Annotated in this window: 65 protein-coding genes and 1 riboswitch (2 of these 66 running past the window's edge); of the genes, 19 read left to right on the top strand and 46 right to left on the bottom strand. The window is 39.5% G+C overall.

The window, feature by feature from the left end; all coding sequences use genetic code 11:
• The 4 genes from IHV11_RS02255 to kynU all read right to left on the bottom strand — a co-directional run.
• Window positions 1-947, bottom strand: partial view of a conserved virulence factor C family protein gene (locus IHV11_RS02255; RefSeq protein ID WP_197193569.1) — the 5' portion only. Its footprint begins 184 nt before the window's first position; only the first 947 of its 1,131 coding nucleotides appear in the window; its start codon is at window positions 945-947; the stop codon falls past the left edge of the window.
• 6 nt (window positions 948-953) lie between these two features.
• Window positions 954-1,256 (bottom strand): hypothetical protein, encoded by a 303-nt coding sequence (locus IHV11_RS02250; protein ID WP_197189658.1) that lies wholly within the window; start codon window positions 1,254-1,256, stop codon window positions 954-956.
• A gap of 159 nt (window positions 1,257-1,415) precedes the next feature.
• Window positions 1,416-2,042 (bottom strand): arylformamidase, encoded by a 627-nt coding sequence (gene kynB, locus IHV11_RS02245; RefSeq protein ID WP_197193568.1) that lies wholly within the window; start codon window positions 2,040-2,042, stop codon window positions 1,416-1,418.
• Between the two features lie 12 nt (window positions 2,043-2,054).
• The gene (gene kynU, locus IHV11_RS02240) at window positions 2,055-3,326 is read right to left on the bottom strand and encodes a kynureninase (protein ID WP_197193567.1); all 1,272 of its coding nucleotides are present in this window, start codon (window positions 3,324-3,326) and stop codon (window positions 2,055-2,057) included.
• Window positions 3,327-3,429: 103 nt separating this feature from the next.
• Between kynU and IHV11_RS02235 the strand changes: the two genes are divergently transcribed.
• Window positions 3,430-4,599, top strand: coding sequence for a CapA family protein (locus tag IHV11_RS02235; protein WP_370568615.1), 1,170 nt, complete (start codon window positions 3,430-3,432; stop codon window positions 4,597-4,599).
• A gap of 48 nt (window positions 4,600-4,647) precedes the next feature.
• On the opposite strand, the gene IHV11_RS02230 is transcribed toward IHV11_RS02235, so the two are convergent.
• The 4 genes from IHV11_RS02230 to IHV11_RS02215 all read right to left on the bottom strand — a co-directional run bounded on the left by IHV11_RS02230 (window position 4,648) and on the right by IHV11_RS02215 (window position 8,337).
• Window positions 4,648-4,797, bottom strand: coding sequence for a hypothetical protein (locus IHV11_RS02230; RefSeq protein WP_197131995.1), 150 nt, complete (start codon window positions 4,795-4,797; stop codon window positions 4,648-4,650).
• Between the two features lie 125 nt (window positions 4,798-4,922).
• Entirely contained in the window at window positions 4,923-6,242 is a 1,320-nt protein-coding gene (locus IHV11_RS02225) for a Na+/H+ antiporter family protein (protein WP_197193565.1), read from the bottom strand.
• A gap of 148 nt (window positions 6,243-6,390) precedes the next feature.
• The gene (locus tag IHV11_RS02220) at window positions 6,391-7,878 is read right to left on the bottom strand and encodes a leucyl aminopeptidase (protein WP_197193564.1); all 1,488 of its coding nucleotides are present in this window, start codon (window positions 7,876-7,878) and stop codon (window positions 6,391-6,393) included.
• Window positions 7,879-7,959: 81 nt separating this feature from the next.
• Complete coding sequence (locus IHV11_RS02215) at window positions 7,960-8,337, bottom strand: DUF309 domain-containing protein (RefSeq protein WP_197193563.1); 378 nt, start codon at window positions 8,335-8,337, stop codon at window positions 7,960-7,962.
• A 118-nt stretch (window positions 8,338-8,455) separates the two neighbouring features.
• Between IHV11_RS02215 and IHV11_RS02210 the strand changes: the two genes are divergently transcribed.
• Together IHV11_RS02210 and IHV11_RS02205 are read left to right on the top strand one after the other, a co-directional pair.
• Window positions 8,456-8,938, top strand: a complete 483-nt coding sequence (locus tag IHV11_RS02210; protein WP_197132004.1) for a divergent PAP2 family protein — start codon at window positions 8,456-8,458, stop codon at window positions 8,936-8,938.
• Window positions 8,939-8,951: 13 nt separating this feature from the next.
• Complete coding sequence (locus tag IHV11_RS02205; protein ID WP_197193562.1) at window positions 8,952-9,782, top strand: ABC transporter substrate-binding protein; 831 nt, start codon at window positions 8,952-8,954, stop codon at window positions 9,780-9,782.
• A 14-nt stretch (window positions 9,783-9,796) separates the two neighbouring features.
• Here the strand turns inward: IHV11_RS02205 and IHV11_RS02200 are convergent, their stop codons facing one another.
• From IHV11_RS02200 to IHV11_RS02180, 5 genes are all read right to left on the bottom strand, one after another.
• Entirely contained in the window at window positions 9,797-10,477 is a 681-nt protein-coding gene (locus tag IHV11_RS02200; RefSeq protein ID WP_231620173.1) for a 3D domain-containing protein, read from the bottom strand.
• A 112-nt stretch (window positions 10,478-10,589) separates the two neighbouring features.
• Complete coding sequence (locus tag IHV11_RS02195; protein WP_197132010.1) at window positions 10,590-10,913, bottom strand: YuiB family protein; 324 nt, start codon at window positions 10,911-10,913, stop codon at window positions 10,590-10,592.
• An 81-nt stretch (window positions 10,914-10,994) separates the two neighbouring features.
• Entirely contained in the window at window positions 10,995-11,126 is a 132-nt protein-coding gene (locus tag IHV11_RS02190; RefSeq protein WP_171005383.1) for a YuiA family protein, read from the bottom strand.
• 251 nt (window positions 11,127-11,377) lie between these two features.
• Complete coding sequence (locus IHV11_RS02185; protein ID WP_197132013.1) at window positions 11,378-11,860, bottom strand: NUDIX domain-containing protein; 483 nt, start codon at window positions 11,858-11,860, stop codon at window positions 11,378-11,380.
• 77 nt (window positions 11,861-11,937) lie between these two features.
• Window positions 11,938-13,137, bottom strand: a complete 1,200-nt coding sequence (locus IHV11_RS02180) for an NAD(P)/FAD-dependent oxidoreductase (protein WP_197189665.1) — start codon at window positions 13,135-13,137, stop codon at window positions 11,938-11,940.
• A 376-nt stretch (window positions 13,138-13,513) separates the two neighbouring features.
• Here IHV11_RS02180 and IHV11_RS02175 point away from each other — a divergent pair, with 376 nt between their 5' ends.
• The 3 genes from IHV11_RS02175 to IHV11_RS02165 all read left to right on the top strand — a co-directional run bounded on the left by IHV11_RS02175 (window position 13,514) and on the right by IHV11_RS02165 (window position 15,048).
• A complete protein-coding gene (locus IHV11_RS02175) occupies window positions 13,514-14,491 on the top strand; it encodes an NAD(P)/FAD-dependent oxidoreductase (RefSeq protein WP_197193561.1) in 978 nt (325 codons plus the stop codon).
• A gap of 82 nt (window positions 14,492-14,573) precedes the next feature.
• Entirely contained in the window at window positions 14,574-14,747 is a 174-nt protein-coding gene (locus tag IHV11_RS02170; protein ID WP_197193560.1) for a hypothetical protein, read from the top strand.
• 139 nt (window positions 14,748-14,886) lie between these two features.
• Window positions 14,887-15,048, top strand: a complete 162-nt coding sequence (locus IHV11_RS02165) for a hypothetical protein (RefSeq protein ID WP_197193559.1) — start codon at window positions 14,887-14,889, stop codon at window positions 15,046-15,048.
• A 58-nt stretch (window positions 15,049-15,106) separates the two neighbouring features.
• Here the strand turns inward: IHV11_RS02165 and IHV11_RS02160 are convergent, their stop codons facing one another.
• Both IHV11_RS02160 and IHV11_RS02155 read right to left on the bottom strand, forming a co-directional pair.
• Entirely contained in the window at window positions 15,107-15,463 is a 357-nt protein-coding gene (locus IHV11_RS02160) for a HesB/IscA family protein (protein WP_197193558.1), read from the bottom strand.
• Window positions 15,464-15,541: 78 nt separating this feature from the next.
• A complete protein-coding gene (locus IHV11_RS02155; protein WP_197193557.1) occupies window positions 15,542-15,721 on the bottom strand; it encodes an aspartyl-phosphate phosphatase Spo0E family protein in 180 nt (59 codons plus the stop codon).
• 310 nt (window positions 15,722-16,031) lie between these two features.
• Between IHV11_RS02155 and mqnE the strand changes: the two genes are divergently transcribed.
• On the top strand, window positions 16,032-17,129 hold the full coding sequence (mqnE, locus tag IHV11_RS02150; protein WP_197132030.1) for an aminofutalosine synthase MqnE: 1,098 nt from the start codon (window positions 16,032-16,034) through the stop codon (window positions 17,127-17,129).
• Window positions 17,130-17,167: 38 nt separating this feature from the next.
• On the opposite strand, the gene IHV11_RS02145 is transcribed toward mqnE, so the two are convergent.
• A complete protein-coding gene (locus tag IHV11_RS02145; protein ID WP_197193556.1) occupies window positions 17,168-17,842 on the bottom strand; it encodes an NAD(P)H-dependent oxidoreductase in 675 nt (224 codons plus the stop codon).
• Window positions 17,843-17,990: 148 nt separating this feature from the next.
• Between IHV11_RS02145 and IHV11_RS02140 the strand changes: the two genes are divergently transcribed.
• Window positions 17,991-18,371, top strand: coding sequence for a winged helix-turn-helix transcriptional regulator (locus tag IHV11_RS02140; RefSeq protein ID WP_197132034.1), 381 nt, complete (start codon window positions 17,991-17,993; stop codon window positions 18,369-18,371).
• A gap of 58 nt (window positions 18,372-18,429) precedes the next feature.
• On the opposite strand, the gene dapF is transcribed toward IHV11_RS02140, so the two are convergent.
• Together dapF and IHV11_RS02130 are read right to left on the bottom strand one after the other, a co-directional pair.
• A complete protein-coding gene (gene dapF / locus IHV11_RS02135; protein ID WP_197193555.1) occupies window positions 18,430-19,296 on the bottom strand; it encodes a diaminopimelate epimerase in 867 nt (288 codons plus the stop codon).
• A gap of 16 nt (window positions 19,297-19,312) precedes the next feature.
• Window positions 19,313-19,555, bottom strand: coding sequence for a hypothetical protein (locus IHV11_RS02130; RefSeq protein ID WP_197132037.1), 243 nt, complete (start codon window positions 19,553-19,555; stop codon window positions 19,313-19,315).
• 557 nt (window positions 19,556-20,112) lie between these two features.
• On the opposite strand from IHV11_RS02130, the gene IHV11_RS02125 reads away from it, so the two are divergent.
• Entirely contained in the window at window positions 20,113-20,691 is a 579-nt protein-coding gene (locus IHV11_RS02125) for an ECF transporter S component (RefSeq protein WP_231620172.1), read from the top strand.
• Between the two features lie 346 nt (window positions 20,692-21,037).
• Here the strand turns inward: IHV11_RS02125 and IHV11_RS02120 are convergent, their stop codons facing one another.
• Both IHV11_RS02120 and IHV11_RS02115 read right to left on the bottom strand, forming a co-directional pair.
• On the bottom strand, window positions 21,038-22,252 hold the full coding sequence (locus IHV11_RS02120) for a NupC/NupG family nucleoside CNT transporter (RefSeq protein WP_197189670.1): 1,215 nt from the start codon (window positions 22,250-22,252) through the stop codon (window positions 21,038-21,040).
• A gap of 209 nt (window positions 22,253-22,461) precedes the next feature.
• Entirely contained in the window at window positions 22,462-22,698 is a 237-nt protein-coding gene (locus tag IHV11_RS02115) for a YuzB family protein (RefSeq protein WP_191752119.1), read from the bottom strand.
• A gap of 237 nt (window positions 22,699-22,935) precedes the next feature.
• On the opposite strand from IHV11_RS02115, the gene IHV11_RS02110 reads away from it, so the two are divergent.
• The gene (locus IHV11_RS02110) at window positions 22,936-24,000 is read left to right on the top strand and encodes an NAD(P)/FAD-dependent oxidoreductase (RefSeq protein ID WP_191752120.1); all 1,065 of its coding nucleotides are present in this window, start codon (window positions 22,936-22,938) and stop codon (window positions 23,998-24,000) included.
• A gap of 40 nt (window positions 24,001-24,040) precedes the next feature.
• On the opposite strand, the gene IHV11_RS02105 is transcribed toward IHV11_RS02110, so the two are convergent.
• Window positions 24,041-24,349 carry an LSM domain-containing protein gene (locus IHV11_RS02105; protein WP_197132045.1) on the bottom strand — a complete coding sequence of 103 codons (309 nt, stop codon included), beginning with the start codon at window positions 24,347-24,349 and terminating at the stop codon, window positions 24,041-24,043.
• Between the two features lie 88 nt (window positions 24,350-24,437).
• Complete coding sequence (locus IHV11_RS02100) at window positions 24,438-24,761, bottom strand: YuzD family protein (protein WP_144698327.1); 324 nt, start codon at window positions 24,759-24,761, stop codon at window positions 24,438-24,440.
• Window positions 24,762-24,919: 158 nt separating this feature from the next.
• Between IHV11_RS02100 and IHV11_RS02095 the strand changes: the two genes are divergently transcribed.
• Window positions 24,920-25,165 carry a NifU family protein gene (locus tag IHV11_RS02095; RefSeq protein ID WP_066238880.1) on the top strand — a complete coding sequence of 82 codons (246 nt, stop codon included), beginning with the start codon at window positions 24,920-24,922 and terminating at the stop codon, window positions 25,163-25,165.
• 310 nt (window positions 25,166-25,475) lie between these two features.
• Here the strand turns inward: IHV11_RS02095 and argF are convergent, their stop codons facing one another.
• The 10 genes from argF to yutH form a co-directional block, all read right to left on the bottom strand.
• Window positions 25,476-26,423, bottom strand: coding sequence for an ornithine carbamoyltransferase (gene argF / locus IHV11_RS02090; protein ID WP_197193554.1), 948 nt, complete (start codon window positions 26,421-26,423; stop codon window positions 25,476-25,478).
• A complete protein-coding gene (locus IHV11_RS02085; RefSeq protein ID WP_197193553.1) occupies window positions 26,423-29,515 on the bottom strand; it encodes a carbamoyl phosphate synthase large subunit in 3,093 nt (1,030 codons plus the stop codon). Before IHV11_RS02085 ends, argF begins: the two co-directional genes overlap by 1 nt.
• Window positions 29,508-30,560, bottom strand: a complete 1,053-nt coding sequence (locus IHV11_RS02080) for a carbamoyl phosphate synthase small subunit (RefSeq protein WP_197193552.1) — start codon at window positions 30,558-30,560, stop codon at window positions 29,508-29,510. The genes IHV11_RS02085 and IHV11_RS02080 overlap by 8 nt, the downstream gene beginning before the upstream one ends.
• A gap of 80 nt (window positions 30,561-30,640) precedes the next feature.
• Entirely contained in the window at window positions 30,641-31,759 is a 1,119-nt protein-coding gene (locus tag IHV11_RS02075) for an acetylornithine transaminase (RefSeq protein WP_370568658.1), read from the bottom strand.
• Window positions 31,699-32,496: an acetylglutamate kinase gene (argB, locus tag IHV11_RS21100; RefSeq protein WP_370568614.1), complete on the bottom strand. Its 798-nt coding sequence runs from the start codon at window positions 32,494-32,496 to the stop codon at window positions 31,699-31,701. Before argB ends, IHV11_RS02075 begins: the two co-directional genes overlap by 61 nt.
• Window positions 32,497-32,511: 15 nt before the next feature.
• Window positions 32,512-33,738: a bifunctional ornithine acetyltransferase/N-acetylglutamate synthase gene (argJ, locus tag IHV11_RS02070; protein WP_197193550.1), complete on the bottom strand. Its 1,227-nt coding sequence runs from the start codon at window positions 33,736-33,738 to the stop codon at window positions 32,512-32,514.
• A 16-nt stretch (window positions 33,739-33,754) separates the two neighbouring features.
• Window positions 33,755-34,789, bottom strand: coding sequence for an N-acetyl-gamma-glutamyl-phosphate reductase (argC, locus tag IHV11_RS02065; protein ID WP_197193549.1), 1,035 nt, complete (start codon window positions 34,787-34,789; stop codon window positions 33,755-33,757).
• A 147-nt stretch (window positions 34,790-34,936) separates the two neighbouring features.
• Entirely contained in the window at window positions 34,937-35,713 is a 777-nt protein-coding gene (locus tag IHV11_RS02060) for an SDR family oxidoreductase (protein WP_197193548.1), read from the bottom strand.
• 11 nt (window positions 35,714-35,724) lie between these two features.
• Complete coding sequence (locus tag IHV11_RS02055) at window positions 35,725-36,690, bottom strand: 2-hydroxyacid dehydrogenase (RefSeq protein ID WP_197193547.1); 966 nt, start codon at window positions 36,688-36,690, stop codon at window positions 35,725-35,727.
• 425 nt (window positions 36,691-37,115) lie between these two features.
• Window positions 37,116-38,138, bottom strand: coding sequence for a spore coat putative kinase YutH (gene yutH / locus IHV11_RS02050; RefSeq protein ID WP_197189681.1), 1,023 nt, complete (start codon window positions 38,136-38,138; stop codon window positions 37,116-37,118).
• Window positions 38,139-38,321: 183 nt separating this feature from the next.
• Between yutH and IHV11_RS02045 the strand changes: the two genes are divergently transcribed.
• Window positions 38,322-38,819 (top strand): phosphatidylglycerophosphatase A family protein, encoded by a 498-nt coding sequence (locus tag IHV11_RS02045; protein ID WP_066397286.1) that lies wholly within the window; start codon window positions 38,322-38,324, stop codon window positions 38,817-38,819.
• A 118-nt stretch (window positions 38,820-38,937) separates the two neighbouring features.
• Here IHV11_RS02045 and IHV11_RS02040 read toward each other — a convergent pair whose 3' ends face one another.
• The 3 genes from IHV11_RS02040 to IHV11_RS02030 form a co-directional block, all read right to left on the bottom strand.
• Window positions 38,938-39,705 carry a TIGR01457 family HAD-type hydrolase gene (locus tag IHV11_RS02040; protein ID WP_197193546.1) on the bottom strand — a complete coding sequence of 256 codons (768 nt, stop codon included), beginning with the start codon at window positions 39,703-39,705 and terminating at the stop codon, window positions 38,938-38,940.
• Window positions 39,706-39,771: 66 nt separating this feature from the next.
• The gene (locus IHV11_RS02035; RefSeq protein ID WP_231620255.1) at window positions 39,772-40,428 is read right to left on the bottom strand and encodes a helix-turn-helix transcriptional regulator; all 657 of its coding nucleotides are present in this window, start codon (window positions 40,426-40,428) and stop codon (window positions 39,772-39,774) included.
• Window positions 40,429-40,510: 82 nt separating this feature from the next.
• Window positions 40,511-40,951: a DUF86 domain-containing protein gene (locus IHV11_RS02030; RefSeq protein ID WP_197193544.1), complete on the bottom strand. Its 441-nt coding sequence runs from the start codon at window positions 40,949-40,951 to the stop codon at window positions 40,511-40,513.
• Window positions 40,952-41,052: 101 nt separating this feature from the next.
• Between IHV11_RS02030 and IHV11_RS02025 the strand changes: the two genes are divergently transcribed.
• Together IHV11_RS02025 and IHV11_RS02020 are read left to right on the top strand one after the other, a co-directional pair.
• Window positions 41,053-41,322, top strand: a complete 270-nt coding sequence (locus IHV11_RS02025; protein ID WP_144698299.1) for a DUF3055 domain-containing protein — start codon at window positions 41,053-41,055, stop codon at window positions 41,320-41,322.
• 93 nt (window positions 41,323-41,415) lie between these two features.
• Complete coding sequence (locus tag IHV11_RS02020) at window positions 41,416-41,712, top strand: hypothetical protein (protein ID WP_225218678.1); 297 nt, start codon at window positions 41,416-41,418, stop codon at window positions 41,710-41,712.
• Between the two features lie 80 nt (window positions 41,713-41,792).
• On the opposite strand, the gene IHV11_RS02015 is transcribed toward IHV11_RS02020, so the two are convergent.
• Complete coding sequence (locus IHV11_RS02015) at window positions 41,793-42,068, bottom strand: YutD family protein (protein WP_066238928.1); 276 nt, start codon at window positions 42,066-42,068, stop codon at window positions 41,793-41,795.
• A 121-nt stretch (window positions 42,069-42,189) separates the two neighbouring features.
• On the opposite strand from IHV11_RS02015, the gene IHV11_RS02010 reads away from it, so the two are divergent.
• Complete coding sequence (locus IHV11_RS02010; protein WP_197189685.1) at window positions 42,190-42,801, top strand: YhcN/YlaJ family sporulation lipoprotein; 612 nt, start codon at window positions 42,190-42,192, stop codon at window positions 42,799-42,801.
• Between the two features lie 40 nt (window positions 42,802-42,841).
• Here IHV11_RS02010 and lipA read toward each other — a convergent pair whose 3' ends face one another.
• Window positions 42,842-43,726 carry a lipoyl synthase gene (gene lipA / locus IHV11_RS02005; RefSeq protein WP_197132073.1) on the bottom strand — a complete coding sequence of 295 codons (885 nt, stop codon included), beginning with the start codon at window positions 43,724-43,726 and terminating at the stop codon, window positions 42,842-42,844.
• Between the two features lie 205 nt (window positions 43,727-43,931).
• Here lipA and IHV11_RS02000 point away from each other — a divergent pair, with 205 nt between their 5' ends.
• Window positions 43,932-44,933: a M23 family metallopeptidase gene (locus tag IHV11_RS02000; protein WP_197193543.1), complete on the top strand. Its 1,002-nt coding sequence runs from the start codon at window positions 43,932-43,934 to the stop codon at window positions 44,931-44,933.
• Window positions 44,934-45,075: 142 nt separating this feature from the next.
• Here the strand turns inward: IHV11_RS02000 and IHV11_RS01995 are convergent, their stop codons facing one another.
• The 6 genes from IHV11_RS01995 to IHV11_RS01970 form a co-directional block, all read right to left on the bottom strand.
• A complete protein-coding gene (locus IHV11_RS01995) occupies window positions 45,076-45,180 on the bottom strand; it encodes a methionine/alanine import family NSS transporter small subunit (RefSeq protein ID WP_137791787.1) in 105 nt (34 codons plus the stop codon).
• Between the two features lies 1 nt (window position 45,181).
• Window positions 45,182-46,684, bottom strand: coding sequence for a sodium-dependent transporter (locus IHV11_RS01990; RefSeq protein ID WP_197132077.1), 1,503 nt, complete (start codon window positions 46,682-46,684; stop codon window positions 45,182-45,184).
• A 189-nt stretch (window positions 46,685-46,873) separates the two neighbouring features.
• Window positions 46,874-48,463: a Na+/H+ antiporter NhaC family protein gene (locus IHV11_RS01985; protein ID WP_197193542.1), complete on the bottom strand. Its 1,590-nt coding sequence runs from the start codon at window positions 48,461-48,463 to the stop codon at window positions 46,874-46,876.
• 142 nt (window positions 48,464-48,605) lie between these two features.
• Window positions 48,606-48,788: riboswitch (Lysine riboswitch) on the bottom strand.
• Between the two features lie 104 nt (window positions 48,789-48,892).
• Window positions 48,893-49,732, bottom strand: coding sequence for a sporulation protein YunB (gene yunB, locus IHV11_RS01980; RefSeq protein WP_197193541.1), 840 nt, complete (start codon window positions 49,730-49,732; stop codon window positions 48,893-48,895).
• A gap of 72 nt (window positions 49,733-49,804) precedes the next feature.
• The gene (locus IHV11_RS01975) at window positions 49,805-50,281 is read right to left on the bottom strand and encodes a dihydrofolate reductase (protein ID WP_197193540.1); all 477 of its coding nucleotides are present in this window, start codon (window positions 50,279-50,281) and stop codon (window positions 49,805-49,807) included.
• Window positions 50,278-51,072, bottom strand: a complete 795-nt coding sequence (locus IHV11_RS01970; RefSeq protein WP_197193539.1) for a thymidylate synthase — start codon at window positions 51,070-51,072, stop codon at window positions 50,278-50,280. The genes IHV11_RS01975 and IHV11_RS01970 overlap by 4 nt, the downstream gene beginning before the upstream one ends.
• 121 nt (window positions 51,073-51,193) lie before the next feature.
• On the opposite strand from IHV11_RS01970, the gene IHV11_RS01965 reads away from it, so the two are divergent.
• Window positions 51,194-51,496: a YunC family protein gene (locus tag IHV11_RS01965; protein WP_066397323.1), complete on the top strand. Its 303-nt coding sequence runs from the start codon at window positions 51,194-51,196 to the stop codon at window positions 51,494-51,496.
• A gap of 469 nt (window positions 51,497-51,965) precedes the next feature.
• Here the strand turns inward: IHV11_RS01965 and IHV11_RS01960 are convergent, their stop codons facing one another.
• Window positions 51,966-52,808 (bottom strand): DUF72 domain-containing protein, encoded by an 843-nt coding sequence (locus IHV11_RS01960; protein ID WP_197193538.1) that lies wholly within the window; start codon window positions 52,806-52,808, stop codon window positions 51,966-51,968.
• Window positions 52,809-52,832: 24 nt separating this feature from the next.
• Entirely contained in the window at window positions 52,833-53,579 is a 747-nt protein-coding gene (nfsA, locus tag IHV11_RS01955) for an oxygen-insensitive NADPH nitroreductase (protein ID WP_197193537.1), read from the bottom strand.
• A gap of 298 nt (window positions 53,580-53,877) precedes the next feature.
• On the opposite strand from nfsA, the gene modA reads away from it, so the two are divergent.
• Complete coding sequence (gene modA, locus IHV11_RS01950; RefSeq protein WP_197193536.1) at window positions 53,878-54,666, top strand: molybdate ABC transporter substrate-binding protein; 789 nt, start codon at window positions 53,878-53,880, stop codon at window positions 54,664-54,666.
• A 295-nt stretch (window positions 54,667-54,961) separates the two neighbouring features.
• Here modA and IHV11_RS01945 read toward each other — a convergent pair whose 3' ends face one another.
• Window positions 54,962-55,222: a hypothetical protein gene (locus tag IHV11_RS01945; protein WP_197132099.1), complete on the bottom strand. Its 261-nt coding sequence runs from the start codon at window positions 55,220-55,222 to the stop codon at window positions 54,962-54,964.
• Window positions 55,223-55,417: 195 nt separating this feature from the next.
• Here IHV11_RS01945 and IHV11_RS21440 point away from each other — a divergent pair.
• Window positions 55,418-56,685 (top strand): IS3 family transposase gene (locus IHV11_RS21440; RefSeq protein ID WP_370568613.1). Its coding sequence is split into 2 segments (ribosomal slippage): window positions 55,418-56,042 and window positions 56,042-56,685, totalling 1,551 coding nucleotides (it continues 282 nt past the right edge of the window); the frame shifts between segments, so codons are not numbered across the junction.

Genomic DNA, 56,685 nt, shown 5'->3' with positions numbered 1-56,685 from the left:
CATCTTACTAGTTTATTTTTATCGGATAATGCATCACACATTACAGGGATGGCTTTTGCATTTCCTAGATCAGATAATGCATCACCTGCTGTACGTCTTACCGAAACATTCTTATCCTCAAGAGCTAAGTATAAGAGGGGTAGCACAGCTTCATCCTCGATCATTCCTAAATAGACGACAGCCAAACGTCTTATAGAAGGTTTTTCGTCTTTAAGAGCCTGTTTCAATACCATTACATCATCAATAGATGGGTTTATTCGTTCTAATGCCGCATAACGTGTCTGCCAATCTGAGTCGCGAAGTTGTTTCGCTACTTCTGAAGTGGAAAGTGTTTCGACTTCAACTTCTTGTTCGGTATTTGTGCTATATGCTTGTTTTACTAATTGATCTAATCGTTCTTGAGGATAGACGGCTGATAGCTCTTCGGCTACTTCACTGCCTACTTGTTCAAATGTACCATAACGAACTCCTTGATCTTCCCATTGTCTTTCCATAACAAGGTTATCGGAAGAATCTTGAGCCTCTAGTGCAGCTTTACCAAATCGCTCAGCGAGTCCTACTCGTCTTTCTTCCTGTTCGGTTTTAAGTTTGATCTGCATAGGAAGTCCTCTAAACATCTGAACAAGAACCGTAATTTCTTTTATCTCATCTTCTTGCTGAGCTTGTTGATCAGAAGTATCAAGCTCTTCTTCTTGACCAAAAACGGATCTAACTCCCGCGAGTACATCTTCCCATTTCGCTCGAGGGTTTCGTTCTAGTGCAATGAAGTCTGCAACATGATAAATGCTTTTAACCCCGTCCACTTTAAGGATCTCTTGAATAAATTCTGGAGCATTCTCAGCTTCATCTTTCTTATAGTTGTAACGTTCAGATCCCGGCAGAGTTTCTGTTAGGTTAATCTTCATTGAATTTGGACTTGGAGTTGGTTCGATACCTGTAATTTTCATTTTCACTCACTCCTCATTTTCGTGTTTCAAATCTATGCGTAGCAGATATTCGTTGATCTGTTCTTTTTCCTTGTCCGTGAACTTATATTCACAATCAACACCTTCATCGTGCGCAATGATTTCTTGCAGCTCACCATTTCCATTATAGACAGCTAACGCACTTGGCTCATTGAGTCCTTCAGGAAAAATCTCAAGGTTGTCTATCTCAAAAGAAACATATACATTTGTCCATGGACCAACCTGCACCACATCATGCCCTGTAAAGTGTAAGGTTCCTTCAAAATAATTAGTAAATCCATATTTGTACATAGCCGTCCTCCAAGTAATATCTCTTATCTATTATAAGGAACAATAGGTAAAATCTCAAAAATGCAGGTTTTACTTTAGCAACACAGCGAGACCCATCATCAATTATTATTACAAAAAGAAAAAACAAACACATCATTTCGTGTTTGTTTATCTAGAAGGTTATTTTACTAGTTCTCTAAGAACGGCTCTCACAGGACTTCCATCAGCCTCGTCAAGGGAAAGTGGAAGAGCGATCAACTCGTATTCTCCTTCAGGCACTTCATCTAATACAAGTCCTTCTAATATATAAATGTTGTTCTCAAAAAGAGCATGATGTGCACATAGCTCTTTGCTATCTAGTGGATCAACGGAAGGCATATCTACACCGACCAAGCCGACTCCGCACTCGCTAAACAGTTTAACCACTTCTGGTAATATAGGCACGATCTGTTTTGGAAACACGGACCGATCTGTCCAACATCTTGTTTTAAACAGAACTCGTTTTGTACCAGCTTGCAGTTTATCTTTCACTGTCTCAGCCGTTATCTCTTTAGCGTTCGTCACATCAATAACGACCGCTCTTCCCACATATAAGTCGAGGTTTAAGCCCCCGATCCTTTCTCCGCTATTCGTGAAGTGATAAGGTGCATCAATATGTGTACCGGTATGTGTGCTCATCTCCACTTTTCCAACGTTTACAGAACCAGAATCTTCTTTCGTCCAAGCAAGATTGAAGTGATACGGTGTATCCCCTGGCCAACCTGGTACTCCGTTGTAAAGCGGCATGGATATATCAAATAATTTCACGACTGCCACTCCTTATGCAATAACTTCTCTCTTATTTTCATACTTCTCATATTCACGATTTTTCATGATCTTGCTTAATATTTTGACTGCTTCGAATACATCACGATAAGAATTATACAATGCCACAGGAGCTAAACGAATAATGTTAGGTGCTCTAAAATCCGGAACGATGCCATTGTCTTTTAATGCCTTGCAAATTCTCGCAGAATCATTATGCATGAGAGCAACATGCCCGCCTCTTCTTTTATCGTCTAGTGGATTTACGATCGTAAACTCGTTTTCAAGCTCTTGATTCAACAAGTCCATGAGCAGAGTCGTTAACTTTAAAGATTTCGTACGAATGCGGTCGATCTTGGCTTCCTCAAAAATAGATAACGATCCGATCAATGGTGCTGTGCTCAGCATATGCGGTGTTCCAATCTGGTAACCCCCCGCAGAATTTTCTGCATCAAAATGGTGATCCATATCAAACTGTGTTTCCTTTTTGCTCCCAAACCAGCCAGATAGCCCAGGCGTTTTCGTGAAATGCTTTTTATTGACATACAATCCACCGACTCCACCAGGACCTCCATTTACGTATTTGTAATTGCACCAAAATGCAAAATCAACGCCCCATTTACTGAGTTCGTGAGGAAGAGCTCCGATCGAGTGACAAAGATCGAATCCGATTGGTATATTTCTTTTATGTGCTTCACGTGTTAAACGTTCTATGTCTAACAATTGCCCGCTTCTATATAGGACAGATGGAAGTAAGATAAGAGCTACATCCTCTGTCATCCTATCAATAATATCTTGTTCATCAAGCGTTAAGCCATTCTTGCTTCCTACTTGAATCAAATCAGTATCTGGATTGAGCCCCTTTAATTTTAACTGACTTTGTAAGCCATAAATATCAGAAGGGAAAGTGAGCTCATCTGCTAATATCTTCGTTCTTCCCTCTTTTGGTTCAAAAAACGTAGCGACCAATTGATGAAGATTTACAGTAGTTGAACCTGTTACGATCACTTCTTTCGCTTCAGCTCCAACCAATATAGCAAGTTTCTCAGCAAGTTTTTCACTAAGAGTAAACCATGGGTATTTACCACCCATCCATCCGTCAATTCCATTCTCTTTCCAGTCATTTAATACATCGAGCAAAGATTGTTCTGCACGTTTAGATAGAAGACCTAGCGAGTTTCCATCTAGATAGATTGATTCATCTTTTGTATAGAACTCTTCTTTAAAAGAAGCCAGTTCATCATTTTGGTCCATAAGGTCTACTGTTTGCGCTGTTATTTGTCTCATTTTGTACTTTCCTCCCGAATGCAAGAATTGAAAACGTTTCCAATACAGAGTAATTTGACATATACATATCCCCTCTTCTTCCATTATGATAGACAGAAAGGGGGTGTTACCACTGAAACGTCTTTGGTGGTTCACAGGTATTGTAGTCGTATTCTTTTCGACAATCGCATTTATATATATGTATAATAACGCAGATTTACAAACGGTAGAAGAAAAAAAGATACCGAAACAAGAAAACACATCTACGCCAGAAGTAATAAAGACAGAGCCGATTTCTCCGGAGCCTGAAGAAATAAAAACAGATCTCACACTTGCTGCAGTTGGTGACATCTTGATTCATGATACGGTTTATAATAAAGCGAAAACTGCAAAAGGCTATGATTTTAATCGCAACTTCACCTCAGTAAAATCATATTTAACCGAGCCTGATATTACGATTGCTAACCAAGAAACAATGATTGGTGGTACACAGCTTGGTCTATCGTCCTATCCCTCGTTCAATTCACCACATGAAGTAGGTGATGCTTTAAAAGCAAACGGTGTTGATCTCGTTACCTTAGCAAATAACCATACACTTGACCGTGGAGAAAAAGCGATCGTAAGTGCCTTGAACTATTGGAATCAAATAGATGTGATGTACACCGGTTCATATTTAACAGACAAAGACAGACAAAATATTAGACTGATCAAAAGAAATGACATTACGTTATCCTTTTTGAGTTATACATACGGAACGAACGGAATTCCTGTACCTACAGGCAAGGATCATCTTGTCAATCTGATTGAAGTAGAGCGGATCAAGCGAGACATTAAAGAGGCTAGAAAGTTATCTGATGTGAATGTGGTATCTCTTCATTTCGGAAACGAGTATGAAAGGATGCCGAATGAGTTTCAAAAGAATATCGTAAAAGTTGTAACCGAAGCAGGCGGAGACATCATCATCGGTCACCACCCTCATGTTCTTCAGCCTGTAAAATGGGAGACCGCAAGTGACGGATCAAAAACGTTCGTCGCTTATTCTCTCGGTAATTTCTTATCTGGTCAAAGACGAGAATATAAAGACATTGGTGGGATCGTTCAGCTGAAGGTAACAAAACGGCAAAAAGGATCGGAAAAAACCATTGAATTATCAGAACCGAAATTTCTGGCGACCCATGTAGATCAAGCTTTTGTAATTCAACCGATGAAAGAATTACCTGGAACGAAAAAATCTTATGAAGAAATAAAAACTCATATGAAGCAGTGGGTTCCCGAACTTACTTTTTTTGAATAATCCTTCATAAAAATAGCTGACTCCTGCTTTTTAGGAGTCAGCTTACTTTTACTTTCCTTTTGATCTTGGGCTTTGGGTATCTCTTTTTGGTAATTCATCACTAAATTTTTCGTCAGAAAATTCTACATTTGTCATGCTTTCTGTTGGTGTTGAGTTGTTTTTCGCTGCTGCATCCCAAGCGTGTTTCCGTTTTGTCATGGTCTTTCCCTCCTTGTTTTTAGCATGTGTATTTATGCTGAAAAATAGCATGAGATGAACCGATAAATTTCTGATGATAAACAAAAAAACCGCACATGGCGGTTTCTCAGTGAAAACAAACTTTTTTATAGTACCATCGCTGCAATAAATCCAAAAGCGATTAATGGGATGTTGTAATGCAAAAATGTCGGCACACACGTATCCCAGATGTGATTATGCTGATTATCAACATTAAGACCAGAAGTAGGTCCAAGTGTACTGTCAGAAGCAGGGGAACCTGCATCACCTAACGCAGCCGCTGTACCGATCAACGCGATCGTCGCCATAACGCTTAGTCCTAATTCTCCAGCTAAGGGTACGAAGATTGTTGTTATGATAGGAATTGTTGAGAACGATGAACCGATTCCCATTGTTACGAGCAGACCGATAACTAGCATTAACAGTATGCCGAGAGCAGTCGAGTTACCGATAAATGAAGCACTGTCTTTAACTAATGTTTCTACTTCTCCTGTCTCGCGCATTACTGCTGCAAAACCTGCAGCAGTGATCATAACAAATCCAATATACGACATCATTTTCATACCTTCAGTTAATATTGCATCTGAAGCATTCAACTTTAACTGTCCGCTGAAATACAGAACGATAATCCCTGATAAAGCTCCGAAGATCATTGAGTCCGTTTGTAATTGTACAAACAATGTAGCGACAATTGCCAAAACAGCTACAATGATGGAACGAGCTGTATAAGATACATCATCTGTTTTAGTCATTCCGGTCGTTCTATCTTCATAAATGCGTGGTTTACGATACGTAATAAAGACAGCGATCAATAGACCTACAATCATGCCTAGAGATGGAATCGTCATCGCAGCTGGAATCTGGTCCATCTTAACAGTCAGTCCACTATCCTTCATGTTCGTCTGAAGAATCTCATGAAAGATTCCTCCGAATCCTACCGGAAACCACATATAAGGTGTGACCAATCCAAACGTAATAACAGTTGCAACTAACCTACGATCAAGCTGCAGTTCATTTAAAACGTGCAACAATGGTGGAATGAAGATTGGAATGATCGCAATATGAACTGGAATTAAGTTTTGGGAGAATGAAGAAATCATAAGGATGATAAATAAGATTAGTACTTTTGATAACGACTTCTTTTTTGATTCTCCTTCTTTTCCAACCAATACGATAGCTTTTTCAACCATCAGTTTTGGAAGTCCTGTACGAGATAACGCTACAGCAAAACTTCCTAATAACGCATAACTTAATGCGATGACTGCATTCGATCCTAACCCCTCAGTAAATACTGTTATGGTTTCTGTTAAACCCATTCCTGCTACGAATCCGCCTACTAAGGCTCCGATTAACAAAGCTACGACAACATGTATACGTAAAAGGCTAAGTACTAGCATAACAGCTACCGCTAATACCACAGCATTCATTTCATTTCCTCCTCAAATAACTTTATTGCTTTATTTCGCTAAATCACTAATATGTTAAACCTTTAACAAATTAACATGGATAACGGGATTTTGTCAAATCCAAAACAAAAACTGGCTCTCATCAGTGAGAACCAGCTTCGATTATTGATTATGCTTTAAAGTTTCTTACGAAGTTAACGAGTGTTCGAACCATAACACCTGTTGCTCCTTTTGGACCTAACTCTGTAGATTTTCCAGAATACGCAGTACCTGCGATATCTAAGTGGACCCAAGGCGTACTTTCGGCGAACTCGCCTACAAACAATCCACCTGTAATGGCATGACCCAGCCTGCCTGTTGAATTATTTAGGTCTGCAACATCACTTGTTTTTAACATATCTTTAAATGGCTGAAAACTTGGCAGGAGCCACAATAATTCTGCTTCATCAGCTGCAGATTGCTTAATATGTTCATAGAACTCTTCATCGTTGGTAAGAGCACCTGTTGTACAATCTCCGAGTGCAACAACAACTCCGCCAGTTAAAGTGGCAACGTCAACAATATATTTTGCTCCTTGTTCCTTTGCATACGTAATCGCATCAGCTAGGATAAGACGCCCTTCTGCATCCGTGTTGCGAACTTCAATTGTCTTACCACTCAGTGAAGTGATCACATCTCCTGGCTTCATAGCCTCTCCGTTGATCAAGTTCTCTGAGGATGGAATCACAAACATGATATTAATCTCTGGCTTCAGACGGCCGATCGCCTCCATCGCTCCCAATACAGCTGCACTTCCACCCATATCGCTCTTCATTTCATGCATGTTTAATGCTGGTTTGATCGAATAACCGCCCGCATCAAATGTTAATCCTTTTCCGACTAAGGCAACATACGAATCTTCCTTTTTACCGCCTTGATATTTTACTGTGATCAACTTAGGAAGCTGATCTGACCCTTTACTAACAGCGAGTATCGCTCCCATTCCTAGCTTCTCCATGTCTTCCTTTTCAAGGATCTCATATTCCATGCCATATTCGAGCGCAACATCAATTGCTTCAGCAGCAAGATCTGTAGGTGTAAGAAGATTCGCAGGTGTGTTCACAAGATCTCGAGCAAAGTTAATCCCTTTCGCATAAGCAAACCCGCTCGTCAGCCCAGCTTCAGCCTCACTGTTTTCCGTATATACAGTAACCGCTTCTAGCCGTTTTTGTGGTTCATTCGTTTTCTTTTTATAGTCTTCAAATTTATAAACCGCGGTACCTGCAGCTTCACTAAAGGCATGTGCAAGCTTTTCCATAGGGAGCTGATCTGTATGGAACGTATCTAGCAATATAGAAAATTGTTTTCTCTTTTCTTTTGTAATTTCTTGTACCGCTCTTCCAAATGTGCTTCTTGCTTTGTCATACGTGAAATCTTCGCGTTTGCCTAAACCCGCAAAATAGATTCTTTTCGTTCCAAGCTGACCTAGCGTATTAAGTTTTTTGATGCTTTTTAGGCGATTTGATAAATCACCGTCTTTTATAAGATCAGTCATTATTCCTTTTAATTCATTATCCATATCTGCCATTACACCAGTAAGTTTTGGTTCTTGAAATAAACCGACCAGTAGGACTTCTTCTTGTTCGCTGCTATTCCAAAGTTGTTTGATCGTAAACATGTTAAAGTTCCCCCTTTTTCGTTATAAAGCTCTGCTTCTCATTATACTCTTTCTTTTAGAATATTTCGAATTCACGTTGCTTTATTCTTCTAAATTTATATAAAGTTTTGGCAGGACTGGCAATTGAACAACTTCTTCAAATCTTACCCTGTCTGGAACTGATGGTATAACTCCAAGGCAATGCTCAATAAACATCAATACTCTCTCTACATCCAGCTGCCAATACGATGGTTTATACGAAGATAGATACTCTTTAGCTACCCTCATCATTTGCCTTGCCCCTTTAAGGTTTCCATATTCATAGTGATAGAGAGCAACCGTCATCTGTAGCAGTCCTTTGATGAACAAGTTACTGCGATCTGTGAGCCAGATCGCTTCTAACAAATCGTGTCCTGTGTAATAATCTCCATCGTTAAAAACAATAAAAAACTCGTAATATTCTTGAGGAAAATACTCCATTCTTACTCCCTCCCCCTCTTTCGTTCAATATTAGTAAAAGATTGAACTGTACCTAAATCGGGTAACAACTATCTAAAACAGCCATACTATAAACCACCATATTGAAAGGATAGTCCCCATGCCAGATATTCTATTAAATTTTCCATTGATAGCAGCTTTACTTGGTGTATTTTCTGCACAATTCTTAAAAATCCCTATCCATTTTTATCATACTAGAAAAATTAGATGGGAGTTATTTATAAGTACAGGAGGAATGCCAAGTTCACATTCAGCTTCTGTTACTTCCTTAGCAACAGCCGTTGGAGCCTTGCACGGTACAGGTTCAACTCTTTTCGCCATAGCTGCCATGTTTGCGATCATCGTCATGTACGATGCAAAAGGTATCCGTTGGCATGCAGGAGAACAAGCAGCAGTATTGAATGATTTAGTAGAGGAATTCAGAAACCACGTAAGAGAATCAGAGAAATTTCAGGAAAAAAAGGTGGAAGAACAAAGAAAAGAATTAAAAGAACTTCTTGGACATCGTCCTAGTGAAGTGTTCTTTGGCGGACTTCTTGGTATTCTTCAAACATTACTCTTATCATGGTTGTTCATATCATAGGAGGTTCTTCTCTTTGAGAATCATTTCAATTTGCCCAAGCAATACGGAACTGTTGCATTTTTTAGGATTAACATCAATGTTGGTCGGAGTCGATGACTTTTCAGATTGGCCAAAAGAAATTGAACAACTTCCGAGATTAGGTCCAGATTTATCGATTGATATGGATAAACTTCAATCTCTAGAGCCTGATCTTGTACTAGCTAGTTTAAGTGTACCTGGAATGGAGAAAAACATAGAGGAATTAGAGCGTCGTAATATTCCACATGTCATTTATAATCCACAAAGTCTTACTGATATCCAAAATGATCTGCTCGATTTGGGTAAAGTAACAAATCATTTGCCAGAAGCTGAAAAAGTAAATGAATGGATGAAGAATGAGATTACTCACTACGATAAAATTAGCAGCTCCATAAAAAAACGAAAAAAAGTATATTTTGAGTGGTGGCCTAAGCCCATCTTTACACCTGGTAGGGTGAACTGGCTCTCAGAGATCGCTTATCTTGCTGGCGGAGAAAACGTGTTTCAAGACGTAGAATTGGCAAGTGTTCAAACATCGTGGGAAGATGTTGTAACTCGCGAGCCAGATATCATAGGAATGGTTTGGGTCGGTGTTAAAACAGAAAAGATGAAGGTTTCCCACATTAAAAAGAGAGAGGGATGGGACCATCTAGAAGCTAACACGCGCACTGAAATCTACAAACTTGAAGAATCCCTCTTTTGTAGACCCTCACCACGGTTAATCATCGGAATGAAACGATTAGCTGCACTTGTTCATCCGAATGACTTTCCTGCATTCTTACCAGAAGAAGAGGAAAGCTACATAAAAAAGCTTCAGGTCACTTAAACCTGAAGCTTTCATCATTTATATAAGTATTGCTGTCTGAACACTTGCATGGACTTTTCTTCGTTTAGATCATTCAGTTCATTTTCAGTTATCTTTCCGTCTCCACGCTCGACAATATACACATCAATATTTTTCTTGCCCCACTCTTTATACACTTCGTCTACCGTATTATAAAAGAGATCTAACCTGTTCCCTTTAATGGCTGATCCAGTATCTGCCACTACTCCATATCCGTATCCTGGAATCCATAGAACGGTGCCTATCGGAAAGATTGAAGTATCTGCTGCAATGGTAGAATAGAGGTCTCTTCTCACCTTTAACCCTGATTTGGTGATTCCGTATGCAGGATGACTTTTAGTCTTTCCTGTACTCTCATGACCTGCCGTATAGCCAGTTGCTGTTACTTTAACTGAGGGATATTGAGTAAGATTCATCTCATCTTCAAGGGATCGCTGCTTCACCTCAGCAGAAGAAACCATCATGTTAGGGTTATAAATTGTAGGCAATGTCTTCAGGGACTCTGTTAAAACACTAAGTGTAGCCTCAACAATCTTGTTGTCTGACTGTGTTTCATCTAGCCATGTTGCTAGATCATCTGCTTGTACACCAGAAATGGAACGAAATGTCGTAAATATTGCACAGATGAATAGGATAACGATCGTGGTTCTCTTTACAATTTTTCTTAAAATCAACAAAAATTGTCCACTCCTCTCCTATCTATTCCTTCCCAGGCTAGTTATTATGTATACCCGTTTCTTAATAAAAGGAAAAAAGTGCAAATAAAAAAACCCCTAAATAAGGGGCTTTTTAAAACATCTGATAACCGCGTACCCGCAACATCTTAATGGCAACTCCGGAAAGGATCGCACCGATTAATCCACAAGCAAGAATCGTAATATCAGATACTGACAAATTTAGAAGATCACTTCCAAGTAGTCCGAAGCTCGTACCTGGCTTTGTAAAATACTCGAAAAACCGAATGTCATCTACTATCATAATGACGACTATTGGATATAGAATAACCATAAACCAAGTAGCACGTAAAAGCATATTAAATAAGAAACCGATTCCAAAGAATAGAACCATAAACAGCAACATTGAAATAATGAATTGCGGCAATAGCAAATCCATGATGTAGACACCCCCATAATCCTTAGGTTAGTTTACTAAACGGGGGCATATACGTCAATCGTGTTTGAGAGCGTTACGGTTTTAAGCTCTTTTTTTACCGCTTCCGCAGCATTCCACACACGTTTCAGATCCTCCAAGCAAGAGCTGAAAATAACCCTTTCCCTCACAGTATGGACATTGATCATGTTTTTTCTGAATCGCATGTTTTCTCATGTTGTAACACTCCCTCTTTTTTTGTTTAAATTTTCAGATAATAATAACAAGGAAATGAGGGAATGAAAAACCGATTTTAAAGCTAAATACTCCAATGTAAGCGTAATCATCATGAACATTCTTTAATTATCAGAATATTTCGTACATTTTTGTTGTTAATTGTTTAAAACCCTTTCTAAGGAGTTTAACTAAAATAAACAGAGCTCTTCGGAAGCCCTGAATCAATAATCTTTTTCGATAAGTATGTACTTTTATCTACAATCCATTACCTTATAAGTCGTATAACCGAATACGTCTCCAGGATTGATTTTATCTTCTAGAAACTTCACTTTTCTTTCCATAAAGTAATGAATCATTAATGATGTATCAGGATCTGCTCTTAGTTCTTCAGGCGTCATGAGAGCAGCTGTTTCAATTTCACTTGAATGCTGTGAAAGATCGCCATGCTTCTTCCTCAATAAAAAAACAACCATATTATCACTAATGGTTTCTTTAATAACACCTGAGCGTATACCAAGTATTGTACTGACTTCACCAACGATGCCTGTTTCTTCATAAACTTCTCGAATCGCCGCTTCATCAACTGTTTCTCCAGCATCTACAAAGCCAGCTGGAATAGACCATTTTCCTTTTAGCCCGCCATAATTCTTTTTTACGACGAGCCATCTGCCATCCTCATCGATCAGTAGACCAGCTGCTGCAAGCCAAACATTTCCTCTGTCTTTTTTCGTCATCCGAACGCTCGCCCTTTCTCAACGTAATAAAAAAGAACAGAAGCTTTACGCTTCTGTTCTTAGTTTACCACTATCCATTAAAACAGTTTTAATTTTCCTTTTTTAATAACCATCGGTACCCCACCTAGTAAGAACAGGTAGCGGTTATCGATTACTTTTTTCATGGCAGATGCAGTTGCACCAAATAATTTCTTGTTTCCAACTTTACCAATCGCTTCACCTTTACCAAGGGACGCAACTGTACCTTTAATATCAGGCTTGAATTCTTCAAGCTTTCCACCGTTCATTAATGCTTTGATGTTACGGCCGATCGTGTAAGCTTGTTGAATCGCGATTTGAGCTGTTGGAGGATATGGACGGTTCGCTTCTTCATCGATGATAAGTGCACAGTCTCCTGCAACAAAAATATATTCGAATCCAGGCATGCGAAGGTCTTTATCAACTTTCACACGTCCGCGCATCGTTTCGAATCCAGCTTCTTCAACTAAGTGGTTACCGCGAACTCCACCAGTCCAAACGATAGTAGCTGCTTTGATCTCTTCGCCATTTGCAAGAATTACACCATCTTCATTACACTCTTTGATCGGTGTGCTTACAAGGAATTCAACGCCACGGCGTTCTAAGTTATTGATTGCATACTCAACTAGTTCCTCATCAAATCCTGGAAGTACTGTTGGAGCAGCTTCAATATTTACGATACGAACTTTTTCACGAGGAATATCATATTCACGGCAAAGTTCAGGAACACGGTCAGCTAGTTCCCCAACGAACTCAATTCCTGTAAATCCTGCTCCACCTACTACGATTGTAATAAGTTCATCAGGTTGTCCTTCGTTATTGTAACGAGCGAAAGAATAGTCGATATGCTCGCGAATTTTACGAACAGAGTTGATGCTGCGAATGCTGAATGCATTCTCTTTAAGACCTTGGATACCGAAAGTTTCTGGATCAGAACCAAGAGCAATAATTAAGTAGTCGTATGTTAATTCTTGATTATCTAAAATAACAAGCTTTTCATCTTTTTTAATTTCTTTAACCGTATCTTGAACAAAGTTCACTTTGTTCATGTCGATAATGTTATCGATCATGATACGTGTTTTGTCATGATGTAATGTACCTGCTGCGTTCTCATGAAGCCACGTCGTTTGGTAATGATAGTTGTGCTTGTTTACTAACGTGATCTCAGCTTCGTCTGAACCTAGCTCTTTTTGTAAACGGACAGCTGACATGATTCCACCGTAGCCGCCGCCTAATATTAGAATTTTTGGCTTACTCATTTAAATTCACTTCCAGTTCTCATTTTTTTTAGTTTGACCTTTTCAATCATTAAATATGATGGAAAGGAATAGATTGTGATATATTTCACGTAATAGGATATAAATAAATGCAAAAAACGTTCGAAATTTCGACATTTTTTAACCATACACCCTCATCTTATTCCTTTTTTCTTGTTTTTTCAACCCTTTTTTCGTTATGATGATGTTTCAATTTCTATTGTGAAGTACCTTTCATTACGTTGTTTGACAATGTCAAAATCTACAAACAAAAAGAGGACTTTGGGCTTCCTTCAAGAATGTAAAAATGAGAGATAGCACGTTCTGGTCAGAACATATTACATGTTCGTCAGTCATAAATCTAGAAGAGGTGAAAGTTATGACAAAAGAGATTTACGATATTACGATTATTGGCGGAGGACCTTCAGGCTTGTTTGCTGCTTTCTATGGTGGCATGCGTCAGATGAAGGTGAAAATTATTGAGAGCATGCCTCAACTTGGCGGTCAGTTATCTGCTCTTTATCCTGAAAAGTACATATATGATGTTGCTGGATTTCCTAAAGTACTTGCTCAAGAACTCGTCAATAATCTTAAAGAGCAAGCGATGCAGTTTAACCCAACAGTCGTTTTAGAAGAATCGGTTCAAAATGTTGAAAAAAGCGAAGAAATCTTTGAGTTAACAACAGATAAAAGCGTGCATTACAGCGAAGCCGTTTTAATTACGGCAGGCGTAGGAGCATTCCAGCCTCGTCGTTTAGAACTGGCAACCGCTCAACAATACGAAGGGAAAAACCTTCATTATTTCGTAAATGATTTAAATGCATTCGCAGGAAAACGCGTTTTAGTTTGTGGTGGCGGAGATTCAGCTCTTGATTGGTCATTGATGCTTGAGCCTATTTCTCCACAAGTTACGTTAACACACAGACGTGATAAGTTTCGTGCTCATGAACATAGCGTCGAGCAGTTAATGAATTCGAAAGTTGCAGTTAAAACCCCTTATCAAATTACAGAGTTGATCGGTGATGGAGAAAATATCTCAGCTGTTGTTTTAGAGAATGGAGATGTTAAAGAGACCGTTGAAGTGGATGCTGTAGTTGTAAACTATGGTTTCATCTCCTCTCTAGGTCCAATTAAAACATGGGGCTTAGATATTCAAAAAAACTCAATCGTCGTTAACTCAAAAATGGAAACAAATATAAAAGGTATTTATGCTGCTGGTGATGTATGTACGTATGATGGTAAAGTAAAGTTGATCGCTTCAGGTTTTGGTGAAGCGCCTACGGCAATCAACAATGCTAAATCATATATCGATCCAAACGCTAAGACACAACCTTTACACAGTACTAGCTTATTCTAAACTTTAATTGGCGCGGGGTAACAAGCTCCTGCGCCTTTTTATTTTCAATCATTCAAATAGTCATGTAAGGGAGAGAGTAGATATGAACAGACAATTTAGTGAAGAGGAAATGCATGCTGCTGACTGCCTTCAGGAAATGCAAAGGATCATCAATCAGCTTCATATATCAGACGAATCTTTCCTAGAAGATACGAAAAAAGAAATTCCACGTTTATCTAAGTTGCTACAAGATCTAGAAAAATACACAGTGGAATAAATTGCATATGGTTAGCAACCTTTAATTCTGTTATCATGGTAATTGAGGCGGACAAGTGCCGCTGACTCATATGAATTTTTACCCGGTGTTGGCGCGCCGGGTTTTCTTATATCTTTTTTTAGATAAGGAGACTTACATAATGGAGATTAATTTAATACTTGGAATTGTTTTCTTTATCCTTGGTACCTTTTTGATGCCTCTTGGTTTAAAAGAGCAATACAAACAGAAGAAATTCTTACTTATCGGTGCTGCTGTTTTATCAGATATACTTGGGGTACTTTTTATTTTTAATATCATTTAGCTCAAAAAAGCTCCTGCCTCTTGAATAAGAGGCAGGAGCTTTTATTATCGCACTTTATTTAACACTCTTCTGGTGTTCCAGCGTTTGTCGCTGTTCGGAAAGAAGATCCACAGCCGCATGATGCGATTGCGTTCGGGTTTGTAATCGTAAACCCTCCACCCATCATGTTCTGTTTAAAGTCGACAACTGTTCCTTTTAGGACTTTTGCACTTTCTTCATCCACAACCACGCGGATTCCTTCAATCATCTCTTCTTGGTCTGAGTCACTTTTATCACTATCGAAACCCATGCCATAAGAAAGCCCTGTACATCCGCCGCCTTTTACCGCTACACGGAGAAATTGATTTTGATCTTCTTCATCAGCAAGCATTTCTTTAATTCGACTCGCTGCACTATCTGTTATTTCAACGATCATCGTGATCACTCCTCTTATAAGGATCTATATCTATAGTATAACGACTCTTAAATAAGCCCTCAAGGAATCGGCTTTAGATTAGTTGTTTTTTTGCTGCATTTCCATAATCTTATTATGTGTCTCATCAATTTTTCTACTATATTTTAACACCATTGGATGCTGCAGACCTAACACGTTCGCCGCCTGTATCATTTTATTACGCAATGCCTCTAATTGTTCGATCTTTTCAAGTCTAGCGGCTGGTATTGTGGCTTTCATTTTCGTCACTCCACTCTTCGTTTTCAACATATCCGTTCCTTTTATTTTACATTTTTTCTATTTATTAGACAACGAGTCGCTAATAAAAAAATTAAACTTTTTATGTGCAAATATCTGTAAAAGCAGCTTCCCTTGTCGTAAAGTTTGAATAGGATTATAATGATTATGCAATTAAGACATGTATTGAATTCTCTTAATACATAAGTATTCGTATAAATTTGGTAAAGAGAGAGTGTCGCTTAATGCCTATCTCTTAAAAAATTGTGTACATCATCCGAACATTTCATTTGAAAAATTAGGGGGATTAGTAATGGCAAATATATTAACGCTAGATACGCGTATGGAGGCAATCGCTGAAAAGATAACTCACGGTGAGCGTCTTTCGATTGAAGATGGATTATTTCTATATGAAACGAATGATTTGCTAAGCGTTGCTTCATTAGCAAACGAGGTTAATAAGCGTAAAAACGGCGACAACGTTTACTTCATTGAAAACTTGTACATCAACCCGACTAACGTATGTGAAGCTACTTGCAGTTTCTGTGGCTTTAAGCGTAAGCCTGGTGAAGAAGGCGCTTATACGATGAACGATGAGCAGCTCTTGAGCTATGTTGAAAAACGCTGGAACGATAACATTCGAGAGTTTCATATCGTAGGTGGTCATAATCACGAAGTACCTTTTGATTATTATCTAGATACGATTCGGACGTTAAAAAAGCATTATCCACAAGTAACGGTTAAAGCATATACAGGTGCAGAGATCGAGTTCTTCTCCAGAATAGCTGGACTTTCGATGAAAGAAGTATTAGAAGAGTTGATTAAAGCAGGTCTTGATACCCTGCCTGGTGGTGGTGCTGAGATTCTAACCGAACGTTACCGTTTAAAAATGAGCCCAGACAAAGCATCGACTGATCAGTGGTTAGAAGCACATGAAATCGCACATGGTTTAGGATTAAAAACACATGCAACAATGTTGTACGGATCTATTGAGACGAAAGAAGAACGTCTCATTCATATGGACCGCTTGCGCCAACTTCAAGATTCAACAAACGGATTCATGGTATTCATCCCGTTAGCTATGCAGCCTCGTACACAATCTATGGGATTGATGAGAAGAACATCTGCTTTTGATGATATGAGAACCATTGCGATCAGCCGACTCATGCTAGATAATTTTGACCATATCAAAGCATATTGGATCAACATTGGTGTTCAGTTAACTCAAATGGCATTAACGTTCGGTTCAAGTGACATCCACGGAACGTTGATCGAGGAACGTATCTCTCACGCTGTTGGAGCATTAACGTCATCAGGGATTACACGTAAAGAACTTGTTCACTTGATCAAAACAGCAAACAAAGTTCCTGTAGAACGTGATACATTTTATAACATCATTCAAAAATACTAAAAAGTGGAGGCGATTGTGCCTCCACTTTTTTATGTTCATTACTTAATCCATTTCACAACATCGCTCATATCTTGACGAACTTTTGGACGTGGTTCATTTACGCGATAGCCGAATCCTACCATAACCGCTACTTCAAAGTTTCCTCCTTGAAGTACTCCTTCTTTTTCTAAGATAGCCTGAACTTTCTCTTGATCAAATCCTTCGATCGGGCAAGAATCAATACCAATTTGAGCAGCTGCTGTCATCATATTTCCTAGTGCAATATAGACTTGTTTAGCTGCCCAATCGACCATAGCGCGGTCGTTTCCAAGAAGCTTAAAGTCAGATTCTAAGAATGTCTTGTAAAATCCACTGATCGCATCATACGCTTCTTTCGGAAGATTCTTTACATCTTTCTTCATATGCTCAATGTATTCTGAATCGTACATCATATCTTCTGCCGTACGTGCTAGCATCACGACATAGTGACTCGCAGTCGGCAATTGTTTTTGTGCACCCCATGATACAGGTTTCAACTGTTCACGTAGCTCTGGGTCTTGAATGACAACAAAACGCCAAGGCTCAAAGCCGAAAGAACTCGGTGATAGACGTCCAGTTTCTAAAATAAATTCAAAGTCTTCATCTGAAATCTTTTTCTCTGGATCAAATTCCTTTGTTGCATGTCTGAACTGAAATGCCTCTAAGATCTCTTGTTTTTTAGCTTCTTTATTCATGATGATTTATCTCTCCTTCAATATTTATGAACGTAATTTAAAGTTGTTTTAATATCCTACACAATATATTATAAAAGTAATAACAAAAATGAAAAGTACGCACATTTTTGTGTCATAGTATCATTTTTTATACTAAAGGAGCCATTCAATGACTAATCAGCAATTCGACCTTTCCAATTGGCAATCTCACGGCTATTCATGTCCAGTCGAAGCGACTCTTGATATTATCGGTGGTAAGTGGAAAAGCGTTATTTTGTATCACTTGATCGAGGGCAAGATACGTTTTAACGAACTAAAGCGCCTCGTCCCTGGAATTACACAGCGAATGCTTACCCTACAGCTACGAGAATTAGAGCGTGACGGCATCATACACCGAGAAGTTTATAAACAAGTCCCGCCCAAAGTGGAATATTCTCTAACTTCATTTGGTGAAACACTGATCCCTATTATAAAGTCCATGCTTCAATGGGGAATTGAACATACGGAGAAAATCGTTCAACATCGTGAGCAGGCTGAAGTTAAGGATTAAAAAAAGAAAGCATCTCTGCTTTCTTTTTTAGTAGGTGTAGGCATAATGTGTGCACCTTCTACCTATTAGTATGATATTCACCCGTACAGATTATTTCCGCTGGGCCAGTCATCCAAACATCGCCATTATCTTTCCAGTTAATGATGAGATCTCCGCCTGCTAAATGAACGGTAATATCCGTATTTCTATCTGCTTCTTCGTTTAGAACGGCAGCTACAGCTGCTGCACAAGCTCCTGTACCACAAGCTTGTGTAATACCTGATCCTCTCTCCCAAACTCTAAAGTGCATTTCACTTTTAGACACCACTTCTACAAACTCTGCGTTTACCCAATCAGGAAACATTGAATCTTTTTCGATGATTGGTCCTAACGAATGCAGAGGCGCTTTCTCAATATTATCCACAAAGAAAACGGCATGTGGATTTCCCATTGAAACAGCAGTGAGTCTTAAAGGTGTCCCATCAAAAAATACTTCCTCATTCACCACTTGTTGGAGGTGGTCAAATCCCGTGACAGGAATTTTTTGAGGTCGAAGGATGGGGTTACCCATATTAACCGTAACGAGTGATACTTTATTGTTGTTATCTATTGTTACTTTTGCAGTTACTAAACCACCTAGTGTTTCAATCTGAAATTCGGTTTCTGTTACTAATCTGTTTTCGTACGCATATTTGGCTACACATCGAAGTCCGTTACCACAGTTTTTAGCTTCAGAACCATCATTATTAAAGATTCTCATTTTAACTGGCGCTAATTCGCTTGGGCAGATTAGAATCATCCCATCTGATCCTATGCCCGTGTAAGGATTTGAGACTTCCGCTGCTAACCTCGGCAGATCAGCCTCATCAATACACTCTTCAAACATGTTTATATAGATGTAATTATTGCCTAATCCATGCATTTTTGTGAATTTCAACGTATCCATCGCTTAACCCTGCTCCTTATGATTGACCTCTCAATTTTTCATCCGTATAAAAATAATCATCGTCGGCGTTTAGTATGGTTAACTTGCCATGACAACAAGGCATAATAAGTATCTGTTTAATTCCTTCTTGAGCAAGATTCAGTTGTTCTTCTTTAAAGGAAGTCAATACATTGTCTCGTTGGCAGAACGGACATTCCGAAATATAAATATCCTTCATCATTCTTTCATATGGCCATGTATATTCAAATGTTAATTTCATATCGGTTCATCCTCTATTTGGAAGGTATGGTTATTGCATATTCGTTCACAACTTACATTTTTTAAAGTATAATAGGTGATGTAACAAAATACAATAGCGATCCATCTTCGGGGCAGGGTGAAATTCCCGACCGGCGGTAATTGAAGATTCCCTCTTCATCAGCCCGTGAGCTTAGAAAAGCCGAAACAACCGTTTAGACACGACCAGCACTTAACTCTTGACCAAAGACACGCTTTTTGTGTCGAAGGGCTAGAGGAAAGTGACCTCGAGTGTCTGGTTGATTGAGGCTAGACATCGTAGCGATGTAATACTTTGCTGATCTGGTGTAATTCCAGAGCCGACAGTATAGTCTGGATGGGAGAAGATGTAGGTACAGCGGTTCAACTTTAATTAGAACCCTTTGTTTAAGCATGCCATTTTGTGCATCTTTTACATGCTGTTCATCATACTTACAAACCCCCTTAGTCTCATTAACTGACTAAGGATTTTTTGTGTGAAGCAGGCTGTGCTGCATTCGAAATCATGAGATGGCGCAACACAAAAGAGGAGAGATTTCAATGCAAAAGGGAAAGATCAAACAAATGGTAGCGGTATCGATGCTCAGTACGATTGCGTATGTACTGATGATGCTCGACTTTCCGTTCCCAGGGCTACCTCCATTTTTAAAGATTGATTTTAGTGAGGTGCCTGCACTTCTAGCTGCAATCATTTTCGGACCAGCGGCAGGAGTGATGGTGGAAGCCATAAAAAATGTTCTACACTACGGGATAGTAGGAAGCTTTACCGGAGTGCCAGTTGGTCAATTAGCAAACTTTGTGGCCGGTATTCTATTCATTCTTCCAGTATCCTACTTATTCCGCAAAAAGAATTCTGTTAAACGTCTTTCAGCGGGCTTGATCTTAGGAACGGTTTTGATGACATTTATGATGGGGCTTCTCAACTACGTGATCATCTTACCAGCCTATACGTGGTTCCTTGGAGCTGATCCGATGTCTAGCCAGATGATGCTTGATCTTATATTAAAAGGTATAACACCGTTTAACTTGATAAAAGGTACGATAATTACACTGTTATTCGTAGCATTATACAACCGAATGCAGCCATGGGTGATGAAACAGATCGCTCAACAGGCCTAAATGGTAAAACCGCAGGGGGGAATGATTCCCACTGCGGTTTTTTTATTGTTCATGATAGGGGTATTAAGCTGGACTGGCGGTTAGATCGCTTGTCGAAATTTAGCGAACCGCCTTTATTTTAGAATTTAGACTTAATTGAAAGCCGTTTCGACTTAATTAAGTCTTATTTCGACCCAATTTTGTTTGCTTAGACTTAATTATAGATGAAGATACCCCAGCTGGTATTATTCAGGGGACTATGTCCCAAGTGTGACAGAGAATTGCACAGCACGCTATCTGCTAAAATCCTCGCTAACAAAAAAAGATGCTCAAGCATCAGCTTGAACATCTTAAAATGAAACCATTCTTATAGAATAAACATACCTGCGATTGCACCGCTTAGTAAGTTTGCGATTGTAGCTGCGATTACAGCGCGCATTCCAAGTCTTGCGATGTCAGGACGACGAGTAGGTGCCATTGCTCCAAGACCACCTAAAAGGATCGCGATCGAAGAAAGGTTCGCGAAACCACAAAGTGCGAAACTTACAACCGCTACTGTTTTCGGCATTAAGTCTGGAATTTGAGGTGCGAATGAAGAATAAGCAACGAACTCATTCAATACGATTTTTTGACCGATGAACGTACCGGCTTTAACTGCTTCTTCCCACGGTACACCAATAACAAATGCGATTGGAGCGAAAATATAACCTAGAATTTGTTGAAGTGTGATCTCATAACCGAACCAGCCACCGATTCCGCCAAGGATACCGTTAACTAAAGCGATAAGTGCGATGAATGCAAGTAACATTGCCCCAACGTTAAGAGCGATTTGAAGTCCATCTCCAGCGCCTTTTGCCGCTGCGTCGATAACGTTTACTGTATCTTTGTCACGTTCTAATTTGATCTCACCCATTGTTTCAGGCTCTTCTGTTTCAGGAACAATGATCTTAGCGATCGCAAGTCCTGCAGGAGCACACATAAAGCTTGCCGCGATTAAGTATTCTAACGGTACTCCTAATAGGTAATAACCAATCAATACAGAACCTGCTACTGATGCTAGTCCACCTACCATTACAGCAAAAAGTTCAGATTGAGTAAGACGGTTCATATATGGACGAATAACTAGAGGTGCTTCTGTCTGACCTAAGAAAATATTTGCAGTAGCACTCATTGATTCTGCTTTACTTGTTTTTAATAACTTAGATAATGCTCCCCCTAAAATTCTTACAACCCATTGCATGATGCCTAGGTAATAAAGAACTGAGATTAGAGAAGAGAAGAAAATAATAACGGTTAAAACTTGAAACGCAAAGATAAATCCTTTTCCTTCTGCTGGAATCATACTTCCAAACAAGAAAGTAATCCCTTCGTTCGCATAAGCAACAACGTTTGAAACTTTTTGTGAGACGCTTTGCAATGCTTGTTTTCCAGCATCCCATTTAAGAACGATCAACGCAAAAGCAATTTGAATTGCTAGTGCACCGATTACTGTTCTCCAGTTAATCGCTTTCTTATTTTGAGAAAGTAAGAATGCGATTACAAGAAGAACGAGCATACCACCTAATCCCCATAAAATTTGCATATTCGTACACCCCTTTTGTAATTTGGAAGAAAACGCTTACTATTAGCACGTTAGTTGTCAGACATCCAATGACTGACCCTTTTCTAATGTAACAAATTTCGACAAAAATGCAATCGTTTTTCAAAAAATTATATGCTAGATATTTTTCCCAATCATAACTCCCTTATCCATAGAAAAAGCAGCTATCCCATTTTTAGAATAGCTGCTTTTTAAAACATTCCGTTTTCTTCTATATGATTGTAAATATTTTTCACAAGTTCATCTGATGTTTCTCCGTGAACGATATCTCCATTTACGAGAGCAAACATCGACTTTGCACAGTGTCCACAATACCCTAGACACCCATACTCGATAACGTCTAGATCATAGTCTTTCTCGAGTTCTTCTAGCGCTTTTTGTGCACCACTCGCTAAATTACTTACACAAAACTCTATAATCGGTCTCATTTCCGTCTTCACCTCTTGATGAATCCATCCTAACGGTTTCTATAGTTGTAGTCAATGTAAACACTCATTCTTCCTGTGTTTTTTCTATAAAAGAGTTGTGAAATTGTTGCAAAGTGCTATACTTAAACATGTCAAAAACGTGTAATCGTTTACTTATTTCGAGTTAAGGTTATTTACTTATATATGCATTTTTAAAAACAGATAAGAATTGTCTTGAAAGAAAAGGGGAAATGACAAATGAAACACCTCGTTTTACTTGGCGGAGGATATGGAAATATGCGTGTGCTAAAGAGACTTCTTAATTCCTCAGACCTCCCTGAAAACATTCAGCTTACGCTTATTGATCGTGTACCTTATCATTGTTTAAAAACTGAATACTATGCACTTGCTGCAGGTACCATATCTGATCATCATGTTCGTGTAACTTTTCCAGATCATCCTCGCCTCAATATTAAATATGGCGAAGTGACAGCAATTGATGTTAAAGAAAAGAAAGTTCTATTAAAAGATCAAGATGCAGTTTCATATGACGATTTGGTTATCGGCCTAGGTTGCGAAGACAAATATCATAATGTCCCTGGTGCTGACCAATTTACGCTCAGCATTCAGACTATTGATAAATCACGTCAAACGTATCAAATTCTAAACAACTTGCATGCTAATGCGGTTGTTGCAGTAGTTGGTGCCGGACTTTCAGGTGTAGAGTTAGCATCTGAACTTCGGGAGAGCCGTCCGGATCTTACAATTAAACTCTTTGACCGTGGTGATATGATTCTTTCCGCTTATAAGAAGCGATTGAGCAACTATGTACAAAACTGGTTCGTTGAACACGGTGTTGAAGTAATCAATAATTCAAATGTAACAAAGGTTGAAGAAGGCGCTCTTTATAATCATGACGAAAAGGTAGAGTGTGATGCTATCGTTTGGACGGCAGGTATACAGCCGAGCCGAATCGTTCGTGATTTAGATGTTGAAAAAGACAGTCAAGGACGTGTTGTTCTAACTGAACATCACCACCTTCCAACCGAAGAGCATGTATACGTTGTTGGAGATTGCGCTAGCCTTCCTTATGCACCAAGTGCACAATTAGCAGAGGAGCAAGCAGAACAGATCTCTCAAGTCCTTTTAGCTCGTTGGAATGAACAGCCTCTTCCTGAGATGAACGAGATTAAACTAAAAGGAGTTATGGGTTCTCTTGGTAAGAAGAGCGGATTTGGTACGATGGGTAGCACTGCTCTTATTGGTAGAGTGCCACGCTTATTAAAATCAGGAATTCTATGGTTGTATAAATATCAAGTATAAGAAAAAGACCCATGCAGCAGCATGGGTCTTTTCTGTATTTTTACCAATAATAAGGACGAAAACGACGAATTCGGTAAAAAGGAAAACCAAAAACTCCGAAGCCTGGAAAAAACGGCCCGACAAAAATGATCCGGCTATTACGGTCAGCGTTCTCACCTGGCATGATCATATACATGTTATCCTGATCATAGCTATGCAATTGACCGTGATATACATTTCCATCATTCAATTCAATCGTAACCTTCTGTCCCATGTACTCGAGACAAAGATCATGATAATGATGGTGATGATGTCCTGCATATGAGGATGATTCATCTTTATGACTTTTACCTTTTAAAGGGTTCAACAATACAATTTGCCTCCTTTTTTCTCTATACATCTTATTCTTAAGAGAAAACAAGGCGTGTGTACAAACCCAAAATAAAAAAAATAGGCGCTTAACTTACAGCGCCATAACCGTTCTGTTCTATAATTGCGTAGATCGTTTTTAAATTCGGATTACCTTCTGCTACTACTTCTCCATCTATCACAACGACAGGATAAAAAAGGTCTTCTTCTACAATTCTTTCTGAAAATGCCTGATCGATCTCATTTTCCGTATTTTCCATGTCTATATAAAGAACATTAAACAATAAGTTCGGAAACTTTCTTGAGATTGCTGCTTCTAGCCATTCAGCCGTTTCTTTTGCTGAAGGAAGATGAACACAGCTGGCACATTTTTGTTCAGCTCCATATACTTTAATACTAAATGAGTTACTCATGAAGAATCACCTCAATGTATGCGCTTATTTGCTTTCATCATACCTTATTTTTCAAAAAAGAAAAAGGAGCAAATATCATGATGCTTGCTCATGGATTTTTTATTCCATATCCCGTATACTAAGAGTAAGTTCTTTTTAAGAAAGGAGCCTTGATTATTATGGCTGAAACTCAAAACTTAGAGATGCGTGAACAAGTTGAAGAAGTTCTTGATAAATTACGCCCGTTCCTTCTTCGTGATGGAGGAGACGTGGAATTAGTGGATATTGAAGAAGGTGTAGTAAAAGTACGCCTAATGGGAGCATGTGGTAGCTGCCCAAGTTCAACAATCACACTAAAAGCAGGTATCGAACGTGCACTTCTTGAAGAAGTTCCTGGTGTTGTTGAATTAGAACAAGTATTTTAATAAAACGCAAGAAGCCGCTCTTTTGAAGAGCGGCTTTTTTTTGTTGTTTTTTGAAAACTTAGTTGCAATAGAAGGTAAAAATTTAGCATACTCGCACAAATTATTTGAACGCTATTAAGAGTTCTTTAAGAAGCTTCATTAACAAGTTGATTGGAGTGTAAGGGCGAGACTCCTGGGGGATCAGCGGGACAGGCGAGCCACCTAACAGCGCAGAGCGCTAGGTGGCTCACCGCACCCCTCCCCCCCCCCCCCCGGAAAAGGAGCACCTGAAACGGAAATCAACCACTCACTAATCTTCACTACATTATACTTAACTCATCAAACGAACAAGCAGTGCTTTTTGTGCGTGAAGACGGTTCTCCGCCTCGTGAAAAACAACAGAATGAGGACCATCAATAATCTCCCCCGTCACCTCTTCCTCTCGATGCGCAGGCAAACAATGCATGAAAATAAAATCACTCTTTGCATAGGACACAAGCTCTCGGTTCACTTGATAACCCTTAAAATGCTCGAGACGTTCCTCCGCTTCCGCTTCTTGACCCATACTCGCCCAGACATCCGTGTAAATAACATCACTATTTTTAACACCAGCAACTGGTTCATGAGTTACCTCGATAACAGAACCGCTTTGTTTCGCAACTTCCTTTGCATAAGAAACGATTTCTTCTTTCGGTTCGTAGTTTTCAGGTGAAATAATAGTGCAATCCATCCCCACTTTTGCAGCTCCAATCATTAATGAATGTGCTACATTGTTTCCGTCACCAATATAAGCCAGCTTTTTCCCTTTGAATGATCCTTTATATTCTAAAATCGTAAGAAGATCCGCTAGTATTTGACACGGATGAAAATCATCCGTAAGTCCGTTAATTACAGGAATAGATCCACTATGCGCAAGCTCTTCAACTGTGGATTGATGAAACGTACGAATCATTAGAGCATCTAGGTATCCGGACAATACTTTCGCTGTATCTGAGATCGATTCTCCTCTACCCATCTGAATATCACGAGTCGATAGATGGATCGCATGACCGCCGAGTTGCAGCATAGCAGCCTCGAACGAAACGCGAGTACGAGTCGATGATTTCTCGAAAATCATTCCTAAGATCTTTCCTTTTAGTAAGGGTGGTGCAGATGGACCTTGTTTTTTTAAGTCTTTCGCAAGGTTCAATAAGTCGATGATCTCAGATGTAGAGTAATCCATAAGTGTTAGAAAATCTTTCTGAGTTCGCGTTTGGTGAAGAGGGTGTACGATTGACATCAGTTCAGCACTTCCTTTCTCATTTTATTCGTGGTGCGTATCGCATTTAAATAAGCGTTAGATGTTTCTTTCCTTGTTAGTACATGGACTCTTTCTAATACGGCACGTTTAGCATTCTGGCTTTCGCTATCATTCGAAAAGTTTATATATATGACTTTGTTATCCGTTTTTAACCAATCATCAAATGTCAGATCATTTGCTGTAAGGACGGTATACCCACATTCCTCCCAGGCTTTTGAAGCAGCTTCATCAAGGATTCCTTCCACAAAAATACTTCCATGATCATTCCAGAGATCTGCTAATTGAAGGCTTGAGCCTTTCAAAGCTTTCACTAGAGCTCCATTAAAATCTGCATCCGTTCCAATCACTTCTCCGGTTGAGAGCATCATCGGATTTAACACCGGGGAAACACCAGGCAGTTTAATGGTTGAGAAAACAGGTGCTTTTACTGTAATCTCTGGTTGTCCGTTATGCTCTTGTTCAAGGTTCAGTGCCGTTAATGATTGACCAAGAAGTAATTGTGTTGCCTTCTGGACAAGGTTTACATTCGTAATCTTACTCATGATCGGTGCTGTTCGAGATGCTCTTGGATTCACTTCAATGACATAAACACACTCATTCTGTATGGCAAATTGAACATTAAATAATCCTTTATATGATAAGTTTAGTGCTATCTTTTTAGAGTACGACTTTATTTGATCGATCACATGGTTAGATAAAGATTGCGGTGGTGTAACAGTCAAACTATCTCCTGAATGAACCCCGGTTCCTTCTAGATGTTCGAAAATACCTGGAATGAATAGTTCTGTACCATCACTTAAAACATCTACCTCCGCTTCTGTTCCTTCTAAGAATGTATCGATCAAAACGGGATAATTCACTTGTTCATGGTTCAGATAACTTGTTAGTTCGCTTTCAGAATAAAGAACCTTCATCCCGCTTCCACCAATCACGTATGATGGACGCAGAAGAATTGGAAACCCTAGTTTGCCTGCATATTCTATGACTTCTTTTTCACTTAATGCCGAGAATCCAGGAACTTTAGGAATATTTAATGCATCTAAAAAATTATAAAAACGCTCTCTGTCCTCCATTTGGTCCACGGTATCTGCTGGACTTCCAAGAACAGAATATCCTGCCGCTTCTAACTCTTTAGCCAAATTGATTGATGTCTGGCCCCCAAATTGCAGAATGACATCTGATATTCCTTCAAACTCCAAAACATGATTGATGTCTTCAAAGGTTAGAGGCTCAAAATATAGAGAGTCAGATACTTCATAATCCGTGCTTACTGTCTCGGGATTATTGTTGATCAGTATCGCTTCATATCCACATGCATGAAGAGCGATAGCGCTGTGCACGCAACAATAATCAAACTCAACACCTTGCCCGATTCGTATGGGACCGGATCCGATAATAGCAACCTTCTTCTTAGTACCAGGAATTCTATCGCTTTTCCCGCTCCAGCTTGAATAAAAATAAGTCGTTTTTGCTTCAAACTCTGCTGCACACGTATCCACCATCTTATAAGTCGGCGTGATCCCCCACTCTACTCTCTTGTTGCGTACTTCTATTTCTGACACAGACCAGATATTTGATAAGTATCGATCTGAAAAACCATATTTTTTTGCTAGTTGCAGTTGTTGTTTTTCTACTTTTTCTAATCCCGTTTTTTGCAGCATATTGTCCATAGAGACCATCTCTTGAAATACCGATAAAAAATACGGTGTAATTTTAGTCAATTCATGAATTTTGTCTGAAGAAACTCCTCTTCGCAACAGTTCCATCACAACGAAAAAGCGGCGATCATCTGCTGATACGACTAGATCAAGAAGTGTATCCTCATCTAGTGCGGATAGTTCTTTCAAATACATGCCGTTCGTTTTCAGCTCGAGTGAACGAATCGCCTTTTGAAAGGCAGAAGCCATATTTCTCTCTAACGCCATCACTTCGCCTGTCGCTTTCATCTGGGTTCCGAGTTTGCGGTCTGCATGAGGAAACTTATCGAACGGCCACCTTGGCATTTTTACAGCTACATAATCTAGTGCTGGTTCAAAACTCGCAAAGGTCGTTCCGGTTACTGGATTCTTCAATTCATGCAGGTTATACCCTAGGGCAAGTTTGGCAGCAATCTTTGCGATCGGGTATCCGGTTGCTTTTGATGCTAAAGCAGATGACCTGCTCACACGAGGATTCACTTCGATTAAATAATACTGTGAGTTATCTGGATGAAGCGCAAACTGTATATTACATCCTCCGACGATTTCCAGCGCAGAAATGATGGTTAAAGACGCTTTTCTTAATGACTGATACTCATCATCTGTTAACGTCTGGCTAGGAGCTACTACTACAGAATCACCTGTATGAACACCAACAGGGTCAACGTTTTCCATGTTACACACCGTGATGCATGTTCCGTTCTTGTCACGCATCACTTCATATTCAATCTCTTTGTAGCCTGCAATACTTTTTTCAATCAGACATTGGTTGATCGGACTCGCCGAGAGACCCTGTTTGACTAGTGAGATCAGCTTCTCTTTAGATGAAGCAATCCCGCCACCAAATCCCCCGAGCGTATATGCTGGTCTAACAATTACGGGATAACCCGTCACTTCAGCAAAATGAATCGCTTCATCTATTGACGTAACAATCTCACTTTCTGGTACAGGCTCTCCTAGATGCTTCATCAATGACCGAAAAAGCTCACGGTCTTCTGCTTTTTGTATAGAGTCAATGTCTGTACCTAGAAGTCGAACTTCATATTTCGCTAATATCCCATTTTCATGAAGCTCCATTGCTAAGTTAAGTCCTGTTTGCCCCCCAACTGTCGCTAGAAGTCCATCAGGTTTTTCCTTCAGAATAATCTGTTCGGCATATTCTACTGTTAAGGGCTCAAAGTATATAACGTCTGCAAACGTGTTGTCCGTCATGATCGTAGCAGGATTGTTGTTGATCAGGACCACTTCGATCCCTTCTTCTTTTAATGCTTTACATGCTTGTGTTCCGGAATAGTCAAATTCTGCGGCCTGCCCGATTACGATCGGTCCTGATCCGATCACGAGCACCTTCTTGATGTCTTGTTGTTTAGGCATAACTTCTCACCTTCTCTGTATGTTGTACACTGTTTATAAAATTTTGAAAGATTTCTTTATGTTCGTTTGGACCCGGTGCTGCTTCTGGGTGGAATTGAACACTCGCAACGTTAAATGAAGGATGCCACAATCCCTCAACACTTCCATCGTTCACATTTTCAAACCAGATGTTAAAGCCTGTTTCTGCTAAACTTTCTTTTTGAACGACATAGCTATGATTTTGAGAACTCATTGATACTTTACCCGTCTTCAAGTTCATAACCGGCTGATTCGCACCACGGTGACCAAATTTCAGCTTCCGTGTCTCACCACCGAATGATAAAGCCAGGATCTGATGACCAAGACAGATGCCTAATGTGGGATAGCGCATGGCCAGAATTTTATAACGATGAAAATAGTTAGAGAACCTCATAGGGTCACCAGAACCATTTGAAAAAACTAAGCCATCAGGATTCAATTTTTCGATATCGTTTAACTCTTGATCAAAAGGAACAATTGTTACGCTACACCCTTCGGTAACAAGAGCTTCAGCAATCGACTTTTTATATCCAAAGTCGATCAATACTATATGTGTATCTCCTGAACCTGTCTTTTCCATTGATGTCGCTGGCCAATATTCTTCTAGACTAAAAGAATCAGGAGTGATACTTGGTACATGCATAACAGCAGGCAAAGATCCTTTCATGCGAATTTGTTGAATAAGAGATCTCGTATCTACATTCTTTAGTGCAGGGATTTGATATGCATTTAACAAGTCCACGATCGATTGGCGGCCTCCTTTTGCCGCAAATCCATAGCATTCTGCCATAACTACTCCAGCCACTTGGATTTTTGCGGATTCCATACTCTTAGGATCAAATCCATAATTTCCGATGAAAGGATAAGAAAATACAACGATCTGCCCTTGGTAGGAAGGATCGGTCAAAACTTGTTCGTACCCAGTCATTCCTGTATAAAATACAATTTCACCTGAACCATATTGGTTATCACTAATCCAGTCACCATCGAATGTATTACCGTTAGATAGTGTTATACAGCCTTTCATAACATGTTCCTCTCCTTGTATAAAACTTATATTTTTCTGTATTTTTATTCATTTATGTGTAAAAAAATAGCACCTTCCATTTAGGTCACTGTTTCATACTTGTTGTTAAATGCTCTTTGAATCGTGTTTAGAGCGAGCGATAACTCTTCATCCGTAACGTTTAACGGAGGTAATAATCGAATCACGTGCTCGCCTGCAGGAACGGTTAATAAGCCCTTTTTCTCTAAGTTTATTATGAGTTCTCCGGCGTTTTCACACTCAATTCCTATCAATAATCCTTCTCCTCTTATTTCTTTTACGGATGGAAATTTTATTAAATGCTTCTCTAATTGCTCTTTAAAGTTCTTACCCTTACGCTCAACCTCATTTAAGAATTCGTCATGAAAGATAATATTCAAAACACTTTGGCTGACTGCACAAGCGAGAGGATTACCTCCAAACGTCGTTCCATGACTTCCTGGTCCAAACGCTTCAGCTAGTTTTCTTTTACCTAACATAGCCCCTATTGGAAAACCATTTCCTAGTCCTTTAGCAAGGGTAATGATATCAGGATCTAATCCAAAGTGTTCATAGGCATATCTTTTACCCGTTCTGCCGATACCCGTTTGGACTTCATCAATGACCAATAAGATATCGTTCTTCTCACAGATTTCTTGCACTTCCTTATAAAAATCTAAGTCAGCGATTTTGATACCGCCTTCTCCCTGGATGACTTCCATCATGATCGCAGCTGTGTCGTTGTCTGCTTGTTTCTTCAGTTGCTCAATATCGTTCCAAGGCAAATGTAGGAATGTTGACACGAGGGGTCCATACCCTTCTTTTATCTTCTGTTGACCAGTCGCAGACATAGAACCGAACGTTCGACCGTGAAATGAATCGTTAAACGTGATGATCTTATTTTTCTTTGTGAATTTCTTAGCCAGCTTGATTGCAGCTTCGTTTGCTTCAGCACCACTATTGCAAAAGAAAGCTAAATCCAACTGCGTGTGCTTTACAAGTGTAAGAGCGAGCTGCTCTTGCTGTTGGATTTCAAATAAATTGGAAGTATGCCAAATGCAATCGCTCTGTTTTTGAAGCGCTGCAACCACTTCAGGATGACAATGTCCTAGACTTGTAACAGCTATCCCGCTCGTGAAATCTAGATACTTTTTATTGTCTTGGTCATATACATAACTTCCGTTTCCTTTTTTAAGTTGTATTTGCTTTCTTTTATAAGCAACTCTGTTCCTGACAGAGTTTGATCGGTGATTCGTACTTGCTTGATGTTTAAATCGAGACATTTTATAGCCGCTTCAACCTTTGGTACCATGCCTCCCTCTATGTGTCCTTCGACAATACTGGTAAAAATGTCAGCGATCGTTAAGCATTCCATCCACTCTCCAAGCACTGAAACACCAGGGGTATCTGTAACAAAACAGATCGACTCAGCAGATAAAGAAGCTGCTGTTTCTCCAGCCGCTGTGTCTGCGTTAATATTAACCGTTTCACCCGACTCTGTTACACCTAGAGAAGCAATGACTGGGACCTTGCCAGCATCTAACACGTTTTGGATGATCTCTGTATTTACTTTCTGTATACTTCCAACCCAACCATAATTCTCTTTATCTAAAAAATCACAAGTTAGTAAGGAATTCTCTGCTCCAGAAAGTCCTAGAGCTGATATGCCTTCGTTATTTAATCTCTCTACTAGATTTTTGTTGGTAATGTCCTTTAACGCTGTTTTGACATAGGAAAGTGATTCTGGGCTTGTTACTCGGATGCCATTCTTCATTTCTATCGGCAAACCGGATTCTGACAGCTTTTTATTGATTTCCGGCCCTCCTCCGTGTACGATAACGATCTTTTCACCTTGTTGAATCCTATTTTTAAGAACTTCAAAAAAAGCAGGTTGTAAGTTAGCTAGCGTACTTCCTCCAATTTTCACAACATGAAACACAACACTCGCCTCCATTTAGGTACGATAACTTGCATTAATCTGAACATAATCATACGTGAGATCACACCCCCACGCTCTTCCACTTCCAAAACCTTCTGATAGTTCGACTGAGATGTGAATTTCATGGCTTTTTAAATAGTTGCGAATTTTTTCCTCTGAAAATAGAACTGGCTCTCCATCTACTACGACTTCATGCTCACCAATCTGTATTTTTACAGCGTCCGGATTAAATGAAACTCCGCTATATCCAGCTGCAGCAAGAATTCTGCCCCAGTTGGCATCGCAACCAAACACAGCAGTTTTCACTAAGGGAGAACCTACTACCGTTTTGGCTATGATTCTCGCATCTTTATCAGATGCTGCTCCGCTAACTTGAACCTCGATCAGCTTGCTCGCACCTTCCCCATCTTTTGCAATAAGTTTGCCTAAATCTTCACAAACGAGTACGAGTGCATCTAAGAATAGTTCCCACTCAGGGTGGTCTTTATTTAACTCTTCATTCTCACCCATTCCGTTTGCGAGCATGAGTACCATGTCGTTCGTCGATGTATCACCATCAACAGTAATACAGTTAAACGTACGTTCTACAGCAAATGACAAAGCATCGTGGAGATCATCTTGTTGGACAGCCGCATCTGTCGTGATAAAGCCCAGCATCGTAGCCATATTGGGGTGTATCATCCCCGATCCTTTTGCCGTACCTGCTATCGTAATGATTTTATTATTAATTTTTAGCGTGTAAGCTGTATTTTTGGAAACCGTATCTGTCGTTAAAATGGATTGAGAAAAGTCGATCGATCCTTTCAACTCAGAATCTAGCACTAAGTTTTCAATACCAGTTGATATTTTATCCATCGGCAGATGTTCACCGATCACCCCTGTTGAGGCAACTCCAACATAGTGCGAAGGGATATCCAGCTTTTCAGCGGTCTGCCTCTGCATGTGCCGAGCATCATTCAAGCCCCTTTTTCCTGTACAAGCATTCGCATTCCCAGAGTTCACGATGATCGCTTGAAGCTTCCCTTCTTGAGAGATACTATTCTGAGTAACTTTTAGCGGAGCAGCCTGTACTTGGTTCGTTGTATAAACACCTGCCGCGTTTGCCGGAGTGATACTATACAACAATCCTAGATCGAGTTTTTTATGTTTCACTCCACAATGAAGTCCGCTTGCATAAAATCCTTTTGGCGTCGCGATGTTGATACCTGTTACCTTTTGAATCGTTGCTTTTGTTGCCTGCATATACTTCCTCCTCTAGTTAAGGGAACATCGGTGAAGACTTTAATCCCTTCGTTTCTTCTATTCCGCACATCACATTCATATTTTGAACCGCTTGACCTGCAGCTCCTTTTAATAAGTTATCAATACAAGAGATCACCGTGATGCGGTTTGTACGCTCATCAACCGCAAATGTAACATCACAAAAATTGGATCCGTACACTTGTTTTGTAAACAGATTTGCTTTTTCATTATGAACTCTGACGAAGTATTCACTGTCGTAATAAGATTCATAGATTTCTTTTACAGATGAAGAGGTAACTGAATCTGTGAGTTCCGCATACATCGTAGTCATGATGCCTCTTGTCATTGGAACAAGGTGTGTATTGAATGTTATTTTCGTTTCCGTATCCGTACATGACTGTATCGTTTGCTCGATCTCTGGAATGTGCTGATGTTGATTGACCTTGTAGATGCCGAGGCTATCATTTACATGTGCAAAATGCGTTGCTTTACCAGGCGTTGCACCCGCTCCAGAAATTCCGCTCTTTGCATCAATCACGAGTGAAGATGGATGGATCACGTTTTCTTTTAGTAACGGGAGAATACCTAGGAGAGCTGCGGTTGGATAACAACCTGGGTTTGCGATCAGCTTCGCATTCTGTACCTCTTCTCTCTTCCATTCTGTTAATCCGTATACCGCATCATTCACGAGTGATTGTGGAGGAGGCTCTTTTTTGTACCACGCTCGATAGGTATCTGTATCTTTTAAACGAAAATCCCCTGCTAGATCAATGATCTTCAAGTTCTCATCGAGTAGCGAAGGAAGAAACTCTGATGAAACGCCGCTCGGTGCGGAGGAAAATACGATATCTAAGCCATCGGTCGGCAGTTGTTTCAGTGATCTTAGCTTCTGATCATGAACATGAGACAGATGCTGAATTTCTTCTGAAAGCTCATTACCCGCTTTAGAGGATGAATAGAGAACAACTTCGGTAATCTCCGTATGTGCCGATAGCAGCCGGAAAAGTTCCATCCCACCATATCCGGTTACACCAATAATTCCTGCTCTCATTCCATCACTCCTTAAATAAGTTATGGTTCATTATAGGACTGTATAAAAATTAATTCAATAGTATATTTATAAATAATTTAATTTTAACAAAAAAACTGACTTTTTGGGTACACTTAGATACCACTAAAGCCAGTCTCAAAAATGTTTCTATTGTCTTAAGAATCCACCTTCTGAATGGATGATCTGTCCGGTTATCCACTCTGCTTCTGGTGTTGTTAAAAATGCGACTAACCTTGCCGCATCTCCTGGTTTTCCGATCCTTCCTCCAGGAAACTTAGGCAGAAGAATTTTTTCTAAATCCGGGTTGATCCAGCCCGTATCTGTTGGACCAGGGTTCACTGCATTAACAGTAATTCCTTTATGTCCGATTTCAGCAGCTAAAGATATCGTTAACGCGTCTACGGCTCCTTTTGTAGCAGCATAAGCCAATTCTCCAAGCATCGGACCTTTCGACTGGCCGGATGTTAGATGAACGATACTTCCTCTGCCCCCTGTAAAACGCTTGGCAAACTCTATACTTAAAAGAGTTGTTGCACGAATGTTGATTGCATAATGAGCATCTAAAATCTCACTTGTTGTATCTTCCCAGCTGTGATTTTGTGACATACAGGCGTTATTCACAAGTATGCTTGCTACTCCTAATTCACTTTCAACTTTTTCTAGAAGTTTCGGAATGTCTTCTGCAGCACTAAGGTCAATTTCTTCATACAAAGATTTCACTCCGAAATTTTTTAGTTTCTCCACAAGCTGTTCTGGGTCCTTTGTATGGTCACCTGTGTGCATGGTTGTGTCATATGTACCCCAAGTCGTAAAGAAAATATTAGCTCCCCTTTTTGCAAGCTCAACACAAACGGCTGCGCCAATTCCGTTTAAACGGCTTGCTCCCGTAACAATGGCTGTTTTACCTTCTAAAGAACGATACATCTTGTACCTCCTTATGTAACAGGCGTTTCTGCGCCTTTTCCATCCAATATATTGGTTATGTTTCTGCATGCAAGTTCAGCCATCTTCATTCTTGTTTCCACACTTGCACTTCCGATGTGAGGTAGGGCTACCACTTGTTTCATCGACAGAAGAGGATGATCGACTTCAATCGGCTCTTGCTGAAATACATCAAGCCCTGCACCCGCGATTTCCTGGTTACGTAATGCTTCAATAAGCGCAGATTCATCAACCGTCGCACCTCTGCCTACATTAATGAAGATAGAGCTATTCTTCATACTCTGAAACGCTTCTTCATTAAACATTCCTTTTGTCTCAGATGTTAATGGTGCAAGAGAGACAACAAAATCTGATTGCTTTAAGAGCTCATGAAATTCTCTGTATTCAGCACCGAGTGAGATTTCTGCATCGGGCTTACGATTTCGATTATGATATAAAATTTTTATATCAAAGCCTTTTGCTCGTCTCGCTACGGCTTCACCGATTCTTCCCATTCCAACAATACCGATTGTTTTATGATGAACATCTGCTCCAGCAAGCAATAGAGGTCCCCAGCTATTCCACTTTCCTTCTTTCACATAATTTGCTGATTCAACGATTCTGCGCGCTGTTGCAAGGATTAGAGAAAATGCTAAATCCGCCGTAGAATCTGTTAATACATCTGGTGTGTTACAAACCGTTATTCCCTTTTGTTTAGCCGCTGCGACATCGATGTTGTCATAGCCAACTGCTAGATTGGCAATTACTTTTACTGAATATGCTTCATCAAGTAATTCGCTATCGATTTTGTCTGATAGCATCGTGAGCAGTCCATCAGCTTTTTTGATTTCGGTTAAAAGTACTTCGCGTGGAACTGCCTTTTCTTCATGTGGCCACATATTGATCTCTGCAATTTGCTCTAGTTGACTAACCGTTTCTTTCGGTAATTTTCGTGTAATAAAAACATAAGGTTTTTGCATACGCTTTCACTCCCTGCTTGCTATTTTCTCATGGGAAAGTGAGAAAATAAAGAAATGGTACTTATGCTTGTAATATTCTTGTACAAGATATCTAAAAAGAATTTTGCTTTTCTTTTTCACTTCCTCTGCAAGTTGATTGGAGCGCAAGGTTGCCGACTCCTATGGGACGAGCGGTCAGTTCTAAATGTGGAAGTGGCTCGTCCAGCCCCGACAAGTAAAAGTTGAATGGGCTATGAAGGTGCATTTTGCCTTCTTGACCGTTTAACTTTTGACCTCGAGGGGCTTGTCACTGCAACTAGACATGTGGCTCACCGTTCGCCCAACCTGGAGCGGAAATCAACTACTTTCAAAGACAACACTGTAGACGAAAACAACAAAAAAAGAGGTATAACTCAAAAATCTTACTTTTTGAGCTACCTCTTTCATTAGATCATGGGAACGAGCCAATCGACCATTGGAATATTTAACTCTTGAACCGGAAGACCGATCGATCTGTAAAAACTTTTTAAGAAGTATTCATTTTGCTTTTCATACGAGATTAAGTCAGTAAAGCGGCGAACATACAGTTCTTTTCCGATATCTCTCTCATTATTATAATGTTCATCAACCGTATCAAAGTACTGTGAAGGAAAGAGGAGTCTGCCGTATAGAAGTCTCCAAGCCCCCTTAGATAATGGCTTTACTTTTTCATATTCGTCGATCAACTGCAATACTTCGTGACTTCTGAATTCTGGCTGATAGATCTTCTCCCTGATGCATTCTGCAAGGTCTCTCATCGGACTATCGATCACCCAGCCCACAGGCAGTTTCACAAAACTGTTAGACGTCCGAATCCATGACCGCTCACTGAATCGATCGTAACAAATTGCAGCAGAACCTATTCCTTTAGGTCCTCTCTCTAGTTGGTAATCCGTAATATATTGAATTGCATTTTCCGCCATTCCCTCATAATAAGGAAATGTAGTCAAAAATAATTGATCAAAATCGTTTTTTTGCTTTCTGGCTGATATTTCTGCATATCGGTTATGCATTTCATCCACACGATTGATCCATAATAACGGCCATTGTCCGTATGCGATTTGTTCAACGGGATAATACTGTTCAAGCCCTTTTCCTCGCTTATGAAATTCTGCTAGTTCGGACCCCATTTCAATATTACGATTTTCCCCTTTTTTAGGCTCAACTTTAAAAATGATAACAGACTCACCATCTACATAAGCGCTAGGCATATTGGTGATCGTAGGCTGCAGAACAGGAATGTTCTCTTCTCCACGCTGCTGTAAATAATCACTGATATACATCATTTCTTGCAGTTTCTCATAAGACATCTGCTGCTGCGGTATCACGATGTATTGATTTCCTTTGCAATAGAAGGTCCGATAACCTGATTCAGATCTTCTGTCTTCACAAACTAGTTGATAATGATGAAATATATCTCTTTCAAACAAAGCCGATCCCCCCACCCCTTCAGCTTTCCAGCGGTCGATCTTTTCACACCACCGCATGATTGGATACAACATTGTATGCCCATATAGGCGAAGTGGTTAGTACTTTTTATAAATTCATAACTTTACTATGAAAACATATACTATACAAAGCTAAGGAGACTAACAGAGAAAAGGAGTACAAGGATGCCAAACAAAAAAGTGGAAAAAGTCGAAGAAACTGCTCGCAAACAGCTGAACGAACGGGGCGTTACGGTAAACGATATTGCTGAACTTGTTTATTTTCTCCAAGTCCCCTACCATCCTGATCTTAAAATGGATGTATGTAGAGAAAACGTTGAGAGAGTCATCGCAAAACGTGAAGTTCAGAATGCCATTCTTACAGGCATAGCGCTTGATGTATTAGCGGAACAGAAAAAACTTGAGCAGCCGCTTCAGGAAATATTGGCTCGCGACGAAAGTCTTTATGGGATCGATGAAGTGATCGCTCTCTCAATCGTAAATATATATGGCTCGATCGGCTTTACCAACTATGGATTCATCGATAAACAAAAACCGGGTATTCTAGAGAAGCTTAATGATAAGTCTACAGGTATGGTTCACACCTTCTTAGATGACATAGTGGGTGCTATTGCAGCTGCAGCATCGAGCAGATTGGCACATCGTGCAGCAAATGAAGAATAAAAATAAGGCTTAAGAACAAGAGGATCCTCTTAGACTTAAGCCTTTTTTATTTTTTATTAACTGGTTGTTGCTAGATAGTCTCCATCGGAAAAAGCAAGTACCTGAACCGGAAATCAGATTAATTGATCTCCCACTCATCCAATCCGTTTACGGTATACGTTGGATGCACTTCAATTTCTTCAAGGTGTTTCTTAGTTGTGACTCCTGTGTGCACAAGCAGAGTATCTATTCCGGCACGAATACCAGCTAAAATATCTGTTTGATAGTTGTCCCCGATCATGAGTGTTTCTTCTTTTTTCGTTCCCAGCGTTTCTAACGCCATCTCCATGATGATGGACTCAGGCTTACCGATAAATGTCGGTTCTGTTTGCGTAGAAACCGTAATGACAGAAGTTAGTGAGCCGTTTCCTGGCAGAAGTCCTCTTTCTGTTGGAAGTGCAATATCGCCATTTGTAGAGATAAAAGTTGCTCCGTTACGGACTGCTAGGCATGCTTTTGCTAATTTTTCGTATGTGATCGAGCGATCGATTCCGACCACAACATAGTCAGGGTTCTCTTCAACAAGTTGCAGTCCTTGCTCTTGAAGCGCTTCTCTTATTCCATCTTCACCGATACAATAGACAGTCGCATTTTTCTTTTGTTCTGCAATATAATTGGCTGTTGCCATACTCGTCGTATACACATGCTCTGATGAGGCTGGGATATCGAATCCTGCAAGCACATCTGCCACTTGTTTTTTTGTTTTAGAAGAATTGTTTGTTACAAACAAGTAAGGAATGTTTTGTTCGTTTAATTTTTTCACAAAATCAACGGCCTCAATAATTCGTTCTGTCCCTCGATACATCGTTCCATCCAAGTCGATCAAGAATCCTTTATATGCCTTCATTATGCTCTCTCCTTTTATGTACCTTCTCATTTTACCCACTTCAAAAAAAAACACACCTGAAGCGATTTAGACTTCAGATGTTTGCTTTTCTTCTTTTATCACATAGCAACAATAATCTCCGCCTTTTGCCATGCACGTCTTTCGCTCAACGGCATCTGTTTTAAGCATGCGCTTAAACAGCGAAAGTTCACAAGAGCAGGCTTGCTGATATTCATTCGCTACCTTAGCGATCGGGCAATTGTACTCTGTTAATACGTAGGTTCCTGGATCTTCGCCTCTTTCCCAGTCCACCATATAACCCGCTTCATTTTGTATGTTCGCCAGTTCATTTACTTTTTGCTCAAACTCTGTGAGTGTGTTCATTCGATCTTTGTATCTATCCTGAAGACGATTTTCACGACGCTTAAACAATTCATCAATTGTTTCTGTGCCACTCACTTCTTCTATATCTTTTAAAAAATCTACGGTAAGTCCTGAATAGTTACGTGGAAATTGTTCGTCACCGCTTGCTGTAAGATGATAAAAATGAATTGGTCTTCCCATAGCCTGTCGCACAAGAGTCGTTTCAATCACATGGTCGCGCTCTAATGTGTTGAGATGACGACGAACCGCCATTTCGGTTATTCCTAGGGATTTCGCCATTTCCGTAACAGTCATCCTCTTATTTCTTTTTAAAAGATAGATGATTTCATCACGGGTTGAGGTGTGATTCTTCATGGTCATCACCATCCTTTGTCACCATTTTATCGTAAATAAGGATAAACGTACATTTTTAAATATAAATGTATAAAAACTCTACTTATCCTTATTCAGGTAAAAATGCAGAAACTGGCCCCAATTCTTCCTCTAGATACCGTTTTACATGTATTGGGAATGCTGAAAGTTCTTTCTCTTTTGAAGCGATTGTATCGTATATGATTTTACTATCAGCCGAAGTGTAATCTTGAACAAGTGATTTACGAAGGTTTACCACTTCCTTTAGTGATAGTGCTTCATCATTTGGGATTACCTTTTCATCAATCAGGATATCAAGGATATCTTCAAAGCTTCCTGGATCGCGCATAATAAATCCATCAATTATCATATTTCCGACGTCCATCATCGATTCGATCAACATATGTCCGATTCTTTCCACCACAAGTGTTTCAAGCTTATTTTCTGGGACTGCTACTTCCTTGAACGTATGGATTAACTCATTCATATACACTAAATGTTCATTGATTTTCTTTCGATCAACAAAATACATAGTCATCACCTTTTGTAAGTTTCTCAAGTAAAGTGTAACATAAAGTAAGAGCAATCATATGAACTCAAAATTTAAATTTCTAATGTATGAAGGAGGAACAAATGAACGAGGAAACATTTTTCTTATATGATGATAAAGAAACAACAGAAACGCGCTTTGTAAGCTTCATGGGACGAAACACTCGCTTTGATCTTGCCATCACGAAAACAACGAGACATTACGGAAAGTCATTAGTACTGAACATGTTAGGCAGTACATATGCTATCATCGGTCAAGATGATTTAGAAGAAGAGGGCTATTTAGAACACGCGTTTAATCTAACTGAAGAGGACGCAATGGAGCTTCGCGAATTTTTAGCTGAAGTTGTTTAAGATGTAATCAAAATGTACCAAAAAAGAATCATGCTTTCTTGGAGACACTTTAGATAAGGATACTTTTCTTATCCTAAAATGACCGAAGAGAGGATGGTTTTTTTGTTCGAAAAAGAAAAAGAACAATATACCGATTTTTCGAATGTAGAGACTGGTCGTAATTACGTACTTCCTGAGGATTTACCTGAAGGTCCGTACGGCTCTCCGATCAAGAGAGCTTTAGGAAAATCGACTCCTTGGAGAGAAGAACAGCGTTATTATAGTGCCTTTAACTATGAAAACAAAACCCTTCATGAAGGTCTGGAAAGACAAGATCCTGGTGCTCATCCCACACACGATGATCCAGAATATCATACGGAAAAGCCTTATGAAGATTCTCGAGGCTCGTAAAGTAACCTTGGTGACTTTTTAGTAGCCTTTACGTCAAATTTAAGATCATCGCTAAGACAAAGAAAAACCCCTGAATTTTCTCAGGGGTTTACTTTTTTGACTACAAAATACGGACAACCGAAATTACAATATTCGTAAATGTACTCCGGCAGTGTACTGATCTTCGTATCAAACGTAGCCTTTTCATGATTGTCTTCAAAGAATCCACGAAGTCGAAGCTGTTCGTAACCGAGATCACCAACAATATAATCGTATTTATGTAATATTTCACTATAGCGCGCTTTAAATTGTTCCTCGTTAAAGGCTTCTCGTACATCTTCAATCACTTCATAGGAATAATTACCAACTGTAATCAAAAATGCTTCACCTCGTTTCCTGATACTTATTTTACCATGCTTGTACTCGTTTCAGCCAACAATTTCTTCGTAAAGATCTTCCCATTTAAGGCACTCTATAGAATAAGGAGGTGAAACACCTGTGAAAAAATTAGGAATGTTCTTATTGATCGGCTTGATGCTCGCTGGATGCGGCGGCGGTGATCAGAAAAAGATGGGACAAGAATATAAATTTTCTAAAACCAATGTAAAAGATGAGAATCGAATTGGCAACAACATGAACTATGGGGACTTTGGATATATGCGTCATATGTCGGGGGATAAAGTAAAAACAGGAAATGCGGTTCCATACTTAAATCGCCAAAAGCTTGCTGATATGATCTCTGATATGGTCCTTCAACTACCGGATATTAAAGATGTCGGTACATTAGTTACGGATGAAGAGGTACTGATCGGCTACAAAACAACAAACAAGGATCGAAACGCAGCTGCTGACCAAGTAAAGATGACTGGATTCTCTGTCGTTCCGAGATATTATCACGTCTACGTATCTGACGAAAAAGGAATGATCGATAAGATCGAACAATATCAATCACTAAATAATGATACGGAACAGATCGAAGGCATCATGGACACGTTAATCCAACAAATGAAAAAAGCGCCTCAAGGTAAAAAGTGGAACTATGGGGAAAATGAAAACGGTGAGATGAACGGCGAAACAAACAATATGCGTAGTGAAATGGAAGGCAAATAAAAAACCAGAAGCAGATAGTTGCTTCTGGTTCTCTTATTTTTTAGCTGTTTTGTGCAGCTGCGTTTACTTGCTCATCAGCATGGTAAGAAGAACGCACAAGCGGTCCAGACTCACAATGCTTGAATCCTTTAGAGAACGCGATATCACGCAGCTCTTTAAACTCATCTGGTGTATAGTATTTTTGTACTTTTAAATGTTTCTTTGTAGGTTGTAGATACTGACCGATCGTCATGATATCTACGTTATTTGCACGTAAGTCATCCATCGTTTCTACAATTTCATCCCACGTCTCACCTAACCCGATCATTAGACTGGACTTTGTTGGGATGTTAGCATTCATTTCTTTTGCACGACGCAAGAACTCCATTGTTCTGTCATACGTAGCACGTGCACGAACTCTCGGAGAAAGACGTCTTACCGTTTCAATATTGTGGTTCATAATATCTGGTTTTGCATCCATCAATGTTTTCAGTGCATCAAAATCACCTAACATGTCAGATGGAAGGACTTCGATGGAACAGAATGGATTACGAGCACGTACAGCACGAACGGTTTCGGCGAATACATGAGCACCGCCGTCTTTAAGGTCATCACGCGCAACCGCTGTGATTACAACGTGTTTTAAACCCATTTGCTCGACAGATTCTGCAACGCGTTCTGGCTCTTGTAGATCAAGTTCTGTCGGCAATCCTGTTTTAACGGCACAAAAACGGCAAGCACGTGTACAGATATCTCCAAGAATCATGAAAGTAGCCGTTTTTCGAACAGCCCAACATTCATGGATATTTGGACATTTTGCTTCTTCACATACCGTATGTAGCTTTTTCTCACGCATCATTTTTTTAAGTTCTTTATAATTTTCATTCGTGTTTAGCTTTATTTTTAACCACTCGGGTTTACGTACATATTCTTCTTTCTTTGCCATCATCATCACCCCAAATTTTCTTGGTCTTTCGTATAATGAACGTTCGTATTTTAGTTTCTACTTAAACATTATTGTCCCCTCAATACTCTACCATACGACAGGGTAAAATTCCAAACATGAGTTTTTTCCAACATTTTTCCTTCATGTTTTTTCTTAACTTCAACAAACTATAGATAAATGATAAGAAAGGAGTGGATTGGGACGCATGAGGAAATTTTCAGTCCTGTTCCTCACTCTGACAGCCCTTCTAATAACCTTTCTTCCGGAAAGCAGGAGCACGGCCGCAGAGCGATATACAAAAGAAGATGTGGAAAGGCTTAGCCTCTATAAAAAAATGGAGTCCGTTACTCTCATTCCATGGCACTACTTTGCAGGCGTAGACCAATATGAAAGAAGCGTGAGAAAAGCGAGAAGAGATCTACCTGCCAGAAAAGGATTAGTCGGCATTTACTTTTCTCCTTTACAATGGTCTGGACCGATCAACACTACTATGGATGATACGAACCCTGAACGTATTTCCATGTTTGGTGGAATCGGAAAAGACGGTAACAACGACGGAATTGCAGATCGAAACAACGATGAAGACATTTTATATACATTTAGTGAGATCATTCAAAAGCATGGGCATGATATAGAAAATTTCAGAATCGGCCTTTGGAGCTATTACCAGCGTGATAAAGCCGTGGATATTATTATGGAAAACGCGAAGATCTATGAGACCTATGGAACCGTTTCTCTAGACAAACACAGCTTTATCGTTCCATTAAGATCAAACTATAGTTACCGAAGCACTTGGGGCGACCGACGCGGCTTTGGTGGATTACGTATTCATGAAGGCACAGATATCTTTGCAGATTATGGAGTTCCGGTAAAAGCCGTTTCATACGGAATTGTTGAAATTAAAGGATGGAACCGTTTTGGCGGATGGAGAATCGGTGTCCGTGATATCAATAATGTGTATCATTATTACGCCCATTTAGGCAGCTTTAATAAAACAATTGAAAAAGGATCTATCGTCGAACCCGGAACTGTGCTTGGTTATGTGGGGAGCTCAGGCTACGGTCCTCCAGGAACATCAGGAAAATTCCCTCCCCATTTGCACTTTGGTATGTACCGTGACAACGGATATACGGAATGGGCATTCGATCCATACCCTTATTTAAAAGCATGGGAACGTCAGGAGCGCATTAGCAACAGGCGAAGATAATAATAAATGGTGGCAAAGTTGAAAAAGAAGCTTAAGGGCTTCTTTTTTATATGGCGCTCGTAAATCTCGAGCCTTGCTCTGGTTTACGAGCGCCATCATAAGAAAAAAGCTGATTCTTCAATTGAAGAACCAGCTTCATCCTTTATTTCTTTCTCGAAACGCGAACCACGTTTGCAATACTCGCTAGGAGGCCGCCCCATAGGATAACCATGCCAATCACCATCATTGTAATCGCACTGCCTGTCATATTAGCTGACCTCCTTTTTCTCTACTGCCACTTCAGATTTCCACTTCACTAGACCGAGTACGATGCCGAGTACGATTACGCCAACTGCAACGGCTACACCATACGTAAGGATCAGTTCTGTAGGATAACCTTCATAGTTTTCTGCAAGGTTTTGTTTAATGTTATCAAACATCATATAACCAAGAAGGATTGGTGTGATCACACCTAGACAAACCTTCCACCATAAACCTGTTCGTAAGTCAGAGATGGCGTTCGCATGGTTTTGAAGTCCAGCCAATTGTCTGACGAACCAAGCAACAATGACTACTTCTACAAGACCTGCTAAAGTGATACCGAAGTTGTTGATGAAGTAATCCACGATATCAAGCATGTACAGTCCGCCTTTTGTAGCGAAAAGTAATGAGATAACAGATGCTACTCCTCCACCCATCAATACAGCTTTTGTTCTAGAAATGCCAAACTTATCTTGTAATGCAGACACATACGTTTCAACAATCGAGATCAACGATGTCATACCTGCGAATACAAGGGTTAAGAAGAAGATTGTTCCAAAGAAGGCATTTCCGCCTGGGAACTCATTAATAATTGCTGGAAATACTTCAAAGGCTAGTCCGATTCCGCCTTTTACAACTTCATCAACCGGCAGACCTTGTTGCATCGCCATGAATCCTAAAGCGGCAAATACACCAATACCTGCAAGTAGTTCGAATCCTGAGTTTGCGAAACCTGTTATAAATGCATTATTGTTAATATCTGATTTCTTAGGCAGATAGCTTGAGTACGTTACCATAATTGCAAATGCGATCGATAATGAGAAGAAAATCTGACCGTAAGCTGCTACCCACACCTTACCATTATTCATCATGCTCCAATCAGGTGTGAAGAATGTGTTCAAACCTTGAGCAGCACCATCGAGCGTTACGGCACGAATAACAATTAACGTAAACATAATAACTAAAGCTGGAATAAAAATTTTGTTAAAACGCTCGATTCCTTTCGATACACCTTTATAAAGAACAAGAAGCGTAACAACCCACACGATTAGAAGTGCGATCAGAATACCTGGTACGATACCACCCAAGTCACCAGGCGTCTTGCTTAATTGAAGGACTTCACCGTAGAAGAAGTCAGAAGGCTTGTCCCCCCAAGTTAAGTTTAATGAGTAAATAGAATACTTAATCGCCCAAGCGATGATTACCGCGTAGTAAGTAGAAATAACAAATGCTACAAATACTTGCCACCATCCTAGCCACTCCGCTTTTTTGTGAAGTCGGAAATAAGAAAGTGGAGCAGATCCACGGTACTTATGACCTAGCGTAAATTCTAGGATTAGTAAGGGAATCCCTGCCGTTAAAAGTGCTATAAGATATGGGATGAAGAATGCTCCTCCACCGTTCTCATAAGCAACTGCTGGAAATCTCCAGATATTGCCTAGGCCGATTGCTGAGCCGACCGCTGCTAATATAAACCCATAGCGGCTTCCCCATTGCTGCCTATTTTCCATTGTTGTATCCCCCTTTTTATGAAGTCGAAAAGTTTACAATTGTTACTTTTTTCTGATAATTCTGTGTTCAGTATATTACAAAACATGATAATCGTCAAAATGTTTTTAGTTATTTTGTCGGAATAAGGGGGAAAAAGTCGTATAAATATAAGAAAAAGTGCCTGGTTAACTACCAGACACTTTCAAAAATTAAGCCTTTAAAGATTGATCACTAATGCTATTTTTACTAGATACTTTTTTAATCAAGAAGAGTGCTAAGATAAATATTACAGCAGATGCGAAGAGGCCGATCCAAACACTTTCTGTGAACCCAAGGGCAAGATAACCAACGGCAGACACTCCAGCAGCCACTAGGCTATAAGGAAGCTGGGTCATGACGTGATCGATGTGATGACTTCCCGCTCCTGTTGAAGAAAGGATTGTAGTATCTGATATTGGGGAACAATGGTCACCAAAAACAGATCCCGCTAGTACTGCAGCAAGAACAGGAAGCATTAACTCAATATTTGTAGAAGCTGAAATTTCTGCTGCGATCGGCAGCATTACTCCAAATGTCCCCCATGAAGTTCCTGTCGCAAAAGCCATTAGCCCTGACAGTACAAAAAGAACAAACGGCAGATAAGCTAAATTCATATGCTGATCAACTAACCCTGCTAGATACGTCCCTGTTCCTAAGCTATCGATGATAGAGATGATCGTCCATGCAAAAAGCAAGATCGTAACAGCACCGATCATAGATTGAATACCGCGTCCCAGTCCTTTTCCTAAGGATGCAGCACCCATCTTCTTTGGAAGGAAGAACAATATAGCAGAAGCTAAACCAAGCAGACCACCATATACTAATGATTTTGGTACATCGGTATTCTCAAAAATAGATAAAAGTGTGATGGCCGTTGGTTCTTCTAGCCCCTTCACATTTTGAATACCTGTATAGATCATGAATCCAACCGTTGAAATAATCAAGATTACGATTGGCCAAACAAGGTCTCCTACTTTTCCTTTGTCACTTTCTTCGAGCTTAATACCTTCTCCGATTGCAGCTTTTTTATCAGCTGCAATCACTTCTCCTGTAGCAAGAGCTGTTTCCTCATGTTTTTTCATCGGTCCAAAATCAAGTTGAAAATACGCTACAGCAAATACTAGGATTAACGCAAACACTGCATAAAAATTCATTGGAATCATTTGAATAAAAGCACTAAACGCAGACATATTTGTGATCTCATGTGTAGCAAAGATCGTTCCGATAATACCGATAATGTACGCTCCCCAACTTGAAACAGGTGAGATTACACACACTGGCGCTGCAGTTGAATCAAGGTAATATGCCAGTTTCGCACGCGAGATGCGATGTCGGTCAGTAATAGGTCTACTTACATTTCCGACAGCCAACGAATTAAAATAGTCATCAATAAAAATGACGAGTCCAAACACAACCGTTAAAAGCTGTGCACCTCTTCTCGTTTTCACTCTAGAAATGGCCCACTCTCCAAAAGCTCGGCTTCCACCTGCTAAAGAGATAATGCTCGTCATCATTCCTAAGATTAATAAGAACAGAAGAATATAAACATTCCACTCATTTAATGCACCGTCTGAAATAAAGTGCCCTTTCACAATCGTACCAATTTCTTTCAGTGTAGCTACAATACTAAAATCGTGAAGCAATAATGCCCCCGCTAGGATCCCAGCTCCTAATGAGACTAACACTCTTCGCGTTAGAACAACCATCAAGATTGCCAATACGGGTGGTATTAACGAATAAATCGAATTCTCAAATTCCATGATGTTCCTCCTTCTTTTATTTAGCCATCGATATTGAGGAGTTCTTACAGGACGTCGAGGAAAAAAGGACAAAATAAAAAGCGATCAATAGACAAGGAAATAACCTGCTATCAATCACATAAGTAATTTATGGTTTTCCTCATCGATCAGTAGTCCTCCACTGCTTTTAATTCCCAAGCAGTGACAGTTTTACACTTGTTTAGTGTAAACCCAGCAAAAGTGAACAGACGGTTTACTTTTGCTTCGGCGGAAGTTCCTTTTCTTTTTCTTCACAGACGTCACTCTCTGAAAAAGTACTTATAAAATCCGCTCCTCTACCCCATCGGTGATAGGCTTAAAGACATATAAAATTTTCAATTCAATACTAATTATAACAAACTAGGACGAATGGTCAACCTAAACAGGAATTGTTAAATGAAGGAAATACATTTATTCTGCTGCTTCATCCTCACCCGTTTCTTCTGTAGGGCTATCCTCAGAAGGCTCCAATTCATCATGAGATTCCTTTTCTTTTAAGTCTGGTGTAATCGGCACAGTCGGCTGAATAGGATCTCCTGATTGATTATAATAGACAGGAACTTCTCCTTTAATAAATTGTGCTGTTATCTTTATTGGCCTTTTTACAACTGTCGTTTCTGTCGCAAAAGGAATTACGATCCTCGTTTTGACTGTGACTACAATATCAATATTGATCCACGTATTGTTGATCCCTGAATTCTCTATTTTCTCTTCAATATCTGTGTTCGCTTCACCAATCAGCATAAATTTGATAGGAATTTTCGGCCCTAAGTTAGCTAGGAGAGAGTTTCTTGTTGCTTGCCCAAGAGGTATTTCCATAATAACACCCGGTTCGTTCTTATAGGCTGTTATTCCTAACTCATCATTGGTTATTACTTCGTGAGCTTTTCCTTCTTCTATTTCCTTCAGGTATTTTTGAACGACTTTTTGTGACTGGTTGGCAACCTGGTTGACTACACTCTGATTGATTCCAGCAAAGACGACATTTCCTTCTGTATCGGTTTTATATTCGATGATGTCATTCATTTCCGAAGGCCCTAAAATTTCATTGTCGATCGCTTCACTTATTGCAAGTGCGGCGATTTCTTCCGTTTTCTTTTGAGCAATCAACATAAGTGTTGGTTCGATCCCTTTGTTTACAAGCCATAGCCCTTGAATCGTTATAAAAGTAAACAGAATAAATGAGATCAATAGTACAAATCGGAATGGAAGTGGCCCTTTTCGAAGTTTCATTTTTCTGCGCTTAAGCAAAAGGTAACCCCCCTTTATCTACATATACATATGTATGCAGACAAGAGGGGGGCTCATTCAAACTTTATGGTTTTAATTTTTTTCGTAGACTACAAAATCGTGATGATATTTGTTCTTTTCATCTACAACACCTGGTTTACGGGAAACTTCCTTCCATTCCTCACGATTGATTTCTGGAAAAAACGTATCAGCATCAAAGGTGTGGTGGATCTCTGTGACATACAAGCGATCTGCAACAGGCAGGAACAGCTTAAAGATTTCCGTTCCCCCGATCACACATAGTTCTTCTGTTTCTTTTTGAATGACTTCGTCGACAGAATGAACGACCGTCGTTCCCTCAGCTTGATACTGCTCATCTCTTGTTACTACGATATTCTCTCGACCAGGCAAAGGCTTGCCGATAGATTCATACGTTTTACGACCCATCACGATCGGCTTTCCCATCGTTACGTTTTTAAAATGCTTGAGATCGTTAGGCAAGTACCACGGTAGATCATTGTCTTTACCGATCGCGCGATTTTCATCCATCGCTACAACAAACGAGATCATACGCTCACCACACCTTTAATATGTGGATGTGCCTCATAGTCAACAAGTTCAAAGTCTTCATAAGTAAAATCAAAGATACTCGTCACGTTTGGATTAATCTTCATCTTCGGAAGCGGCTTTGGCTCACGAGTGAGCTGCAGCTCTACTTGTTCAAGGTGATTGGTGTAGATGTGTGCGTCCCCAACAGTGTGAACGAATTCCCCTGGTTTAAGTCCGGTCACTTGAGCCACCATCATTGTTAACAAAGCATATGACGCAATATTAAAAGGAACACCTAAGAAACTGTCTGCTGAGCGCTGATAAAGCTGGCAGGAGAGCTTTCCATCCGCAACATAAAATTGAAACAATAAATGACATGGTGGCAGCGCCATATTCGGAATATCAGAAGGATTCCATGCAGAGACGATTAATCGTCTTGAATCTGGATTCTTCTTGATGTCTTCAATTACGTTTGATATCTGATCGATCGTCTCACCGTTCGGAGCCGACCATGAGCGCCACTGATGTCCATAAACAGGACCTAAGTTTCCATCTTCATCGGCCCACTCATCCCAAATCCGTACACCGTTTTCTTTTAAATAAGCAATATTTGTGTCGCCTTTTAAGAACCAAAGCAATTCATGAATAATCGATTTTAAATGCAGCTTCTTAGTCGTAACAAGCGGAAAGCCTTTCTGTAGGTCGAACCTCATCTGACGACCGAACACAGAAACGGTCCCAGTGCCTGTCCGATCCTCTTTTTTCGTACCGTTATGTAAAATATCTTGAAGAAAATCCAGATATTGTTTCATCACTCATCGCCTCCTGTTTCTTTTAATCGTATCATATGAAAAGTCATAAAAATAGCTTCAACACCTAACACTTTTTCCCTTCTATACACATAAAAATAATAGTGAAGAAAGGAGTGGAAGCATGTTAGAGATGAACCCGATCTTAATTGAAGGACATCCGTTTACCGCTGTCACCCTTCGTTTGCCAAAAACGAATTTTATGGCTGTATTCAACGACAATGGATATATCATGTGTGGGGCACTTGACGTAGCTCTTTTAAACGAAAAGTTAGCAGACCGTAAAATTATCGCAGGACGCGCTGTTGGAGTAAGAACAATCGAACAGCTGCTGGATGCACCTTTAGAATCTATTACTCTTGAAGCAAAAGAAAAAGGTATTGAAGTTGGTATGCAAGGGCGAAAAGCACTTTTAAAAATGATCTAGAGCATTTTATCGGCGAGATTTGAAATATATCGGCAAGAAAAAGAATATATCGGCGAAAAATCATTTATATCGGCAACTTTTCAAATATATCGGCGAAAAATGAAATATATCGACATTTGCAATAAAACGACAACACCCTCTGCCAAAATGGCAGAGGGTGTTTCATTATGCTTTAAAACGATCTCTTGTTATTTTTAATGAAATAAGATTAATGCATAAGACCAAGGATAAGAACTGTATGCGCTTCGCATCATTGATATATATGTAGACACATAGTAAGTAAACGCCACTGATGATAAAGGCAATTTGTAAGCAGTACATCATCTGAATCAATTTTTTGAAATTCAAAGTGATCCCCACTTTCTTTATCCAGTTCACGATATTTCGTTCACCCTATTAGTATATCAGTCTACCTTGAAAAATGAATCCTTTCCTTCTTTTTGAAATGGATTTGTAATATAAGGAAAACTCAGAACAAGTCCAACTGCCTCGGAGCCAAAAAGTCGTATTGAATATCCAGAAGTTCAATCATCTGCTTCGCGTTATCGGCAGCATCTCCACCCGAATTATTGTTAAAAAGAATGGTTAGATCCTTCGTTTCTGAAGAAAGCTGTTGTATGCGCTCCCTCCATTCTTGAAGCTCTGTCTCATTATAACGATATAGATAACGTACTTCTCTCCAGTTCGGTTGACCTTGGTTGTTCCAGCCATAAACGTTTCGGCCATGCATCCTAACAAGTGTCTTTTCCGCTGTTGTGTGCATGACGATTGGAATCGAGCCTTGTCCGGCTTGAGGTTCATCACAAATAGTATGAATCCAATTCTCTTCCCTAATAAATTGAAGCGTCTTCTCCTTCATTTCATCACTGAACCAGGTTTGATTACGGAACTCAAGAGCTAAAGGAATATCACCCATCATTTCTTTTGCATAGCGAAGCATCTGGACATTTTCTTTCTTACAATCAAACCACGGTGGATACTGAAACAAGACCATTTCAAGCTTGCCTGACGAGATGACAGGTTGAATAGACTCTATAAACGCCTCATACATTTCTTTAACTGAGTCAAAAGGCAGCTTGCCTCTTGAATGTCCCGTCATCCCTTGATACGCCTTTACAACAAACGAAAAATCCTGTGGTGTAGAAGCTACCCACTTTTCATAGTTTTTGACAGGCTGTACCGCGTAAAAGGAAGAATCAACTTCTACAACAGGAAAGTGGCCGCTATATACAGCAAGCTTTTCTCTTGCAGGAGTACCATCTGGATAAAGAGAATCGTGATCTCCCCAGCCTGTTACACCGATTTTTATCATTCTTTGAAGTCACCTGCCTGTGAGTTACAATTTATTTAATCCTTTTGATCGGACAAACTCTTTCATATACGTCCGTTTAGGAGTCGCCATCGATGCTGTGATCTGCGTGACCCAGCCTTCTGTACGTTTTCCGCCTGTTCTTTCTGTGTAATATGCAGCAGTTTCTTTTTCATACTGATCTAGGAGAGCTTCTGTTTCCTCAGAATTTTGGTATTGATTTTTATGAAAAACGGCTGCCATCGGCAAGCGCGGCTTTTTCCCAGGCTCAGCGTCCGGATATCCAACCGCTACCCCAAACAATGGAAGTACATGGTCTGGGCAATCCAACAACGCTGAAACTTCCTGCAGTTGATTACGAATTCCCCCTATATAAACGATACCAAGTCCGAGAGATTCAGCAGCTATACATAAGTTTTGTGCAGCAAGAGCGGCATCCGCTGTTCCTACGATAAACGCTTCAGTGGATTGGATGGTTTTGTGAATATCTATTGTGTTCATGTCTGCAGCAATCTTATGACGATTATAATCCATACAAAAAACAAAGAAATATCCATTGTCTGCAACATAAGACTGATTACCCGCAAGCTCAGCTAGTTTTTCTTTCTTTTCCCGGTCTTCTACTCCAATAATCGTACAAACTTGTTGATAGCTTGAAGTAGACGCAGCTTGAGCACATTGTACAAGTGTTTCAACCGTTTCATCATCTAACGGCTTGTCTTTAAACTTTCGAATCGATCGGTGAGCTAATATTGTTTCTATAATTTCGTTCATCACATAAGCTCCTTCTTTAAAGTTATGGTTGATTGCATTATATCTTTTTCGTATATAAAAAAGCGAACCATTTGAAGTCTTTATAATCTCTTCTTCTCATTAACGCAAAGAGATGGTATACTAATTTAGCGATGAGCTAATTGCATAAGACGAGATTGACGCGCCTTTTGGCAATGCACTATGTGGAGTGCTGTCTCTCGCCGCAATATACGCAAAAAAGACGTCCAATCGGGCGTCTTTTTTCTATATATTCTTACCTGGACACTAAAAAAACAAAAGTTAAGTGAGGAGAGAGAAGATGAAGAAAAGTTATACAATCTTACTTCTAATCTGCTTGTTTGCAACATTATTATCTGCATGCTCAAAAAATGAATCTTCAGAGTCAGCCAAAAAAGAATCTAATGTAGAATTAACAATTTCAGCTGCAGCCAGTCTACAAGATGTATTAAATAAAATTGCGACCCAATATGAAAAAGAAAATCCGAATGTCAGCATCACTTATAATTTCGGAGGCTCTGGTGCACTTCAACAGCAAATCTCTAACGGTGCACCTGTTGATCTTTTTTTCTCTGCAGCAGAAGACAAATTTGACCAGCTTGTGGAGAAAGGACTCATTGAAAAGAAACTTGGAACAGATCTTGTAGGAAATGAACTTGTCTTAGTCGTTGGGAAAGACTCACAAAACATCAAGCGTTTTGAAGATTTGATAAAGGTAAAAAAAATAGCAGTTGGTACTCCTGAAACGGTTCCAGCAGGTCAATACGCCACAGAAACGCTAGAAAATTTGGATTTATTAAAAGAAGTTGAACAAAGAATCGTTTACGCCAAAGACGTTCGCCAAGTGCTTACATACGTAGAAACGGGTAATGTCGATGCTGGTATCGTTTATAAGACTGATGCGATGATCTCTTCTAAAGTCAAAGTAGCAGCTGTTGCTAGAGAAGATACTCATTCGCCTATCATCTATCCAGTCGGAGTAATAAAAGAGACTTCTCATAGAAAAGAAGCAGAGCAGTTCTATAAATATTTGCAAAAAGAAGAAACATTAAATACGTTTGAAAAGTTCGGTTTCAAAAAGGTTGAATAATCGTTCACTTACGAGCATGTAAACACAAAAAAGCCTTGGTGCAGTCTTACACCAAGGCTTTTCTTTATTAACCGATAGAACCTTCCATCTCAAACTTGATTAACGAAGACTTTCATAACATATTAAATAGATGTAAAAACTCTGTTAATTCAAGGTTTTCCATGTATTGATTTTTAAACTATTTCAATGCTTTTCAAATTCAGTTGGCACAAAGTTGGCACGAAGCCTTCCTTCTCCTAAGGATCTTAATTTAACCCTTTAACTTCCTTATGGCTTTTGCTTGTTAAACTTATTGTTAATGTTCAATTGATTTATGTTCCATAGATCTAGTAACAATTTCTGAATTACGATTCGTATTTAACACTGGCGTAACAGGTTTAAATAAATTCTTATCAACTTTATTAGTAATAATAAAGTTATACATATCCATATCCTGTTTGAATTTTACAGTTTTCAATGGTATTGCGATTAAAGTTAAAATAATGATCTCAAATATCGCTTTTTCACCTACTAACAGTATCCCTATTAATGGCATTGTCATTAACAGCTTTCTCAATGAAAAATCCCCCTATTTATATTTTCATAATTTTTCAAAAATAACCTGATTATATTTTACCACATTATTACAAATTTGATATCTACTATCCTTACCAGATTAAATTAAAAAACAAAAAGCACTCCTAAATGATATGCTCCCCTTAAGGTAGACAGATGAAATAAAAAGTCTGTTTATCTTAAGGGGAGTTTTTTTATGGGGTATTCTAAAGAGTTTAAATACACAGTCTTATCTACTTATAAAGAGGGCGAATTTACAATAAAAGAGCATTGTAAAAAGTTTGAGATAGCCAAGACCTCTCTTAAGAAATGGATTGAGCAATTTGAGAGATATGGAATGGAAGGTCTTAGATCCTCAAGTCCCTGGAAGTCTTATTCTAAAGAGCTCAAGGTCAGAGCTGTTAGGGATTATTTGTCAGGTCAATACTCTCAGAATGAACTTATAAGAATGTATGGTATTTCAAGTAGATCGGTCCTCCAGGAATGGATTAAGACGTATAATAGTTATAGAGAATTAAAGGGTACGTCTATGGGGAGGACGAGTTCTATGACTAAAGGAAGAAAAACAACATGGGGTGAACGTAGACAGATTGTACTTGATTGTTTGGAGAACGGGAAGGATTATCAGAAAAAAGCTGAAACATACGAGGTCTCCTACCAACAGGTGTATCAATGGGTTAAGAAGTATGAAAAAGATGGAGATGAAGCGCTTAAAGATAAGCGTGGAAGAACAAAGCAAGAAAACGAGTTAACACCTGATGAGGCATTTAAGTTACAGATGAAAAGATTAGAACGAGAGAATGAACGATTACGGGCGGAAAATGCATTCTTAAAAAAGTTAGAGGAGATCGAAAGGAGGCAAAAGTAGTCTATATACCAAATGAAAATAAATATATGGCCATCCAGGAACTACATGTTAAAGAAAAAGTAAGTATTCTTTTGCTTTGTGAAATCGCAGGTCTCTCACGAGCTGCCTATTATAAGTGGCTAAAACGAATGCCTTCTAAGCAAGAGCGTCAGAATAATGAGATTATAAAAGAGCTGAAAGCTCTCCATAAGAAAGTGGAGGGCATCTATGGGTATCGTCGAATGACAATGAATATAAACCGAATCTTAAACAAGAAATTTAATCCTAAACGGATTTATAGGCTGATGAGGGTTGCGGATATACAGTGCGTCATTCGAAAAAAGAAGAGTAGATATAAGCGTTCTATCCCCCAACATGTGGCGGAGAATGTGTTAAATCGTGAATTCACAGCAGAAAAGAAAAATACAAAATGGGTAACGGATGTCACAGAATTCAAATATGGTTCACAAAAGAAAGCTTATCTAAGTGCCATTTTAGATTTGTATGATGGATCAATCGTAAGCTATGTAGTAGGACATTCGAATAATAATAGCCTCGTGTTCAAAACGCTAGACCAAGCAATAGAACAGTTAGAGGAAGAACAACCACTTATTCAC

The sequence above is a fragment of the Fictibacillus sp. 26RED30 genome, assembly GCF_015903845.1.
Lineage (GTDB): Bacteria > Bacillota > Bacilli > Bacillales > Fictibacillaceae > Fictibacillus > Fictibacillus phosphorivorans.
This window is presented reverse-complemented; position numbering and strand designations above follow the sequence as displayed.

Excerpts from the sequence above, each read along its gene's own strand:
- IHV11_RS02250 (WP_197189658.1), bottom strand. The coding sequence starts at position 1,256 with ATGTACAAATATGGATTTACTAATTATTTTGAAGGAACCTTACACTTT.
- kynU (WP_197193567.1), bottom strand. The coding sequence starts at position 3,326 with ATGAGACAAATAACAGCGCAAACAGTAGACCTTATGGACCAAAATGAT.
- IHV11_RS02230 (WP_197131995.1), bottom strand. The coding sequence starts at position 4,797 with ATGACAAAACGGAAACACGCTTGGGATGCAGCAGCGAAAAACAACTCA.
- IHV11_RS02225 (WP_197193565.1), bottom strand. The coding sequence starts at position 6,242 with ATGAATGCTGTGGTATTAGCGGTAGCTGTTATGCTAGTACTTAGCCTT.
- IHV11_RS02220 (WP_197193564.1), bottom strand. The coding sequence starts at position 7,878 with ATGTTTACGATCAAACAACTTTGGAATAGCAGCGAACAAGAAGAAGTC.
- IHV11_RS02215 (WP_197193563.1), bottom strand. The coding sequence starts at position 8,337 with ATGGAGTATTTTCCTCAAGAATATTACGAGTTTTTTATTGTTTTTAAC.
- IHV11_RS02210 (WP_197132004.1), top strand. The coding sequence starts at position 8,456 with ATGCCAGATATTCTATTAAATTTTCCATTGATAGCAGCTTTACTTGGT.
- IHV11_RS02195 (WP_197132010.1), bottom strand. The coding sequence starts at position 10,913 with ATGGATTTGCTATTGCCGCAATTCATTATTTCAATGTTGCTGTTTATG.
- IHV11_RS02190 (WP_171005383.1), bottom strand. The coding sequence starts at position 11,126 with ATGAGAAAACATGCGATTCAGAAAAAACATGATCAATGTCCATACTGT.
- IHV11_RS02185 (WP_197132013.1), bottom strand. The coding sequence starts at position 11,860 with ATGACGAAAAAAGACAGAGGAAATGTTTGGCTTGCAGCAGCTGGTCTA.
- IHV11_RS02180 (WP_197189665.1), bottom strand. The coding sequence starts at position 13,137 with ATGAGTAAGCCAAAAATTCTAATATTAGGCGGCGGCTACGGTGGAATC.
- IHV11_RS02175 (WP_197193561.1), top strand. The coding sequence starts at position 13,514 with ATGACAAAAGAGATTTACGATATTACGATTATTGGCGGAGGACCTTCA.
- IHV11_RS02170 (WP_197193560.1), top strand. The coding sequence starts at position 14,574 with ATGAACAGACAATTTAGTGAAGAGGAAATGCATGCTGCTGACTGCCTT.
- IHV11_RS02165 (WP_197193559.1), top strand. The coding sequence starts at position 14,887 with ATGGAGATTAATTTAATACTTGGAATTGTTTTCTTTATCCTTGGTACC.
- IHV11_RS02160 (WP_197193558.1), bottom strand. The coding sequence starts at position 15,463 with ATGATCGTTGAAATAACAGATAGTGCAGCGAGTCGAATTAAAGAAATG.
- IHV11_RS02155 (WP_197193557.1), bottom strand. The coding sequence starts at position 15,721 with ATGAAAGCCACAATACCAGCCGCTAGACTTGAAAAGATCGAACAATTA.
- mqnE (WP_197132030.1), top strand. The coding sequence starts at position 16,032 with ATGGCAAATATATTAACGCTAGATACGCGTATGGAGGCAATCGCTGAA.
- IHV11_RS02145 (WP_197193556.1), bottom strand. The coding sequence starts at position 17,842 with ATGAATAAAGAAGCTAAAAAACAAGAGATCTTAGAGGCATTTCAGTTC.
- IHV11_RS02140 (WP_197132034.1), top strand. The coding sequence starts at position 17,991 with ATGACTAATCAGCAATTCGACCTTTCCAATTGGCAATCTCACGGCTAT.
- dapF (WP_197193555.1), bottom strand. The coding sequence starts at position 19,296 with ATGGATACGTTGAAATTCACAAAAATGCATGGATTAGGCAATAATTAC.
- IHV11_RS02130 (WP_197132037.1), bottom strand. The coding sequence starts at position 19,555 with ATGAAATTAACATTTGAATATACATGGCCATATGAAAGAATGATGAAG.
- IHV11_RS02125 (WP_231620172.1), top strand. The coding sequence starts at position 20,113 with ATGCAAAAGGGAAAGATCAAACAAATGGTAGCGGTATCGATGCTCAGT.
- IHV11_RS02120 (WP_197189670.1), bottom strand. The coding sequence starts at position 22,252 with ATGCAAATTTTATGGGGATTAGGTGGTATGCTCGTTCTTCTTGTAATC.
- IHV11_RS02115 (WP_191752119.1), bottom strand. The coding sequence starts at position 22,698 with ATGAGACCGATTATAGAGTTTTGTGTAAGTAATTTAGCGAGTGGTGCA.
- IHV11_RS02110 (WP_191752120.1), top strand. The coding sequence starts at position 22,936 with ATGAAACACCTCGTTTTACTTGGCGGAGGATATGGAAATATGCGTGTG.
- IHV11_RS02100 (WP_144698327.1), bottom strand. The coding sequence starts at position 24,761 with ATGAGTAACTCATTTAGTATTAAAGTATATGGAGCTGAACAAAAATGT.
- IHV11_RS02095 (WP_066238880.1), top strand. The coding sequence starts at position 24,920 with ATGGCTGAAACTCAAAACTTAGAGATGCGTGAACAAGTTGAAGAAGTT.
- argF (WP_197193554.1), bottom strand. The coding sequence starts at position 26,423 with ATGTCAATCGTACACCCTCTTCACCAAACGCGAACTCAGAAAGATTTT.
- IHV11_RS02085 (WP_197193553.1), bottom strand. The coding sequence starts at position 29,515 with ATGCCTAAACAACAAGACATCAAGAAGGTGCTCGTGATCGGATCAGGA.
- IHV11_RS02080 (WP_197193552.1), bottom strand. The coding sequence starts at position 30,560 with ATGAAAGGCTGTATAACACTATCTAACGGTAATACATTCGATGGTGAC.
- argJ (WP_197193550.1), bottom strand. The coding sequence starts at position 33,738 with ATGCAGGCAACAAAAGCAACGATTCAAAAGGTAACAGGTATCAACATC.
- argC (WP_197193549.1), bottom strand. The coding sequence starts at position 34,789 with ATGAGAGCAGGAATTATTGGTGTAACCGGATATGGTGGGATGGAACTT.
- IHV11_RS02060 (WP_197193548.1), bottom strand. The coding sequence starts at position 35,713 with ATGTATCGTTCTTTAGAAGGTAAAACAGCCATTGTTACGGGAGCAAGC.
- IHV11_RS02055 (WP_197193547.1), bottom strand. The coding sequence starts at position 36,690 with ATGCAAAAACCTTATGTTTTTATTACACGAAAATTACCGAAAGAAACG.
- IHV11_RS02045 (WP_066397286.1), top strand. The coding sequence starts at position 38,322 with ATGCCAAACAAAAAAGTGGAAAAAGTCGAAGAAACTGCTCGCAAACAG.
- IHV11_RS02040 (WP_197193546.1), bottom strand. The coding sequence starts at position 39,705 with ATGAAGGCATATAAAGGATTCTTGATCGACTTGGATGGAACGATGTAT.
- IHV11_RS02035 (WP_231620255.1), bottom strand. The coding sequence starts at position 40,428 with ATGACCATGAAGAATCACACCTCAACCCGTGATGAAATCATCTATCTT.
- IHV11_RS02030 (WP_197193544.1), bottom strand. The coding sequence starts at position 40,951 with ATGTATTTTGTTGATCGAAAGAAAATCAATGAACATTTAGTGTATATG.
- IHV11_RS02025 (WP_144698299.1), top strand. The coding sequence starts at position 41,053 with ATGAACGAGGAAACATTTTTCTTATATGATGATAAAGAAACAACAGAA.
- IHV11_RS02020 (WP_225218678.1), top strand. The coding sequence starts at position 41,416 with ATGGTTTTTTTGTTCGAAAAAGAAAAAGAACAATATACCGATTTTTCG.
- lipA (WP_197132073.1), bottom strand. The coding sequence starts at position 43,726 with ATGGCAAAGAAAGAAGAATATGTACGTAAACCCGAGTGGTTAAAAATA.
- IHV11_RS02000 (WP_197193543.1), top strand. The coding sequence starts at position 43,932 with ATGAGGAAATTTTCAGTCCTGTTCCTCACTCTGACAGCCCTTCTAATA.
- IHV11_RS01995 (WP_137791787.1), bottom strand. The coding sequence starts at position 45,180 with ATGACAGGCAGTGCGATTACAATGATGGTGATTGGCATGGTTATCCTA.
- IHV11_RS01990 (WP_197132077.1), bottom strand. The coding sequence starts at position 46,684 with ATGGAAAATAGGCAGCAATGGGGAAGCCGCTATGGGTTTATATTAGCA.
- IHV11_RS01985 (WP_197193542.1), bottom strand. The coding sequence starts at position 48,463 with ATGGAATTTGAGAATTCGATTTATTCGTTAATACCACCCGTATTGGCA.
- IHV11_RS01975 (WP_197193540.1), bottom strand. The coding sequence starts at position 50,281 with ATGATCTCGTTTGTTGTAGCGATGGATGAAAATCGCGCGATCGGTAAA.
- IHV11_RS01970 (WP_197193539.1), bottom strand. The coding sequence starts at position 51,072 with ATGAAACAATATCTGGATTTTCTTCAAGATATTTTACATAACGGTACG.
- IHV11_RS01965 (WP_066397323.1), top strand. The coding sequence starts at position 51,194 with ATGTTAGAGATGAACCCGATCTTAATTGAAGGACATCCGTTTACCGCT.
- IHV11_RS01960 (WP_197193538.1), bottom strand. The coding sequence starts at position 52,808 with ATGATAAAAATCGGTGTAACAGGCTGGGGAGATCACGATTCTCTTTAT.
- nfsA (WP_197193537.1), bottom strand. The coding sequence starts at position 53,579 with ATGAACGAAATTATAGAAACAATATTAGCTCACCGATCGATTCGAAAG.
- modA (WP_197193536.1), top strand. The coding sequence starts at position 53,878 with ATGAAGAAAAGTTATACAATCTTACTTCTAATCTGCTTGTTTGCAACA.